The following is a 56,158-nucleotide window of genomic DNA, read 5'->3' on the forward strand; positions in this document are numbered from 1 at the left end:
AATTTTTGGCGCGAGTGGCGACCTTGATCTCAAGGGGGATCTTGAGGCTCTCAGGGCGTTACCCAATGTCGAACTCCACTGCCTGCGATCGCCCCAATTAAGTGAACTCTATTCCCTGTGGTGTCAGCCCTGGGACATTCTCTTTTTTGCTGGGCATAGTCAGGGTAATGGCATTATTATCAACAATGAAGAGGAACCATTACAGATTTACAGGCTTTATGAGACGCTTAAAACCGCAGTGGCGCAGGGGCTAAAACTGGCAATCTTTAATTCCTGCGACAGTATTCCCCTAGGACAGTTTTTGATTCAGTTGGGCTTGCCCCACGCGATCGTGATGCGCGAAGCAGTTCCGAATATTGCCGCTGAGTTGTTTTTGAAGTACTTTTTACAGAACTTTCACGGCGGTGCAGATCTCTATGCCGCTGTAGCTCAAGCGCGATCGCAATTACGCGAACTGAGTTGCTGCGATGATCATCTGCCGGGCACATCAGCGCTGCCCTTAATTTGCCGCCATCCCCAAGCGCGCTGCCCCCACTGGCACCATTTACGCCGATCAGAAGCCCCTGCTGTTACAGTTGGTGTGTCTGGGGGCGATCGCTCCTCCCCAAGGGTTTCTAAATTTCCCGCATTCCTCTACTGGTGTCGCTGGCAACTGGAACTGGCGCAACTCCTGCCCCACGCCCAGGATCCTAGTCGCTGGGTGACAGCAATTCCTGGGGGTTGCAGTCCCCAAAGGCCACAGCAAAACTACCAAGATGCCTTTGCGAATGTTGCCCACTGGGTCTGCGGCCTCGAACGCACTATCGGTGGCTTTTCCCCTCAAGCGGAGTTGGCCTTTTTCTTTCCTGCCCTAGAGGCTGAGGCTCGGCAACTTCTACCGCGGATCTCTAGCCAACAGCTGCTGCCTTACTTGGAATCCTTGGTGGTGGAGCAGCGGGGTCTCCCCCGTGTCCGTGCCGCTTTTTTAATTGCGCAGCAATATCCCAATGTCAGCCACCTCAGTACAGCGTTTCAAGTTTTAGAGGATACCTTACGCCAAGACACCAAGCCCCAAGTGCGCGAAGAGCTATTAGCGGAGTGTCAGCAATTTCTCAAGGAGCTAGATGCCAAGCTGGTCAGGAGCGTTTGGGACAGCACCACGGGAGAGCGCCTACAGCAGTTTTTACAGCGGCTGCTCCATTATCCCCAACAGTCTAACCGCCTGAAACTGGCGATCGCCTCTGTTCTGATTACGGCAAAAGGCCGTTGGGCGGTTGAAGCTAGCAATGTTGCCCTAGAAATTTTTCGTAACTCCTCATACCTAGAGGATGTGATCCTTGCCAGTTGCTGTTTACACCAAGCGGGGGTGCGGCAGTGGGAGGTTGTTGGCCGACTAGAGCGCTATTTGGGCTTAGCCACGGTGCAGTCCCACCAGATTGCCCTTGCCGGCGCCCTTGGCATTGTTAGTCCGAATCATCCCCAAGCCATTGACACCCTTGAGTTAATCATTGAGCAGCAGGCCTACGATCTGGAAACATTGATGGCGGCGGTGCGGGCCCTTCACCGCATTTCCCCTGAGCATCCCCTTGTGTTGGCGACCCTGCGATCGCTCTTGGTCAAGGCGCAGGAAACCCAAGATATTCTCGGCTTTTACTATGGCCTAGCGGCTCTCGATGAATTGCAGCAGCCCCTAACTCCCTACATCTCAACTACAGTCATCCCGTGGGTTTGCCAGAAAATTGCGGTTTTTAAGGCGCAAGAAGAACCCTACCTGATGGCTCCCTATACCGTGCTGTGGTACTGTAGCCGCCATATTCCCTACCAAGAATTTGCAAATCTTTGGCAATAGTTAACTTCCCCGAAGGGGCGGGAGATCGAGCGCTTTCTGAGGATCAACCGTAGCGACTAAAGAAAAAATGGGGTCGTCGCAATGACTGACCCCGCCTGCCGATTCCTCAGAGAGGAGAACACTAAAACTTAGCCTAAGGCAGATGAGAAAAAATGTCAACAAGCTAGAAGAAAAAGTTTGCCCAAGATGCCGAGCACCCTCTTGCCCTGTCTCCCTCAGATTCCAAGCCATGGGCTTTCGCCCTAACCTCTGAGAAAAGTGACCACTGCTTTGGGGGGTGCTCAAGGTTGAAGAGTTGCTCAGCCCTCAACACCAATTGCGGGAGTAGCGTTGATCAAATTAGGGATTGTCCTTGCAATTCGGTGAGCTGATAAGATTGACCGACTACAACGCAAAGCACCATCTTTTGTTCTTCAGGGTCAACGATCCAATATTCAGGAATGCCCATTTCGGCATACTCTCGACGTTTTGTGTGATAGTCGCGATCGCGAAGCGCGCCCTTTGGGCGATCGCGATTCCCATTGCCCGGACTAACCACTTCTACCACTAAAAGCGGTGGGCGTTCGACGATCGCCGAAAGCGGATTTTGTTTGCGCAGAGCGTCCCATTCTTCGCGGTGCAAAATGCATAAGTCTGGTTCCCGTGATGTTCGCAAGCCAGTGCGCACGCCAATGCCACCGGGGAAAATTTCGAAGGGTAAATGATTCCCCTTAATTTCGTTTTCAAGCGTGGTGAATAAAAATCGGATAATTGCGATATGTAGGGGGCTACCGGTTGGCATGGTAATAATTTCGCCATTTTCTAATTCAATGCGATGATCTGCCGCATCATAATCAAGGAACTCCGCAAAGGTAACCTTTCTAACGGGAGTCTGAGTCATGGCTGAATCTCGCAAATTCAAACACAATTTTTAATGCCTAACTCCAGCCTAGCCTACCGGACTTGAGTCAAAGCTTAACTTCAGGCTAGGAGAGCAATTTCAGTTGCTGAATCACAGGTTCGGGCGTTCGCGCAGCGCGCCCTTCAGGCGATCGCGGCATCTCTGGAGTGTCTTGACTCTCTTCTTCAGAGTGGCCATTAAGGGTTTGGAGTGCCGCTAGCAGATCTTGGTGCAGCGGTTCAAGGTCAGGGTGATGATCCAGATAGAGTTGCAGGGCATGGCTGGGGTCAAGGCACTGTTCGAGGGCAACTTCTGGCAGGCGGGCAATGGGCTGGCTATTCACTAGTTGGGGCAGAAGGCTGACGCTGTGGGCACTCTCTAGTGCTTTTTGCAGCTCATGGAGGTTGATCAGGGGAATTTGATCGGGGCGCAGTTGATACATGACCCGCACCACAGCCCCGCTGATCTCCCCGCTGGCGATCGCCCCCAAGAGGGCGGCTTGGGGATCCAGTTCCAGCTCGGTTAAGTCCACACGAATGGTGCGGAAGGGGCGGGTGGGTAGGGGACAAAACTGAAATTCTGTTTTGCCCTTAGCAAGGTTCACTAAGACATAGCCCTTTTCTTCCCCCTCTTCACCAAAATCCACCCGCTCAATGCTGCCGGGATAGACCACGGGTGGATCGTGACACAGGACTTGATGGCGATGCACATGGCCAAGGGCAACATAGTCAAAACAGGGGCGCGCCAAAAAACTCAGGGGAATCGTAAAACCTTTGCCGGCACTCAAATAGCGTTCAGAGCCGTACTGGGCGGTGTCCACCATGGCATGAGCCAGTAAGACAGTGGGCAAGGCCGGATCAAGTTGGCGAATTTCCCCCTCAAGGGCAAGGCGCAGCCGCTCTAGGAGCAGTTGATGCACCTGGGCAAGGGAAAGGCCACTGGTTTCTGGCCGAGTGAGGAGCGTAGATCGCGTTAACCAAGGGAGGGTAATGACTTGAACACTACCCCGGCGAGTTTCAATGCGATGGGTAGCCAAGCGATCGCCCACGATAAAACCGGGCACCCCAAGGGTGCGATAAAGACTGAGGCTCGCGCCCCCCTGTCCTTGGGCGTGCTGATCGTGGTTACCCACCAGCAAAACCGTGGGAATGCGGGCATCCGCCAAGCGGCGAAATTGGCTGGCAAAGGCTTCATGGACGAGAGGGGGTGGCGTGGCATCGGGAAAGGCATCACCGCCAAAGAGCACCAGATCAACGGGTTCACTGAGGGCACGGTCAATACAGGTGGCCAGAGCAGCAATAAAATCCTCAAGGCGCGTATTCAAGCCGGTGGCCGGGTTAATGTGGCCATGACTGAGGCCACTGCCCAGGTGAATATCGGACACATGGAGAATTTTCATAGCGATCAGGTGATGACCGTGGGGCGATCGCGCCCCGTTAAGCCTTGGATATTCGCCACTTCATTGGCCAGTTGAATTAAATCGGCGAGTGCTACTTGGGCATCGAGGTGCTGCTGGGCAGGATTGGGTTCAAAGCGCTCCAAATAGACCCGTAGTGTTGCCCCTTGGGTTCCCGTTCCCGATAGGCGATAGACAATGCGACTGCCATCCTCAAAAATCAGCCGAATCCCTTGATTTTGGCTGACGCTGTGATCCACTGGATCGGTGTAGCTAAAGTTATCGGCAGTGGCCACGGTGTAGGCACCCAAGGTCTGACCCACGAAGCTGGGCAGTTTTTGCTCCAGTTGGCTCATCAGGGTGTGGGCGCGATCGCTCTCAATGCCTTCGTAGTCATGGCGGGAGTAGTAGTTGCGGCCATAGGTTTGCCAATGGGCTTTGACAATCTCGGCCACGGAGGTTTGGCGGACGGCCAAGATATTCAACCAAAAGAGCACAGCCCAGAGGCCATCTTTCTCGCGCACGTGGTTGGAGCCAGTACCAAAACTTTCCTCACCGCAGAGAGTGGCTTTACCGGCATCGAGGAGGTTGCCAAAGAACTTCCAGCCCGTGGGGGTTTCATAACAGTCAATCCCCAGCTTGGCTGCCACGCGATCGGCCGCCTGACTCGTGGGCATGGAACGGGCAATCCCCGCTAAGCCGTCTTTATAGCCGGGCACCAGGGTGGCATTGGCGGCCAAAATCGCAAGGCTGTCGCTAGGGGTAACAAAACAATTAGCCCCTAAAATCATGTTGCGATCGCCATCGCCATCGGAGGCCGCACCAAAATCAGGAGCCTGCTCGCCAAAGAGTTGCTGCACCAAGTCATGGGCATAGACCAAATTGGGGTCGGGATGACCACCACCAAAGTCCGGTAGCGGCACACCATTTTGCACCGTGCCTTGGGGTGCCCCTAGGCGTTTTTCAATGATCCGATGGGCATAAGGTCCCGTAACCGCGTGCATGGCATCAAAGACAAGGCGCAGCTTCCCGGTGCGAATGACCTCAGCAATACGATCAAAGTCAAAAAGAGTCTCCAGCAATGTTTGATAATCGGCGACCGGGTCAATGACTTCAACAATCATTTCACCCAAGGGAAACTCCCCAAGGGTGTGCAGATTGACATCGGGGGCTGTGTAGATTTTGTAGCTGGTGAGGGCAAGGCTCCGCTCATAGATCGCGTTGGTAACTTTCTCTGGCGCAGGGCCGCCATTGGCAATATTGAACTTAACGCCAAAATCTCCCTGTGGACCGGCGGGGTTGTGACTGGCTGAGAGAATAATGCCACCGATCGCCCCATACTTGCGAATCACACAGGAGGCGGCTGGCGTTGAGAGAATGCCATTTTGCCCCACCTTGACCCGTGCAAAGCCATTGGCTGCAGCCATTTTGAGGATGACTTGGATCGCCTCAGCATTGAAGTAACGGCCATCACCCCCTAAAACAAGCGTTTGCCCCTGCGGTGCCTCAATGGTGTCAAAAATCGCTTGAATAAAGTTTTCTAGATAGTGGGGCTGCTGGAAAACAGGTACCGCCTTACGCAACCCAGAGGTGCCGGGTTTTTGATCCTTGAAGGGAGTGGTGGCAACAACTTGAATACCCATTAGGAGGCTCCACAAGGGGACTGTCACTATAAGGGCAGCTTAGTCGGCTCCAGAATCGTGGTCAAGACCTTTCCATATAGTATGCGAGAGTATGCCTTTGCCCTAATTGATTTTCTGAGAGACTTGTCATCGCACCTAGACGCTTGCTACAATCATAAAGCACTCTTCAGCCGGGATAGCTCAGTTGGTAGAGCAGAGGACTGAAAATCCTCGTGTCGCCAGTTCAATTCTGGCTCCTGGCATCGCCGACAAGATGCGCCTCGTTTCGCTCCTACCGAGTGCCACAGAAATTGTTGCTGCCCTAGGATTGACACCGTTTCTTGTGGGGCGTAGCCATGAATGTGACTATCCGCCAGAGGTGAAGACATTGCCTGTTTGTACACGGGCAAGGCTAGATGCACAGCAGTCAAGTTTAGCAATTGATCGGGCGGTTCAAGACCTCCTGCGATCGGCTCTGGGCATTTATGACTTGGAACTGGCGACCCTGCAAGCGCTAAAACCGACCCACATCATTACCCAAGATCAATGCGATGTTTGTGCTGTAACCTTGGCAGAGGTGCAAGGGGCGATCGCCAGACTCTTTGAGCCACCACCGCAGTTAATTTCCCTCCAACCCCATTGCCTTGAGGATGTCTGGCAGGATATTCGGCGGGTGGGTCTTGCCCTCGGTGTCTCTCCCGACCCCCTACTGAATTCGCTACACACCAGAATTCATGCCTGTCAAGCAGGGGTGCGCGATCGCCCGCGGCGGCAAGTCGCGACCATTGAATGGATTGACCCCCTCATGGCCAGTGGCAATTGGGTACCGGAATTGATTGCCCTCGCGGGGGGTGAAAATGTCCTCGGTACAGCAGGAAAACATTCCCCCTACATTGAGTGGTCAACACTTCTGGCGATCGACCCGGAGGTGATCATTGTCATGCCCTGTGGCTTTGACCTCGAACGCAGCCGTCAAGAACTTGACCAAGCCTTGCACACTTATCCCCAGTGGCAGCAATTGCGTGCCCTGCAAACAGGTCAACTGTACATTGTTGATGGCAACGCCTATTTCAACCGCCCCGGCCCCCGCTTAGTGGATTCCCTTGAAATTCTTGTCGAGATTCTCCACCCACCCCAAGAACCAAAATTTCAAGGCATGGGTTGGCAACCCTACAGCCCTTTTCCCAAGGATGGCACACGCTCACAGCTGTAAAAGCCAGTGCCGGCAAGGATTTGATTTCCTATTCCCTATTTCAGCAAAGGGCGGCTGTACGCGCCATCAATCACAGGAGGATGGCACCAACGATAAATCTGAAGAAAAGATAAAAATTACCCGTTGCAGATTTGGCTATTTCGCCTAAGATGAGGGAAACTCAACTGATCTCATTGATCCCCTGCCGTTGTCCCAAATACATAAATAGGCAAGCTTCCTATGGCAATTGGTTATTTAGCGCTGGTTTTGCATGCTCACCTCCCCTTTGTCCGCCACCCCGAGAGTGACTACGTTTTAGAAGAAGAGTGGCTCTTTGAGGCAATTACCGAAACCTATGTGCCCCTGATCTGGATGTTTGAGGGGCTAAAGCGTGACGGCGTGGACTTCAAAATCACAATGAGTATGACGCCGCCATTAATTTCAATGCTGCGGGATCCGCTACTTCAGGAACGCTACGATCAGCACTTGGCAAAACTAGAGGAACTGGCAGAACTAGAGGTAGAGCGCAATACCTACAATGGCCACATCCGCTACCTTGCCGAGCACTATGCCCAAGAATTCAACCGCGTACGGCAGACATGGGAAAACTACGATCGCGACCTCGTCAAGGCCTTTAAGCAGTTTCAAGACACCAATAACCTTGAAATCATTACCTGTGGTGCCACCCACGGCTACCTACCCCTCATGAAAATGTATCCCCAAGCGGTGTGGGCACAACTGCAAGTGGCCTGTGAGCACTATGAACAAACCTTTGGCCGCCCGCCCAAGGGCATTTGGCTGCCAGAATGCGCCTATTACGAAGGCCTAGAGCGAATGCTGGCCGATGCGGGTTTGCGCTATTTCATTACTGATGGCCATGGTATTCTCTATGCCCGTCCGCGGCCTCGCTTTGGCACCTATGCGCCTATTTTCACCGAAACTGGGGTGGCTGCCTTTGGCCGTGATCATGAATCCTCACAGCAGGTGTGGTCGTCAGAGGTGGGCTATCCGGGGGCGCCTGAATACCGTGAGTTCTACAAGGACTTGGGGTGGGAAGCAGAGTACGAATACATCAAGCCCTACATCATGCCCAATGGCCAACGCAAAAATACGGGGATTAAGTACCACAAAATTACCGGGCGCGGTCTTGGTTTAGGGGACAAGCAACTCTATGACCCCTACTGGGCTCGGGAAAAAGCAGCCGAGCACGCCGCCAATTTCATGTTTAACCGCGAAAACCAAATTCGCTACCTATACCACCTAATGCAGCGTCCGCCAATTGTGGTCTCTCCCTACGATGCGGAACTTTATGGTCACTGGTGGTATGAAGGGCCTTGGTTCCTTGACTTTCTCTTCCGCAAGGTCTGGTTTGACCAAGACACCTTTGCCATGACCCACTTGGCAGACTATCTGCGCGCCCATCCCACCCAGCAGGTGTGCCGTCCGTCCCAGTCCAGTTGGGGCTACAAGGGGTTCCATGAATACTGGCTGAATGACACCAATGCTTGGATTTACCCCCACCTCCATAAGGCCGCTGAACGGATGATTGAACTGGCCAAGGGGGAGCCGTGGGATGAACTGAGTTGGCGTGCCCTCAACCAAGCGGCACGGGAATTACTCCTTGCCCAATCCTCAGACTGGGCTTTTATTATGCGGACGGGAACGATGGTACCCTATGCGGTTCGCCGCACCCGTAGCCACTTGATGCGCTTCCACAAGCTCTATGATGACATCAAGGCACAAAAAATTGATGCGGGTTGGCTGGAAAAAGTGGAAGCCATTGACAATATCTTTCCCCACATTAACTATCGGGTCTATCGCCCCTTGTAGTCGGGGCAGTGGTTAAAGAACGCCAAAGCCTTTGCGTTTCTTTTGCTTCTTGGGCTTTTTGGGAGCCTGAGCACGACCCCCTCGACCCATTGGGTTCATACCCGGCATACCCATTCCCGGAAAGCCCCCTTGACCCATCTGCTGCATCAGGGATCGCATCCGCTGGAAATCGCTGACCAACTTTGTTACATCGGCTACTTGATAACCAGAACCTTTGGCAACCCGTTCACGGCGACTGGGGGAGCTAGCGAGAAGTTCAGGATTGCGACGCTCTTCGCGGGTCATGGAGTTAATCATTGCTTCCGCCCGTTTGAGTTGTACTTCGCCCTGCTGGAGTTGCTCCGTTGAAATTTTATTCATGCCGGGGATGAGCTTCATAATTCCCGCAAGGGAACCCATATTTTTTAGTAGGCGCAGTTGCTTGAGGAAGTCATCAAAGTCAAACTGGGCTTCGAGGATTTTGCGGGACATTTTTTCGGCATCGGCCAAGTCCACTTCCTCTTGGGCTTTTTCGACAAGGGTGAGGACATCCCCCATCCCCAAGATGCGAGAGGCCAAGCGATCGGGATAGAAAGGTTGGAGAGCCTCGACTTTTTCACCAACACCAATAAACTTAATCGGTTGTCCGGAGACTTGACGCACCGAGAGAGCTGCACCGCCGCGTGTATCCCCATCCAGTTTGGTGAGAATGGCTCCCGTAATCCCCACCTGCTCATGGAAGGCACGGGTGAGGTTGGCCGCCTCTTGCCCCGTCATCGCATCTACTACTAAGAGGGTTTCGTGGGGTTGTACCGCATCTTTAATGGCCGCCAGTTCTGCCATCATCTCGGCATCAATTTGTAGGCGCCCCGCTGTGTCAATAATCACGGTATCCACACCGAGTTCCTTGGCTTTGGCCACCCCTTGGCGAGCAATTTCCACGGGGCTAACTTCTGTACCCATCTCAAACACGGGCACGTCAATTTGTTTGCCAAGGGTAATCAACTGATCAATCGCAGCGGGACGATAGACATCGGTGGCCACCAAGAGGGTGCTGCGGCGTTCTTTGCGCAGGTGCAGGGCGAGCTTTGCTGTGGCGGTGGTTTTCCCCGTTCCCTGTAAACCGGCCATGAGAATAATCGTGGGGGGTGGCTCCACGTGAGCAAGGGGACTGTGGGATTCCCCCATGACCTCAACAAGGGCATCGTAAACAATTTTGATAAATTGCTGATCGGGACGAACCCCGGCAATGACCTCAGCACCGATCGCCCGCTGACGCACATTTTCAATAAAGTCTTTAGCGACCTGGAGGTTGACATCGGCCTCTAACAGGGCACGGCGCACTTCCCTAAGAGCTTCTTGGATATTGTTTTCGGTAATTTTGTCTTGACCCCGTAGGGTTTTCCAAGCAGATTCAAGGCGTTCAGCAAGGGCGTCAAACATGGATTACAGCTCAAGGGGCAACAAGAATTTCATTGATCTTAGAGTATCTATCGTAGCAAACCGTCTTCCCCATACCGTCTTGGCTGCCGATTTAAGCAAGGGGCTGCGAGTTGCAATTTGTAGCAAAGTTAGCAGTGGTCGTCAACCGTATCCGCTAGGCTTTCACGGTAAGATAAAAACATTGGGGTTAGAGTCTTTATTTTTATCAGGTTCTATAAAGACGGCCTATTAAAGGCTCTGATCGGCGGGAGGTGTCCAATGCTTGTGATCCTCACCCAAAATCAGATTTTACCGTCACAGTCTGTGTGTCAATCCTGCTTGTTTGCTGATCGCCAAGGCAAACCCCGCTGGCAGGAGGGTCAGCTCCGTTGTGGGGCGCCTCTAGGGAGTACTGCTGAAGCGGGATGTCAACACTTTCGCTGTCAAATGGGGTTTCATTTAGTGGCGGTGTCAGATTTGCCGACTCCTCTCGAGCAAGACCATTGAGGGAAATCGCCACCAAGGAATATCAATGCTGGAATTTGAGAACTACGATCCGGAAGACTTTTACGACGAGTGGTTTCTAGCCAAAGGCCAACCACGACCTTTTATTGAACCGCTGTTACAACGGGTGCGATCGCTGCCAGCGGGAGAACTGCAACAGCGCCAAAAAACCGCCCAACAGGTGATGTTTAACATTGGCGCCACATTCACGGTCTATGGTGCTGCCGAGGGCACCGAGCGGATCATGCCCTTTGATATTCTGCCGCGGGTCATTCCCGCCCAAGAGTGGCAAGCCCTTGAACGGGGTCTCAAGCAACGGATTGCGGCGCTCAATACATTTATTGCTGATGTCTATGGTGAGCAAAAAATTATTAAGGATGGTGTCATCCCACGGGAAATCATTGAGTCGGCCAAGGGCTATCTGCGTCCCTGCCACGACCTGAAGCCGCCGGGGGGCATTTGGTGCCATATTACGGGTACCGACTTAGTGCGCGATCGCGATGGCACCTTCTATGTTCTAGAAGATAACCTGCGCTGCCCTTCGGGGGTCTCCTATGTGCTGGAAAACCGCCGCGTGATGAAAAGCACGTTTCCCCTTGTCTTCAAAGAACTGCACATTCAACCTGTGGACGAGTACCCCAGCCGTCTCCTAGAAACGCTGCTGAACCTTGCGCCCCCCGGCCTACCGGATGCGACCGTGGTGGTACTGACGCCGGGGATGTACAATTCCGCCTATTTTGAGCATTCCTTCCTTGCTCAGCAAATGGGGGTAACGCTCGTGGAAGGGCGGGATCTGGTGGTGGCTGATGGTTACCTACAAATGCGCACAACCAAGGGTCTGAAGCGCGTGGATGTGGTCTATCGCCGCATTGATGATGACTTCATTGATCCAGCGGTATTTCGTCCTGATTCGATGCTGGGGGTCAGGGGTCTGATGGAGGTTTATCGCCAAGGGCGGGTGGCGATCGCCAATGCCCTCGGAACTGGCGTGGCCGATGACAAGGTGATTTATGCCTATGTGCCGCAAATGATTCGCTATTATCTCGGTGAGGAACCCCTACTACCCAATGTGCCCACCTACCTGTGTTGGGAGCCACAACAGTTGGATCATGTGCTCAAGAACCTCGATTCCCTCGTGGTGAAATCTGCCAACGAGTCCGGCGGCTATGGCATGCTCATTGGTTGCCAAGCCACGACTGAGCAGCGGGCAGAATTTGCGGAGCGCATCAAAGCCAATCCCCGCAACTACATTGCCCAGCCCACCCTTTCGCTGTCGCGCGTGCCCACCCTGCTGGGGGATGAAATTGTCGGCTGCCATGTGGACTTACGCCCCTATATCCTGTACGGCAAGGAAATTTATGTCCATCCCGGTGGTCTGACGCGGGTGGCGATGAAGCGTGGCTCATTGGTGGTGAATTCTTCCCAAGGGGGCGGGAGCAAGGATACTTGGGTGCTTAATGATTAGAGCCGTCTTTTGGGGACAGGGGATGCTAGCGGTAAGGCACCACCTATGTTAAACAATTATTAGCTATTAGCCAACGCTGATCGGTGAACTTAGCCTAAACTTGCTGCGGTACTGAAGGAACTTAAGCACATGAATGAATTTGAGACATCCCCAACCACAGAAACTACCCATACGGAAAAGCCTATTTTTGAACCAACGCCGGCACCAGCACCCTTAGCGGAAGTAGAGTCTCAGCCAGCGCCGCCGAAAGTGGGCGGTCTCACGGATGAACAGTGGCAACAGGCTCGTGAAAAACTCTATTGGCTCCTCACGGTCTTCCCCGATCAGGTTAGTGCATTTGTGGGTGAATACAAGCAGCCCCTGCGCACCCTCCTCATCATTCTTGCCACCATTCCTTTTGTGGCACTAGCGGTTGCCATTTTGGAAGTAGTGAATGCCATTCCCCTCCTAGGCCCGACCTGTGAACTCGTAGGCTTTGGCTACACTTGTTGGTTTCTCTATCGCTATGTCCTCTTTGAGTCCGGTCGCCGTGAACTTGGCCAAAAGGTGAATGAGTATAAATCCCGTATCCTTGGGAATGAAGGCGGCAGTTCTTCTTAAGCGAGTTCATGCGCCTGCATTATCTCCAGCACGTGCCCTTTGAGACCCCTGCCTACATTGCCCAGTGGGCGATCGCCCGTGGTTTTGATTGGCAAGGCAGTCATCTCTATGCAGGCGAGCCGCTACCCGCATTGACGGAGGTGGATGCGCTGATTGTGATGGGCGGCCCTATGGGGGTACACGATGAGGCTGTTTATCCATGGTTAGGGTCTGAAAAGGCCTTTTTGCGCCAAGCAATCGCCAACGGGTTACCCATTTTCGGGATTTGTCTTGGTGCTCAGCTCTTGGCACAAGTCCTAGGGGCAGAGGTCACCCCAGCACCCACGAAGGAAATCGGCTGGTTTCCCATTGAACTGACAGCAGCCGCCCAAGCGCATCCTTGGTTTCAGGATTGGCCACCCCAACTGACGGTGCTGCATTGGCATGGGGAGATGTTTAGCCTCCCTCCGGATGCAATGCCCCTCGCCAAAAGTGCCACCTGTCCGCAACAAGGATTCTTGTGGGGCGATCGCGTTGTTGGTCTTCAGTTTCACTTAGAAGTGACCCCCGCTAGCCTTGGGGAGTTGATTCAGCACTGTCAGCATGAGCTAGTCCCCGGCCCTTACATTCAATCCGCCACAGAGATTCAAGCTCAAGCCGCGCAAACCGCACTCTTGACTCCCTATCTGGAACGTTTACTTGAGCGCTGGATTCAGTCGTGATCATTACCAGTCGGCAGAATCCCTTGGTGCGCTCGATCCGTAGGCTGCACCACCGCAAATATCGCCAAGGGCACTTGCTTTTAGAGGGGACTCATTTGCTCCAAGAGGCACTGGCAGCCGGCTATCGCTTATCAGTGGTTTGCTATACCAGCGCTTGGCAAGCAAAGCAATCGCCAACATTTTGGCAGCAGGTTGTCCATAGGAGCGATCGCACCGTTGAAGTCAGTGAAGAGGTACTGACTGCCCTCTGTACGACAACCACTCCCGATGGCGTTGTTGCTGTTGCCAACTATACACCCCTTCCTACCTTGCCACTCCAGCGTTTAGGTCTGTGCTTAGTCACGCTTCAGGATCCGGGCAACTTGGGAACGATTATTCGTACCGCTGCCGCCGTGGGTGTTGAGGGGCTATTGTTGACCCCCGATTGCGTGGACATGACCCATCCAAAAGTGTTGCGTGCCAGTGCCGGCCAGTGGTTTCGCCTACCGATGCAAACTGTTAGCGATGGTTTGGCCACTCTCAAAGCCTACCAAGCCCAAGGATGGCAAATAGTCGTCACATTACCAACCGCGCCACTGATCTATTGGCAAGCGGATTTTCGTCAACCGACCTTACTGGTCATGGGAAATGAAGGCCAAGGGTTACCCCCGGCCTACCAAGATCTCACGTTTACGGCACTGCGGATTCCTCAGGAGCCAAATGTTGAATCCCTCAATGTGGCGATCGCCACAGCAGTGCTCTTGTACGAAGTCTATCGCCAACGCTGGCTGAACTAAACCACAAAAAAGTTGAGAACGCCTACCACTAGCACTAGGGCAATCCATAGCCCAGAGCCAAGGAAAATTAACTGCTTTGAGCGATCCCAATCTTGGGGAGAGGCGTAGGCCACTGGCACACCCACCACCATCACAAAGGAGAGGATGACAAGGGCAGCAAGAGCCAGTTGAAAGAGAATCGTCATTGTTGCTAACTCCCAAATCTTATCAGCGGCAATGGTAGCGAAGCGGCTACCTCTGAACTAGCATTATCCCCCATTTGTTGACCCTAAACTAGGCTCAGAAGCGAGTTATATCGCAACTACTGCCAACCCTGAGCCAGCCACGATCGCGGATCGACGCACTCGCCATTAACGTAGAGTCCCCAATGTAAATGGGGTCCTGTGGAGGCACCCGTATTGCCAACCGTACCAATGACTTGCCCTGCCTCAACCATTTGTCCCTCTTGGACGTGAATTTGATCGAGGTGCAGGTAAATCGTCAGCACCCCTTGCCCATGATCAATACCGATCGTGTTGCCATGGATGAGAAATCCTTGGGATTCTCGCCCCACTAAGGCCACTCGCCCCCGCTGCGCCGCTACTACGGCTGATCCCTTGGGGCCTGCATAGTCCAAACCACGATGGAAGTAGTCCTTGGCCAAAACCCCGTTGTAGTACCGCCGTACGCCGTAGGGTGTGGTCACAGGGCCACTGTTGGGGCGGCGAAAGGCACCTTGCCAGAGTCTTTCGGGGGTGACCAGTGCCTTAAAGGCATCCACGCGATCAAATTCCAAATCCGTTCCTGAGGAGTCTTTGCCCGGTGGGAGCCAAATCCTTTGCACAGGAAAGGAGCGATCGCCCACCCACAGAAGCATATTGCGGGTTTCATTTCCTGAGCGAACCACCAATGAACGGCGGCCGGGGGTCTGGAGTGGTGTTGTGGCCACAAAGGCACGCCATTGCTGTGGCCCAATGGAAAAGACCGGCAGCGCTTTGCCCGCCACCTCGACCGTGGGCTGTTCTGAAGCGTTGACCACAATGGCCAGCGTATCTCCCAAAACAGGGCGATCGGGACTGACGGTGACCGTAATTGGAATCGTAACTTGACTACTGGCGGGCAGAATGGTGGCAGTGATAATGGCAGGTACTAGCCACGGGAAAAGGCAATCGCGCATAGCGGCAAGAAACAATGAGCCTCTAGATTGGACACGCAAAAATGCACTGGGGTTCCAAGCAGGAACGAATGAGAAAAAGCCGCCAGTAAATTTACCGACGGCTGGATGATTAAAGCATCCTTGGGCGTAATTTAACGACGGCGGGGCACTTTGGCTAAGTAATCAATATCAGCAGCACGCAACTGCTGGGCATAGCGAGTCTTGGGCGCGATCGCTGCTGCCAAATCGCGGTATTTGCGGGGGTCGCCCTCCGGTAGCCGCCGCTCTTGGAACTTGCGATCGTAGAATTTCTCCAGCGTAAACCGCCAATCGGTGGTAGTGGTGCCCACTTTGTCGCGGTATTCAAAGCCATAGCGCGGCGTCACGAGGTTAAAGGGACGTCCCTCCATCCGCTTGCGCTGGTAGGGCACCGTAAAGTCACCAAAGGCATTGGTGTATTCCTCACTGTCGAGGAGGGCATCGACAAAGCCATAGAAGCCAAGGGTGCCGATTTTAATTGACCAAGCAATTTTTTCCTCTTCGTTGTAGGCACTGCGCCCCAAGAACCGCCGCAGGCACACATCCACCAAACGGTAGTTGTCGTTCACAGCCACCACCGTATTGTAGAAGCGCTCTGATTTGGCCAGACCGCGAATGAAGTCCCGCACCGTAATCACTCGGTTCACTAATTGGGATTCCAAGGTGATTTGACGGTTAAAGGCTAAGGTGGCATGCTCACTAAACACCTGCCGATAGCAGGCCCAGATCACCTCGCGGATTTCCGGGTAGGAGGCCGCATCCTCAAGACGATAGATATAGGGGCTATCTTCGTTTTGATCGGCAATGCCAAAGGTAGCGACGCGGTGGTTTTGAGTCGTCGGCTTGTAGGCGAGTAGAGGTAAGTCCATGGATCTCTCCCAAGTCAAAGAGTGAAACAATAGCTAGCGCAGCGGAAAGGTCGCCGTCGGGTTGATCGACGCCGGTACAGTCGGGCGATCGCGCCGCGTGGTATCGGGGATTTGCACATTGGCCGTGGACACTGGCTTGAATTGCACAGGTGTCACCTTGACTGATCGTGCCATCTCCAAGAAATTGCGAATGTCGCCCCACTTGTAGCGACTGTTCTCTAACTTATCGCGCCAGTAGTCACCATAGCGAGGGGTCACCAGATTAAAGGGGCGATCTTTATAGCGACGACGCTGGTAGGGCACGGTGTTATCGCCAAAGTTTTGCGTATATTCGTCACTATCCACAAGGGTATCCACAAAGTTCTGCCAACCGTCGGTGGCAATGCGAATGGACCACGCCAGTTCCTCATCTTTGTTGTAAGGGGCACGCCCAAGGAGCCGCTTCAGGGCAATTTCCACCAAGCGATAGTTGGAGTTCGTCTCCACCACCAAGCGACGGAATGTCTCCGATTTGGCCAAGCCGCGAATAAAATCCCGTACCGAAATGGCACGATTGGCTAGTTGGGACTCCAAATGGGGCTGGCGGGTACTCTTGAGGACAACGTGTTCACTAAACACTTGGCGATAGGCTGCCCAAATCAGTTCATCAATATCCGACTGATCCACTGCATCCTCAAGGGAATAGCGCCAAGGGGTGTCTTCATTGGGCACTTCATAGCCCGGTACCCGCTGATTTTGGGAACTAGGGGCATAGCTCAGCAAGGGAATCGTCATGGCTTACACCTTTGGTTGAGAGGGCAAATAACGATAGGGCAACGCAACGGGCACAGGTTTGACCGGTGTCGGCGGTAGATCCCGCTCTTGGGCGGTGTTGGGAACCGTCACCAAACTGGAGGTGGCCCGTGCCACATGGCGTTGAGTATCGAGGGTAGGCACCACAATTGAACGCGCCATAGAGAGGAAGTTGGCTGGAATCGCGCCGCGGATAATTTGCTTGTCCAGTGGCCCTGCGGTGTAGTAGCGCACTTGATAGTAAGAACGACCACTGAGGGACATTTCCTTGTTGCGCCAGTAGTCGCTGTAGCGGGGATTAACGAGGTTAAAAGGACGCGCCATGCGCCGCCGCCGTTGGTAGGGGACAATATCGGCACCAAAGTTTTGCTGGTACTCATCGCTGTCCACCAAGGCATCAATAAATCCTTCTAGGCCACGGGTGGCTAGAATAATCGACCAAGCAATCTGCTCCTGCTGGCCATAGGTGGGGCGGCCAAGGAATCGCTTGAAGGAGACATCCACGAGGCGGTAATTGGAATTGACGGCTGCCACTTGCTCGCGATAGACCTCGGACTTACCCAAGCCACGGATAAAATCCTGTACGGAAATGGCACGATTGCGCAGTTGGGATTCTAGGAAGGGCTGACGGTAGGAGTCCAAAATCAGGTGCTCGCTGAAAATTTGGCGATAGGCTGCCCAAATCAGGGCATCCACGTCTGCGGCATCGGTGGCATCGGTGAGGCGGTAGATGACGGGATCATCCTCGGCGGGGACTTCATAACTGACCACCCGCTGGTCAAGGGTTCTGGGCTTCACAGCCAGCAAGGGTAACGACATAACTTTCCAATCCTTTTAGGTGTGCATGGACAGAGAGTCCCTCTGGAGGGCAAGTTGACAACGGGAACGCACAACAATGTCGGGGTCGCGATCGCTCAAATGATTGAGGAGGAAACGCACCGCTTCCCGAAGGGCACGAGCAGCCGCCTGCTGATGCAGATGATCGAGGGCAACACCCACGGCATAGCGAACCGCCCAATCCGCTGCTTCACTGTTGCGTTGAAGAACTGTGAGTGCTTCCCTTAATTGAGCCTCTCTTGCCGTCTCTTCAGGGATTAACTGCCAGCGGAGCGTTCCTAAGGCCTTTGTGGCGGCGCGGCGAACACTGGGGGCAAAATCCGACTGCGCGGCAGCCAATAAGACCCGTAGGGCGGCAGGATGACCAATATTCCCCAAAACTCGCACCCCATAGGCACGGGCACCATAGTTGTATCCATCCAACTGTGCCAACAGCGGCTCCACAACCGCATCCCCAAGGGCAATGAGGCCTGCCACAGCGGCTTGGGCAGCAGCGGGGTTGTTGTACCCCAAAACCGCAATCAGCGTGGGAATAGCAGCGGTGTCTTTTTGCTGGGCAAGCTGAACCACCGCCTCGCATAGGGCAGGAGCAGAGGTGGCGGTCTCAACGGCATGGATATAGGGATGGAGATCACTCACAGCAGTTGATCCAATCCTTGAAAGAGGGAGAGGGTCTGTTCGGCTGGGGCGGCCTGCCGCAGTTGCTGGCTGAGGATGCCGTGGAGGGCAATGAGCTTGAAGCTCGCTTCAACACCCGCCTGCAAAATAGCCTCTGCTGCGGGTAGATAGCCCATCGCTCCCAAATCCAGAAGCGCTGTCCGTCGCAGTTGCACATCCTCACTGTTGAGAGCCGCTAGCAGGCGATCGCCATACTCGGCCGCTCCCGTGAGCTGAAAAAGTGCCCGCGCAGCGGCAAATTGGACTCGCGGCATTTCATGAGCCAAGAATGGCTCAATCAGGGCAATGGCTTCAGTGGCACCAAGGTGACCCAAGCTTTCAATCACGGCTTCCACTGGCTGCACCAGATGCGGGCGACCGGGGACGAGCCGCGCCATTGCCACACCCCCTTCTAGGAGCGATTGCAGGGGCGCGATCGCTTGAGGGTCTCCCAACTGACCAAGAGCAATGGCCGCCGCCTCACGGACATAAAAATCCTCGCAGCGCAAGCACTCAATTAATGCCGGTACGGCTTGGCGATCGCCCAACTTGCCCAAGGCACGGGCGGCATTCCGCCGCAGAGGGTAACCCCCCAATTCTGTGCGATCGGCCTCATCGGCCAAAGCAGCAATCAAGGCGGCCACAATCGCCTGCCGCTCCGCTGCCGTTGCTGTTTCTAGGCCAAACTTCCCCAGCCACCACGCCGCATAGTAGCGGAGACTGGTATCCGTCCCCTGAAGCTGCGCCAGCATTTGGGGAACCGTCAGTTGTACCGGTTCAGAGACCGCCGTCATTCCCTCTCCAGACATCAGCCAATTAGGAGGCGACCACGGGGGTAATGGAAACGATTTTGCCCCCCATGCGGGTAATGCGCTGCATCTCTTCATTCATGCGGTTGTAGGGCACCGTAATAAAGGTGCTACCGCTGCGCCGAATCGGAAACCCCATTTTGTCAGTTTCTTCGTTTTGACGCAGACCCACAACCTCGTAGCGGAAAACGCGAGCGCCGGAGGGGCTAAGGGCAGCACTTCCAGACGCAGTTTGACCAAACATGACACCTGACTCCCAATCTCAAAAGGACGCTAAACAAACATTCCTAGGCAGGATTGACACTGACAATGCGAGCACCCGTGCGCTGAAGCTGCTGCATTTTGCTCGACAGTTGCTCATAGGGCACCAAGAAGGCGGTACTGCTGCGGCGCACCCCCGGATAGCCCGGTTGGCGAATGCCCGCCACTTCAATGCGATAGACGCGGCCACTTTCACCAAAGGAACCACCCAAGCAAGCCCGTGGGGGAACATCGGCACTGGGGGTGTAGTAGGCAAAGGCCGTATCGCTACTCGAAGGCGGCACCACCGTATTGGGACTGTTGGTGGCCAGATCCCGCGCTAAACGGGACATGCTGCCTTCTGCTTGGGCGCGATCGCTATTGGCATAGCCACGATAGAGACGGAACATGCGGTTAAAGCCCACTGTTTTCTGACCCGGCTGGCTATTAAAGCCACGGTAATAGGGCACGACCCAATCCCCAAAGCTATCGGTGTATTCGGGGGAATCAATGTAGGAGTCAATGTCGGCATCAAAGCCCTCATTTTCGTAGAGATCCAAATGGAAGATTACTTCCGACTCGTCGTAGGGTGCCCGCCCCAACAAATGCTTATAGTTCAGTTCAATGACACGGGTTTGAAAATTGCCGTAGAGAAACTTCTCTTTGTATAGTTCCGACTTGGCCACTGCGCGCACAAACTCCCGCACGGTAATTTTGCCATTGCGCAACAGTGACTCCGCACTCACCAAACGCTCCGATGCCATGACATAGTCATTGCCCAAGACCTGACGGTAAACGGCACGGATGACAGTCTCTAGATCTTCCTCGCTCCAGTTGGCACGCAGCTCCACCCGCGGAGCATCACTGAAGGCGGAGGTACCCAAGCGCGAAGCAGCAGCAGTAATAGCCACGGTACAAACTCCTAAATATCGAGGGTACAAACAAGCCCGGTGCTGTAAACAAAGGGTCAGCCCAACGCCGACAACATCTGCTTACCTCACCGGGCAACGAAGGGAAACGCCTATTAGCTGAGGGCGTTAATGGCGTAGTCGATGTAGGCGTTGGCTTCCACCGCAGCTTGGCCCGTCAAGCCATGATTGGCTTTGATGTATTTCAGAGCTTCCACATACCAGCTTGGGGAGAGATCAAACGTGCTGTTGATTTCAGACAAGCCAGCGATGAGGTACTCATCCATCGGACCAGTGCCACCGGCAACGAGGCAGTAGGTCACCATCCGCAGGTAGTAGCCGATGTCACGGGCGCACTTGGCTTTGCCTTCGGGGGTCGAGGCATATTGAGAGCCTTGCATGGTGGTGGTGTAGGGGAATTTTTGGTACACCGCTTGGGCTGCGCCGTCAATCAGGCTCTGAGCATTGTTGGTCAGGGCGCGAGCAGCTTCCATGCTGGCCACAGCGCGCTTGAAGCGACCGTCAACCGCTTGCAGCTCGGTGTTGCTAAGGAAACGACCTTGGGTATCAGCGGCGGCAATAGCTTCAGTAATCGGCGTTTTCATGGATAAAATATCTCCCTAAAAAATGTGCGTGTTCAGAACGGTCAAAGTTACAAGACGGTAGCTGTGTCTTAGGCAACAGCGGCAGCGGCACGATCAAAGTAGCCAGCAATCTCAGACATCAGGGCGCTGCAATCGCCAGGAGTGATGCCATTGGGATCATTGGCGATCGCGATCGCGGCATCTTTCATTTTTTGGATAGCCACAGCCACGGAGGAGCCGGGGGTACCAAGGGCTTGGTAGGTTTCCCGCAGACCGTTCAAGCAGCGATCATCGAGCACGCTGGAGTCACCGGCCAAAATGGCGTAGGTCACATAGCGCAAGATGATTTCCATGTCGCGCAGGCAAGCAGCCATACGACGGTTGGTGTAAGCATTCCCACCGGGTTGGATCAGTTGGGGTTGCTCTGCAAAGAGGGCACGAGCAGCGTTAGCAACGATCGTGGAGGCATTGCTGGTGATGCGGTTGACGGCATCCAGACGCTTGTTGCCTTCTTTCACCAAGTTGGACAGGGCATCGAACTGGGCGTTGGTGAGGAATTCACCGCGGGCATCGGCCTGAGCGACAACTTTGGCAAATGCATCTAGCATGGATCAATTCTCCTTAAAGGTTGTTAAAGAAGTTAGAACTTCTTGACATTCCTGCCCCTAGCGGGATTGCAGGATTTTTATGGTGTTTTTGTGTCAACCCATAAAGGCTGTGTCAAGCAACCTTAGAGCGACCAAGCTGATCCTTGGTGTGGATATGTCAGGTCACGAACACCACAGGGGTGGGTGCCGGAAAGGTCGAATAACAGCCCGTGTTTCCCTAGGTGAGGTCAACAACCGTGCTGTTAAACCCTTCAGGTATTTCTTATACAATGCGGTGGGAAACCTGTTTCGCCGTAGTTATTAATTTGTAAAATACTTTTGTGAGATAAATTAAGCTTCCCGCGATCGCCATAAAATTGGTGCGATTTGTCCTAAGTTTTTCCTAAGTTTCGTGAAGTTTCTTTAACATTATTCTCAGGAAGTTACGATCCACATGAGTGAACCGTTGCAATTTAGCTTATTTGACACCCTCGCCCCCACCGAGGCCGAATCCCCGCCACCGACGCCTCTCGATGCTGCTACCTATGATCAAATTCCGCTGCGCGCTGAGGTGCCTATTCCCGCCGGTACCTACCGCGACTTGGAGGCGCTTGCGGCGCATTGTCAGCAGTGTCAACGCTGTGGCTTAGCGGCCACCCGTACCCATGTGGTGGTCAGCCGTGGTAATCCCGCCGCCAAGCTGATGATTATTGGTGAAGGACCGGGTCAAGCGGAGGATGAAACGGGTCGCCCCTTTGTTGGCAAGGCAGGGCAGCTCCTCGATAAAATTCTGGCTTCGGTCAATCTCGATAGTGAACGGGATGCCTATATCTGCAACATTGTGAAGTGCCGCCCTCCCGGCAATCGCGTCCCTGAACCCGCTGAAACAGCAGCCTGCCTGCCCTATCTGTTAGAGCAGATTCGCTTGGTCAATCCCCGCATTATTCTACTGGCGGGGGCAACGGCTGTGCGCGGCTTGCTCCAAGATCAGCGGGGGATTACAAAAATTCGCGGTCAGTGGATTGAATGGCAGGGACGCTGGTGTATGCCGATTTTTCATCCTGCTTATCTGTTGCGAAATAACTCGCGGGAGCCGGGCAGTCCCAAGTGGCTAACGTGGCAGGATATGCAAGCCGTGCGCGATCGCCTGCGCCAACTCGATGCTTAGATTACTCCTGACGGTGGGGATGTTCCTGCAAATAGCGTAGCCAAAGCTCCGAAAGTTCCCGCGCCTGTTGCTCCTTTTCGCCAACAATGTGGTACATTCGCCGCGGCCGACCGCGACCTTCCACCTTCTTCCAATAACCATCAATAATTCCCTCATCCTCGAGGAATTTGAGGGCGCTGTAGAGCACCGTATCGGAAAGGCGGTAAAGAGGATATTCGTTTTCAATGGCTTGAATCAGCGCCGTGCCATAGGAGTCCCCCTTTTCCACAAGGGTATAGAGCACATAGCACACCGCAACTTCCTTGCTCAGGTAAACGGGCGGTGGCTGGCGGAAAAAGGTGTAGATATCTTCCAGTTTCATAACCTTATCCTCAGCAATGGGCTACTGCTGATCCATTGACTCCCCAAAATTCCTCAGATCATGGAAGCGTCTGAATTCAACTCTGTTGCTCCAAACGATAGAAAACACAAATACTCCCCCCTTAATATCAGCACTTGCCTCTAGCCTTATATAGCGCATGAAAGTCACTAAGTATTTATCACTACCAAGACTACAATATTGTTTTACAACCCTTTCCTGAAATATAGGAGAAACAGTCTTCTCCCCTGTCGGCTTTCACGATTTTAAGCGTCTGCCGTCCTTGTAAAAAGGGCTGTACTTCTGATTTTAGGAAGTTTGAGAGAAAAGTGTTCCTTGCATCATAATTCCGCAGTTGGCAAAAATCAAGTCATTGACCTGTTGTAAATTGATTTCAAGGGTGATCAGCAGCAAAATTTCTTAACAAAAATTCACGATAAATCTGCCAGCGGCGGCCATTGTGGACCAGCAGTGTGAGGTGGGATACCCAACAGCGAGCCGCAAAGGATTGTGCTTGAAAGTCTGCCCAAGCGTGGCGAAAGTTGTCCTTGGTTAAATCACGAAAGGCGATCGTCATGTGGGGGGTAAAGGCATGGCGTTGCGTAGGGGGGAGGTGCAGGGGCTTCGCTACCGCTTTGACGAGATCTGCTTGTAGTGTCTTGAGGGCTGGGGTGGGTGCCACGTGAATATAAATGACTCGTGGGGGAAAGGCGGCAAAGCCATCGAGGATCAACTCCACTGGAGCGGCTTGCTCGGAAAAAGTTTCTAGAGCTTGCTCCAGATTTACGACCGCTGCATCTGGCCACCAAAAGGGGGGATAGAGGGTAACGTGGGGGGGAGAGCGCAGTGCCGCTTGGCTTTGGTAGCGATCGCAACAATACTGCTTGAGGCGGGTGACTTCCGCCTGAATGTCAGCATTGGGCAACAAAGCAATAAAGTAATGCCGCCGGTTCATTAGCGCTGTGCCACAACGGTCCAATGGCGATCGGAGGTGAGGGTGGCTTGCCACTGCTGCGGCGGCTGCGGCAAGGTTTTGAACAGATCCCCCATTTCCGTTAAGGTCAGTGCCGCATGGAGCGAATCGGCAAACAGTTGCCGTTGCTGGGGCGGGTCTTGACCCGCATATTGCTCAACCAAGGCTTGCAGTTCGGCCAATGTTTCTGGGCGATAAAGGTCACGGATAAACAACGTCCCTTGGGGACGCAGCACCCGCAGCATTTCGCCAAGGGCAGGCCGCGGATCCGCTAGGTGATGGATCAAGCTATTACTGATCACAACATCAAAACTCGCGTCGGCAAAGGGCAAGGCTTTGGCATCCCCTTGAATAAAGTTTAATTGCGGACTGTGGTGGCGGGCGATCGCCAGCATGGCTGAACTGAGGTCAATCCCTGTTAGTTGCCAATGGGGATAGCGTTGATGCAGCATTTGCAGAATCCGCCCGTTTCCTGTACCCACATCTAAAACTTTTAGAGGTTGCTCAACACTGGCTAAGACTGCGGCTAAATCTTCACAGAAGGCGGCATTAACAGCAGTAAAATCCATGGCGTCATAGGCGGCAGCCGTTTCTGGCGTCTCCATGACCTCAGGTTCAAGAATGCGTTGCAGCGGCATAGGCTATAGACCCGTCGCCGATCGCCCCTGCTTGGGTAAGCGCACAAACACAAAGTAGCTCAGATAGAGCATATAGATGACAAGGGCAACGGCGGCAAAGAAGCCAAGGGTACCGGCGCGGGCTTGGGCATGGAAAATATCTTTGAACATCAGGGGTGGCTCGAGCCAGACTTGGCAACTGGGGGTCTGAACGGCACCAGCGACAAACGCACAGGGCAAATAAAAGGCCTGACCAATGGCGGCAAGGATACAGTAGAGCGTGATTGCCCAGCGCCAGCTACTAAAGACCTGACCAATCAAATCTTGGCGATCGCTAATTTCCTCATTGAGATCCACCCAAAACCAGAGGCTAATGGGAATCAGCACCAAGGCCATAAATCCGGTGACGTAGGCCACTGGCCACTGCGGCATCATCAGGTACACCGTAATCGCCAATAGACTGGCCACCCGCCAATAGATAATCAGCAGTTGGGTAATCGCTGGCACATTTTTAACCGTTGACCACAGCAACAGGATCAAGGGAATAATTACAGTAAAGAGCACCGCAAGGCGGTAGTCCATCCACACGAGCAATCGCAGAAGTTCCAAGGACATGGCAGGCCACAGACCCAAGTGCAACGGTTCTATTATTAGGGATCGCCTTCCCAAGGCACAAGGCTAGAGCGATCGCACTCGCTCATACCAACGCATCAGAATGGCTGCTAACTTTTGCGAATCATGGCGCACGGTTGGCGTGGATTCGTCCATCACATCCGCAAGGATCAGTCGACAGTTTTGACGGGTCAGGGCTTCCCGATCAATAGCCACAGCGGTACTTCCCTGCTGCCCATAGCGTTCAAGGTGAGCGGCACTGGGGGGGTATTTTTGCACCAGCACCGCATCAAACAGGCGATCGCCCGTGACCGCATCAAGGGCACGCACATGATCACTCACAGCATAGCCATCGGTTTCCCCCGGCTGCGTCATAATGTTGCAGACGTAAACACAGGGGCACTGCCGCTCCGCTAGGGCTTGGGCAATCTCAGGCACTAAAAGATTGGGAATGATACTCGTGTAGAGACTGCCGGGGCCAAGGATAATGTAGTCGGCCTCATGAAGGGCTTGAATGGCGCGGGGCAGGGCTTTGGGGGCTGGGGGCGAGCAACCAATTTCGACAATTTTGCCGCGGGCGGCTGTAATGTTGGACTCCCCATGAATGAGGCGACCATCGGCAAGGCGTGCCCAAAGGGTCATATCTGTTAGGGTGGCTGGCAACACTTGACCACGAATGGCCAAGACCGCTGAACTGGTGGCGATCGCTCGCTCCAGATCCCCCGTGATATTTGTCATCGCCGTCAGAAACAAATTGCCAAAACTGTGCCCTGCTAAGCCATCCCCCGCTTCAAAGCGATATTGAAACAGTTCAGTGACGATTTTCTCCTCATCGGCAAGAGCCGCCAAGCAGTTGCGAATATCCCCCGGTGGCAACACCCCAATTTCCCGCCGCAGTCGTCCGGATGAGCCGCCATCATCGGCCATCGTCACAATGGCAGTGATATTGGAACTATAGAGCTTGAGTCCCCGCAAGAGGGTGGAGAGACCAGTTCCCCCCCCAATAGCAACAATTCTTGGCCCCCTGCCTAGCCGCCGATGGATGAGCAGCCGCTCCACCAAGGCCTTGTCGTCTTCTGGCAACAGGACTTCCGTAATCGAGCCAAGGGTGCGGGCATAGCCCCAAGCAATCAGTGCCAACCCCCCAAGCAGCAGTAAAGGGCCACTGATGTAGCTGGGCACAAAACGGGCAATACTTTGAACAAACTGCTCTAGAAATTGCAGGAAGTAAAAAATGGGGGTGAGGTTGATGCTAATGGCAAAGCCCAGACTAGCCAGCAAAACGCCAACTGCACTAATTAGGAGCCATCGTTTCACCAGTAGCCCAGGGAGCAACCATTGGGACCACAAACGGATTTTACGACGGGCTGGCCGTAGCTTCGCTGAGAGTGGTTGAGCCTTATTCGCTCTCCTCATCCGCACCAATACCCAAATAGGTTTTGCTCAGATAGCGGGCTAGGCGCTGCAGAGGATTGGCCACTTGTTTTTTGTGTTCGGCATGATTACTGTTAATGGGAACACCTAAAATCCCGGAAAATTCATCATCGCTAATTTCCCCTGCTTGGTGCTGAGCAAAGGAATCAACCACTTGAATGAGTTCATCGGTGGAAAATTCAAAACCATGTTGACTGGCAAAATCCACCACCTTAGGCGCCATCTCTCCTCGCAGGGCAGCGAGTTCCTCAGCATCTAGTTCGGCAGCGCCGCTGATATTGCCATCCCCTACCCCCAGAAGGTTCTCCAGTTCATCTCGTAGTTGGGTATCTTCAGCGGTCTTTTGCATGAACGCTAACACCTGTGCCGTCGCCATAGGCTTCCTTCCTTCGGTCAGTAAATTTTCTGCACGAACCGATTGGATTATAGCATTCTCTGCTGAGAGTATTTTTAGGCAACAGTTCTTAAGAAGGGCACCTCAACCACTTGAGCAATGATGCCCTCTGGGGTGTGCAAGGTTAACCCGGCACCGCCCACTTTGGTGCGCACATAGCCTAGACCAAAGGCACCCCCATTTAGGGGCGTACAACTGGTGAGCAGACCCACTTTTTCCCCTTCCAAAAGTAGGGGAGTTGGGGCGGGAACAACGGCACTCAATTCCAGTCCCCAGAGATGTTGTTTGACCCCTTGGTAGGTGTTGAGGCGGGCGATCGTCTCTTGGCCAATGTAGCAGCCCTTATTGAAAGAAATCGTATGCCCCAGTCGGGCTTCGAGGGGGTTATAGTCTTCGGTGAGTTCAGCCTCGGCAGCGGGTCGCCCTTGGCGGATGCGTAGGTGTTCCCAGTCGGTATCATTCAGTTGGAGATGGGCATTGAGGAGATCTGTGAGGGGGCGATCGCTCCAAAGGGTCAAGCCCGGAATCGCTAAGCCACTGGTGGCAGCAATGGTTATGGGAGCGTTTTCGTAGGTGAGAGTCACATGAGCGTAGGGCTGGGAAAACGGTTGCAGACCCAATTGGTCAGCGATCTGATCCGAAACGGCACCGAACACTCGGTAGCAGTAACTGTCAGAAGTGCGATCGCTCACCTGCACATCGTCGCCAAAGAAGATGTACTTATCGAGCCATTTCAAGAGAAACTCGCGGCGCTGTGGTGACACCAGTAGATCCACCCACTCCATATGAACAAGTAGGGTGACAAGATCAAGGGTGCGTGCCGTCGAGGTCAGAAAAACCGTATCTGCCCCTTGGCCGGGTTGCAAGACAAGACAGTTATTGGAGCTTTGATTGTGCAAAAACTTTAGGCGATCGCCCCCCGTGAGGCGTAGGCGCCCCCAATGACTGCAATCATAGACTGCACCACTGGCAGAGACTGTTTCCAGTAGATCCGTCATTCTTTTACTCCTAAGAGAAGCAAGTCCCGCTCAAGGAGCGATCGCACCCCTGCAAGATTGAAGCCCGGTTGCTCAGCTAATAACTCAGCCACGTTTTTTTGACCCGTCGCAGCCGCCAAGAATTGCTGCTCAGCCTGATTGAGCTGAATCACATCATAGTGACAGTTAAAGACACAGACCCCCGGCCAACCCTCTAAGCAGGGGTGTCGCCACGGAATAGCCACCAGCAAAGCCGCATCCTCAGACCAATCGTGACGGGGCAGCGGCGGCTTGGCCAAAAAGAACTCAAAGTGGGTCATTGCCTCAGGGTCAAGGCATTCAATGAGTTGATATTGCTGGATCGGATCTAAGTGCTGTGCGCGGTGCAACAGTTCTGGCTGGCTGCCCAATAGCCGCTCCAACCGCCAAACTTGAGGGTTAGAAAAGCCGACGAATTCTAGGCTAGAGGCAGCAATGAGGTCAAAGAGGCTGGCGATCGTGTAGTCAATTTCTTGGGGATGCACGTACATGTCGGCAAAGCATTCATCCCGCTGATTTTCGAGGCTCCAGCGCTCCTGCTCACGCTTTTTCAGGCGATTGTTCTGGGGCAATGCGGCAAAGAGTTGCCGTCCAATGGCCACCCCCTCGCGATAGTTGTGGCGATCGCTCCCCTGAAGTAAGGCAATGGCCTGCTGCATCAGTTTAATTTCCCAGCGACCGTAGGCTCCATAAACAAAGATGTGCAAAATGCCGCCGGGAGCAAGAACATCGGCGAGAGCTTGAATGCCCCGCTGCGGATCCGGCAGATGGTGCAGCACGCCCACACAGTTAATCATCTGGAACCTTTGCCCCAGTTGTGCCACATCCTCTAGGCTCAGGTGGTGAAATTCGACATTGGTGGCGCCCGATCGCCGGCAGCGCTCGCGGGCAATCTCCAAAGCACCCTCACTGAGATCCAACGCAGTAATCTTTGCCTGCGGATTCAAATGGGCGAGATATTCCGTTCCTACACCAGTGCCACAGCCAGCATCGAGAATGGCAACGTCCAACTGGGAGGGATAGCGTCCTGTGCAAAAGCTATAGGCCGCCGGCCAAGACCAGCGCCAGTTGTACCCCGGTGGTGGCTCATCAAGGAGCGGTTCCGGCGGAAAAGGATAGGTATTGTACAGTTGCCGCACAGCAGCAGTAATCTCAGCCGCCGAGGTCATGATGGTTCCCCTTGAGATAAGCGTCGTAATAATTCTCGGGTGGTTGCCTCTGGGTCAGCCGCATCCATAATGGCGCGGACAACGGCCACCTGAGTCGCCCCGGCCTTGACCACCTCATCAATATTACTGAGATCAATGCCGCCAATGGCAAACTGCGGCATCGGGGCGTGTTTGCGGGCGTATTGGAGATAGTCAAAGCCCACAGCCGCTTTACCCGGTTTGGTAGGAGTCGCAAAAATCGGCCCAACACCCACATAATCGGCACCTTCAGCAATGGCACGCTCCAGTTCTTGGGGATTGGTGGTCGAGCGTCCCACGAGGCGATCGCGCCCTAAAATTTGCCGAGCCAGTTCCATGGGAATATCCGTCTGTCCGAGGTGGACACCATCGGCATTGGCACCCACGGCAATATCCACGCGATCGTTGACCAAAAACAGGGCGCCGTAGCGTTGGCAGAGCGCTTGTAACTGGCGAGCCGTGGTTAGACGGGTGTGATCATCACTGGTTTTGTCGCGGTATTGCACAAGGGGCAGTCCCCCCTTCAAAGCAGCTTCGACGGTTTCCAGCAGGCGATCGCTGGGGGCAGTCACCAGATAGAGCTTTGCCCCTTGCAGGCGTTGCGCTCGAGCGTGGCGCGGGTTGAGGATCAAGGCTTGCTCGAGAATGTAAACGCGATAGCGGAGGGCTTTGGCGGTGTCACTCAGCTCAGTGTCCGTCAATTTCGCGTATTCTTCAATCACCCGCAGGGCTTCTTGGACACGGGCAAAGTTAGCAGTGAGCACCTCGCTGAGGGTCTGGCGATCGCGCTCCTGCGGATGACGCAAAGCAGTCCCCGGATCCTGATCCGTTTGTCGTGCCGCCCGCAACTCTGGGGTATGGTAGCGGCCAAGGGTTTGGCGCAAATCTTTACATTCTGCACTCAGGGCAGCATCTTCGCGGCCAAAGCGGCACCATTCCTCAATCACCCGCAGACCTTCGCGGGCACGGTCAAGGTTGGCATCGAGAATCCGCCGGATGCGTTGCCCCTCAAATCCGGGAGCTAAATTTTGCATAGCACGTCCGATCCCCACAGAAAAGAATCAACACAGTTCTGTTCACCGTTCATCGGCATTGTTGATAGCGTAATGAAGTTTTTGATGAGCCGTTTCAGCATTCACTCCCAGCCGTGGTTGAGTCACCTATGTTTGATCCTAGTGGGTTGGGGGACGCCCGTATTGGCGGCAGAACCGATTCCCATCCCCGTGCCACCGCCAGAGGTCAATACCGTCATCCCGATTCCTGTGCCTGCCCCAGAGGTGAGTACGGCGCCAATTCCCACCCCACCGCCGCAGCAGCTTGACAACTCCCTCGAACGATTGCCGGTGCCTAGTGACCCGATTCCGATGGGATTTGTGGGTCGCGATCGCGCGATGAATCAATTGCCGCCCCCACCAGACATTTCTGATGTAAACTTGGCAACACTCGCTCCCGTAGCCCCCAGAACGCGGTTTCGAGTCATTGTTTTGGATTTGCGGGAGGATGATCTAGCCAATCAAGAACGCCTGCGATCGCTCGTTCCCGAAGTGATACCCATTACCCTTGGCCAGCGCCGCGCCCTACAAGTGGGCAGTTTCCAAAACGAGGCCAATGCCAACGAAATGCGTACCTTTATGGAGGTCAATGGCTTCCGCGCTGAGATTCAACGTCTGCCCTAAACAACCTCAATTGGCTCAGGAACGACGCGAAGAGGCCTAAAGAGTGCCCGCTTTTTCAGCAGTGAAGTGAACCCCCTGCCCAAGCAATCAATTTTTCATAGACTTAGAGGATTAGGAGCAAATCGCCACAGGAGTTGAGTTGCTAAAACATTCTGAGGATACAACCGTTCCCAAAGACAATAGCAATATCAACAGGATAGATGAGCAAGACCGCGCCTTTCATGACTGGTATCGGTTTGTGCTCTCTTATCCGCCCCATCTTGTGAGGGACTACATAGAAGACTTTGGCTTGAATGCAGAGAATGTCATCCTCGACCCTTTTTGCGGCACAGGCACAACGCTGGTTGAGTCGAAGCTGCGTGGAATCCCCTCATTGGGTACCGAAGCCAATCCATTTGCCCATTTTGCGACGTGTGTTAAGACGGATTGGGATGTTGATCCGGATTTACTCTACCGTCACTCCTGTGAGATCGCAGAATTTGCCCTTGACATCCTGCGGCAGCAAGGGATAGGGGACTCGGTGCCTTTTGAGGGGAATATTGCGGATCTACCGTTACGCCAACTCTCGCCAGAACAACATAAACTCATCCTTACGGGGTCGATCAGCCCGATTCCCTTGCACAAGGTCTTGGTACTCCTTGACTGCTTAGAGAAATACAGAATAGAACAGGTCTATCGGCATCAACTGCTGGCGATCGCCAACATACTGGTTTTTGCCGTGAGTAATTTGCGCTTTGGCCCTGAAGTGGGTGTTGGCAAGCCTAAAGTTGATACACCAGTGATTAGTGCTTGGCTCGCCAAAATTGATGAAATGGTGGAGGATTTGCGGCAGGTCAAAAATCAAAATGATGCCCCTGCCCACGTCTATCTGGCGGATGCAAGATGTCCTGACCGAGTATTGCCGCCGCAGTCCGTTGATGCGGTGATCACCTCACCCCCGTATCCCAATGAAAAGGACTACACCAGAACAACCCGCCTCGAATCGGTGGTCTTGGGCTTTATCAAAACCAAGGCGGACTTACAAGCTTTCAAGAAGGGTCTGATCCGTTCCAACACGCGCAATGTGTACAAAACCGATGACGACGATCAGTGGATTCAAAACCATCCTGCAATTCAGGAGATAGCAGCTGAAATTGAACGCCGCAGAATTCAGCTGGGTAAAACGTCTGGCTTTGAGAGACGCTACAGCAGGGTAACAAAGCTCTATTTTGGTGGCATGGCACGTCACTTGGCTGCCCTGCGATCGCGCTTGCGTCCCAATGCTCAATTGGCCTACGTCGTGGGTGATCAAGCCTCCTATTTGCGGGTGATGATTCGCACAGGTCAGTTATTGGCTGACATTGCCCAAGCCCTTGGCTATGAGGTTGTGCGCACAGATCTCTTCCGAACACGGTTTGCCAGCGCCACGAAGGAGCAACTGCGCGAAGAAGTGGTGATCCTACGCTGGAAAGGATAGTCGAGTCAGTCCAGATGGGCTGTACCTTAAGAATTACTGTAAAATAAGGCATCAACTGGCAGTACACCCACCCTATGGTTACCTCTTGGGCGAATATGGTCATTGCCGCGACTTCAACGGCACTCAACTCCGCTGCGCCAAAGGCGATTGGCCAAAGGGCACGCGACGCGATCGCAACGACTGCGCTGGAAATCTTTTGTGTTTAATCTGCTGTCTGAGCGTCTTTTGCTGGTCATCGGCGGATTGGGGGCAGGTCTTCTCCTGTGGCAAACCGATGGCCCTTTGATGGTGGCCACCCTGAGTGGCGTGGGTACGATTTTTCTCCTCAGTCGCTGGCAACGCCGACTGTTGACGCTATGGCAAGACCTGCGCCAACAGATGTCTCAATGGCTACACCATCCCTTCGCCTTTACGGTGGTCGGGGGTTTGCTGGCCTGTTTGGGTACCTATACCCTTTTGCATTTGGGTCAACACACCGCAGATCCATGGCTCGTGGTGGCGCTTGTGATCCTCGGCATCCTTTTAGTGGCCGTCATTGCCCTGCTTGGGACGCTCATGGGGCAACTGCAACAGCAGCATCAGACCCAACAGGTGTTCCAATGGTTTGCTGACCTCACCCATCCGCAACCGCTGCATCGGCTAGTGGCTATTCGCCAATTAGCTCGCATCTCTAAGGGGGCAGAGCGTCGCCAAGTGCAGGAAGCCCTATATCTGCTACTGGGACAGGAAACGGATGCAATCGTTCGCCGTGCTGCCCTTGAGGTGCTCGATCATCTTGATGATGCCGCCTGAGTCCCTCAATTGGCTGGAGCGATGGTGCTTGGCTCGGTTGATTCGAGCGATTGCTAGTGTCATTGGGGTTGAGCCACAGCGATTCGACTACGTTGGCTTTGTTGAAATCACACGGCAAGTGAAGCAGGGGCGATCGCCCGCGCAGCAGCAGGCTATCGTGGCCACCGTCTTTGATCGGTTAGTTCCCCCCTTCATCAGCACCTTGGTACGCACACTCTTTCGCCCGACTCGCTGGGTTTGTGAGTGGAATGCGTGGTTTGCCACCCGCCTCACGGGCTGGTTAGTGGGAGCCAGCGATCGCTACTGGGTCGAGGTCATTCCCCCCGATCAACCCCGCCAATGGCAACACAGTGGCGTGCGCATTCAAAAATGCCGCTATCTTGCTGAATCTCAATGCGTGGCACTCTGTATCAACCTGTGCAAAAAGCCCACGGAGCAATTCTTTCGGCAGCGATTTGGCATTCCCTTGACGATGACGCCCAACTTTAGCGACTACAGTTGCGAAATGGTTTTTGGTACCCCTGCCCAGCCGATTCCTGAGCCAACCATTCCCAACTGTTGGGACGATCCGAGTCAGACCCCCTGCCCCCACATTTAAGACCATTCTCTTGGCGAATCATTTTTGGCGATTGACAATTCAAGATTATTTGAAATAACGTAGGGATGTCCCGCTGGAGCAGCAACGATGGGCGTTGGCATCGGCATTAATGGCTTTGGCCGCATTGGTCGCTTGGTTTTGCGTGCCGCGTGGGGTTGGCCTGAACTGGAGTTTCGCCACATTAACGAGATTAAAGGAGGCACAACCGCTGCCGCCCATTTACTAGAGTTTGATTCGGTGCATGGCCGCTGGCCCCAAGCCATTCAGGCCAAAGAGGGGGCGATCGCCATCAACGATCAGATCATTAGCTTTTCGGAAGCAAAAACCCCAGCAGAGGTACCTTGGCAAGAACGAGGAGTCGAGATTGTTCTGGAATGCTCCGGTAAATTCCGTACCGCTGAGCAACTGGCGGCCTACTTTGCAGTTGGGGTGAAAAAAGTGATTGTTGCTGCCCCCGTCAAGGAACAGGCCCTCAACATTGTCATGGGCGTCAATGACCATCTCTACAATCCCCAAGAACACCACTTGCTCACCGCCGCCTCCTGTACGACAAATTGCCTTGCCCCCGTCGTTAAGGTCATTCACGAAACCCTTGGCATTCGCCACGGCTTGATCACCACGATCCACGATGTCACCAATACGCAAACAGTGGTGGATGCCCCCCACAAGGACTTGCGCCGTGCCCGCTCTAGTCTGATGTCTCTTGTGCCGACAACCACGGGTTCAGCCACTGCTATTGGGCTGATTTATCCCGAACTCCAAGGCAAACTCAATGGCTTGGCGGTACGGGTGCCCCTGTTGAATGCGTCGCTCACCGACTGTGTTTTTGAAGTGAGCCGCCCCACCAGTGTGGCCGAAGTGAATGCAGCTCTTAAAGCTGCCGCCGCCGGGGAACTCAACGGAATTCTCGGTTATGAGGAGCGCCCTCTTGTTTCCATTGACTATTGCAACGACCCCCGTTCCAGCATTGTCGATGCCCTCTCCACAATGGTTGTGGATGAAACGCAGGTGAAAATTCTCGCATGGTACGACAACGAATGGGGCTACAGCAATCGCATGGCCGAATTAGCTCGTCACGTCGCCACTACGTTGCCCTAAGGAGTCTGCTATGGCTGTGTCCACCAGTGTCCGCAACTATATGATTGTTACCCTCGCCTACTGGGGGTTCACGATTACCGATGGCGCACTGCGGATGCTAGTGCTGCTCTACTTTAACCAGATTGGCTACACACCGCTGCAAATTGCCTTCCTATTTCTCTTCTATGAAATTTTTGGCATTGTCACCAACTTTCTCGGTGGCTGGATTGGTTCCCGTTTAGGGCTGAATGTCACCCTCTACGCGGGCATTGGTTTACAGGTGATCTCGCTGATCATGCTCACGCCCCTAACGCCAGAATGGCCTTTGTGGTTTGCGGTGCCCTATGTGATGGCGGCACAGGCGATGTCGGGGGTGGCCAAAGACCTGACAAAGATGAGTTCTAAGAGCGCTATTCGCTTAGTGGTGCCCCAGGAGGCAGAGTCACAGCTCTTTAAGTGGGTGGCGATTCTGACGGGTTCTAAAAATGCCCTCAAGGGGGTGGGTTTCTTTGTTGGCAGTGTGTTGCTGACATTGGCGGGCTATAGAGCGTCTCTGTGGATCATGGCGATCGCGCTTATCTTGATCCTGTTCAGCGGTTTGTTATTGCCACGGGGGATGGGGCAGATCAAAAAGAAAATCAAATTTCGCCAACTCTTTTCCAAGAGCAAGGAGATCAATATTCTTTCTGCTGCTCGCTTTTTCCTCTTTGGGGCGCGGGATGTCTGGTTTGTGGTGGGTTTGCCCGTCTATCTCCAAAGTGTTCTCAACTGGTCATTTTATGAAGTGGGGGGCTTTCTCGCCCTGTGGGTCATTGGCTATGGAGGTGTCCAGTCCTCGGCACCCCTGCTGTTGAAATACATCAATCGCGGTCGCCCTCCCCAAGCCGCCACTATTCAGTTTTGGACGTTTACACTGACGATTGTGCCAGCAGTCATTGCCTTGGGCTTGATGAGCCACTGGAATCCCAATGCCGTCATTATTGGCGGCTTGCTCCTTTTTGGCTTGATTTTTGCCATGAATTCGGCAGTCCACTCCTACTTGGTGCTGGCCTACACCGATGATGAAAAGGTGGCCTTGAATGTTGGCTTCTACTACATGGCCAATTCCGGCGGGCGACTAGCGGGAACGGTTCTCTCTGGCCTCATCTATCAAATTTGGGGCATTGTCGGCTGTCTGTGGGTTTCGATGGTCTTTGTCCTCTGTGCTGGCTTGATTTCCCTAAAGCTCGAGGATCCGAAACGGCAGCAGCCCTACCCCTCGTTGGTTGTGGGGGATGGTGAATAACTGCAACATTTTCCCCTAGGGGTTAGAACTGAATAAAATTGAGATATGGTGAGGTTCCCCGAGGAATTGCCCTTATGATGCTCCCCCAAGAAATCATCGGCCAAAAAGTGTGGTTGGAAGTGGAACCCGAAGATGCCTACTATGCGGGTGAGAAAATTCGAGTACAGGCGGAAATTAGCCAGCCCACTGCTCCCCCGTGGTACTATGCTCGCTACATTAACCCGCCCCGCTGGTTCCGCACCCAAGGCCAGTGGCTCACCCACCATGAGGCGGAGATGGCAGTGCTCTTGAATCCCGTCTTGGAGGATTTGGAGCTGGGGGAAGAGGATTACGACGGTGATGAACTGACGAATGGTGATTTTAGCGATCGCTAGGAGCGTCTCGGGTCTGTTGGTCAGGGTGGCGATCGCCCACTGTTAGCTGCTATACTAAGTGCCAGGAAGAGTGGTGTATTGGCAGCACCCATGAACGTTCTATCCTGAACGGTTCAAAAATCTCCTTCCCCTCGGGAAGTGAGGCTGTCACTTTTTGAGATTGTTTGGGTGTGGTGGGCAATGTCCCGCCTTTTTTATTTCCTATGCAGATACAGATGCTTTTGCCTGTGGTGCAAACCCTTGCCCAGCAGGTTGCCGACCAAGAACACCTTGATCTGGTGAGTGTGCAGTGGCTGACCCATCAATCGCCCCCGATTTTACGGGTGGAGGTGCGCCATCCTGAGAATGACACCAGCTTAGAGGATTGCGAACGGCTGAGTCGGGCACTGGAGATGGCTTTGGATGGGCTGCCAGAGTTGGAGTTTGCCTACGTTCTCGAGGTGTCGAGTCCGGGCCTGTCGGATTACTTGAGTAGCGATCGCGACTTTGATGCCTTTCGTGGCTTTCCTGTACGGGTCACGACCACCGCACCCCATCGGGGCAAAACCCTTTGGGAGGGCAACCTGATTCGCCGTGACGCGGTGAATGTCTATCTCAATCAACGGGGGCGATCGCTGGCGATTCCCCGCTCACTCATTGCCAGTGTCCAACTGTACACCCCCAGCAGTGAGCCTTAGCAGCAGTTGATCTACTAAATGAACGAGGTTGTAACGGACGATGACCATCTATCGCTTACCCGGCCTACGGGCCATGATCAATGAAATCAGCCAAGAGCGGAATTTGCCCAAGCACGCGGTACATCAAGCCCTCAAGGAAGCACTGCTCAAGGGATACGAACGCTATCGCCGCAGTCTGCGCCCGGATCATAGTCACTTTGAAGAAGACCACTTTGCCAACTTTGAAGTGGAACTAGACACCGAGCAGGAGGGCTTCCGCGTTTTGGCCACCAAAACGATTACGGAAACAGTGGCGAACCCCGATCGCGAAATTGCCCTTGCCGATGTGATTGAGGTGGTGCAGGATGCCCGTGTCGGCGATACGGTGCTGTTGGATGTCACCCCTGACCATCAGGAATTTGGCCGCATGGCCGCCATGCAAACCAAGCAAGTGCTGGCGCAGAAATTGCGAGATCAACAGCGTCGCCTCGTCCAAGAGGAATTCAAAGACCTCGAGGGCACCGTACTCATGGGGCGCGTCCTGCGGTTTGAGCGGCGATCGGTGATTATGGCTGTGCGCAGCGATGCTAGCCAACCGGAAGTGGAGGCCGAACTGCCGAAACGGGAACAACTTCCCAACGACAACTACCGCGCCAACTCCACATTCAAGGTGTATCTCAAGCGCGTCAAAGAGGGACCTCAGCGCGGCCCCCAATTGGAGGTTTCCCGTGCTGATGCTGGCTTGGTGGTCTATCTCTTTGCCAATGAGGTGCCAGAAATTGAGGATGAAGTGGTGCGGATTGTGGCCATTGCTCGCGAAGCCAATCCCCCGAATCATAAAGTCGGCCCCCGCACCAAAATTGCCGTGGATACCTTAGAGCGGGATGTCGATCCGGTGGGTGCCTGTATTGGGGCACGGGGATCCCGCATTCAAGCAGTGGTGAATGAACTGCGGGGGGAAAAAATTGATGTGATCCGCTGGTCGCCGGATCCAGCCACCTATATTGCCAATTCCCTCAGTCCCGCCCCGGTAGAGGATGTGCGGCTAATCAACCCCGAAGCCCGCATTGCCCATGTCCTTGTGGCACCGGATAAGGTCTCCCAAGCCATTGGTAAGGAAGGCCAAAATGTGCGCTTGGCAACTCGCCTAACGGGCTGGAAAATTGAGGTGCGCGATAGCTCCCAATACAACTATGAAGAGGAGGATCGCTTGGCCATGGCCGCCCTCGAAGAACAAGTTGCCAGTTAGGGATGATGGCTGTCCCCCAACGCCGCTGTGTGTCCTGTGGCCGCTTGGCCGATCGCTCGGAGTTTTGGCGAATCGTGCGCTGCTGGCCCGATCAAAAGCTGCAGTTGGATCGGGGGATGGGGCGATCGGCCTATCTGTGTCCCACTGCCGAGTGTCTCAAGGTGGCCAAACAAAAAAAACGCTTGGCGCGATCGCTCCGCTGTCCCATTCCCGAGGATATTTTTACGACCCTTGCTGCTCGCTTAGATGCCCATCGCAACTATGACTGACTCCCCCATTTGGCAGCCCTTTACACAAATGAAAACGGCGGCTCCGCCCCTGAAGGTGGTGCGTGCCCAAGGTGCTCGCCTTGAACTGAGCGATGGCCGTCAGATTATTGATGCCATTTCCAGTTGGTGGGTGACGCTCCATGGCCACAGCCATCCTGTGCTGGCTAAAGCGCTCTATGAGCAGGCACAAACCCTTGAGCACGTCATTTTTGCTGGCTTTACCCATGAACCAGCGGAGCAGCTTGCCCAACTGCTGTGTGCCCACACGCCAGCGGGGTTACAACGGGTCTTTTTTTCCGACAATGGCTCAACCGCCGTGGAAGTGGCGCTGAAGATGGCCTACCAGTATTGGCAGCGGCGAGATCAACCCCAGCGATCGCGCTTCATTGGCTTTGCCGGCGGGTACCATGGCGATACCCTTGGGGCAATGACTGTCGGCCAAAGTTCCCCGTGGTGGCAACCCTTTCAACCGCTGCTCCCCCCCTTAACAATCCTGCCCTACCCAGCAACCTATGCGGGGGATCCAGAGGTGGAGACCAAGGAAGCACAGGCGATCGCTCAACTGGAGGATACCCTGAAGGCAGACCCCGATGCCTATGCCGCTCTCTTCATTGAGCCACTCGTACAGGGGGCAGGGGGAATGCGCATGTGTCGTCCCTCGTTTTTGCAAGCCCTTTCTGCAATTGCCAAGGCCTATGGGGTGTTAGTCGTCTATGACGAGGTGATGACGGGGTTTGGCCGCACAGGTGCCCTCTTTGCCTGTGAGAAAGCGGGGACACAACCCGATCTCCTTTGTCTCTCTAAGGGGTTATCGGGAGGCTGCTTGCCCATTGCCGTCACATTGGCCACTGAGGACATTTACCAAGCCTTTTATGCCGATGATCTGGCGCGCGCCTTTTTCCACAGCCATTCCTATACCGGCAATCCCTTGGCCTGTGCCGCGAGTGTGGCTTCATTTCAATTGCTGCTTGCCAAACCTGAAGCCTACCAAGGTCTAGAGGCGCGCCATTGGCAGTGTTACCAGCAGTATCTTGCCGATGTCAGCAATCTCAAGCAATTTCGCACCTGTGGCACGATCGCGGCCATGGAATTGGCGACGGCGGCCTCCTACTTTAGTGACTTTGTGCCCCAACTGCGCCGCCGCTTTATTGAGTTAGGTGTGCTGCTGCGACCTTTGGGCAATACGCTCTATATCCTGCCCCCCTACTGCATTAGTGATCAAGAACTGGCCGCAGTCTATCGCGCCATCCGCCAAGTGGCGATCGAGGTGGCCGCAGGTTATTTCACCGCAGTCTCTGCTTGAGTGGCCATATAACTCAGGAGCCAATTGACCGCAGTGGCACGGCGCGTACGGCGGGGGTTGAGTTCCTTGATTTCATAGCCAGCAAAGCCCAACTGTTCCTTGAGAAGTTGCTTGTGGGCAGGGGGAATAGAGCGGGTGAGCTTGACGATGGCGGGGCGGCTGCCAATGAAGTCTGGCGGTTGGGGATAGTCTTGTCGCCATTCTGGAGGCACGCGATCGCTCTGCCAAGTTTGGCTGTGGGCGTCATAGCGATAGCCCAAGCAGTGCCACAGGAGCTGATTGACCGTAGCATCATCCAATTCATCATTGAGAATTTGCCACAACGTGGCTTCTGTGAGAGGGGGGAGTGGCGAATCAGAGCTATCCATTCACACTCTTTGTAATCAGTCGGTCTACTGAAACCGGTACCATAAAAAGGGTGGTTTCTCTAAATCTGCCCTTATATGTCTGCTTCGGCAACGAATTCCCCTTCCCGCTGGCGATCGCTACGCAATAATGCCCTCCTGATTGGGGTGGCTGTGCTGATCACGCTACTGATTCGTATTTTTGTGGCGGAGTCGCGCTTTATTCCCTCAGAGTCTATGGAGCCAACGCTTTGGCCAGGCGATCGCATTGTGGTGGAAAAGATCACCTATCGCCAGCGATCGCCTCAACCGGGGGATATTGTTGTCTTCTATACCCCACCCCTCTTGCAGACCCTTGGTTATCGCGCCGATCAAGCCCTCATTAAACGAGTGATTGCCACCGCCGGGGACACGGTTGCCGTGCATGATGGTCAAGTTTGGGTCAACGATCGCCCCCTTGCAGAACCCTACATTGCTGAGCCACCCGTTTATACCCTCTCCCCAGTGACAGTGCCAGAGAATATGCTCTTTGTTATGGGAGATAACCGCAACCACAGCAATGACTCCCATATCTGGGGATTTTTGCCCCTTGAGAATGTCATTGGTCGGGCGATCGCCTGCTATTGGCCCCTCAACCATGCGGGTAAAATTTCGTCCCCGGCTGCCTAATAGGTGACTAGCCGCATCAGTGTGGTGTTAGCATCCTCCACCAGTCCCCATTCAACTGGTAACGGTACCACTTGTCCCACAGGAGTTGTTTGCGTTGCTTGGAGACAATCAGTCTGCAAACTGTAGTTGCCATTGCGCAGGCTTGGCGGTTGGGCAGGGCGGCTGACTTGACAGGTTTTAATGACCGTCGCTCCCACCTGTAGCGTGCTATGGGTTTGGCTGTGAGCCAAAGGTGTCCAAGAAAACACGGCTAACACACTCAAGGCGATCGTGGCGACAAGAGACTGCCGCCAAAACTGCATGCTGAACATAATTCCCCCGCCTTCTCTTTATCGAGAAGTCATTGATGAAATCACTTGTAACAGTTCCTTAGATTCCTTCCCCCGCTTTTAGAAACGTGAGGCTTTGAGTCTTGAACAGTGAATACTAAGGTATTAACTGCAAAAAAGTAATAAGAAAATGTGAGGAGCTGTTTAGAGTTGTAGGGGATTCAGTCGCCTTCCCTACACTTCTATTGTAGTCTTTATAGCCAAACCTAGTTACGATCCTGTACAAAAGTTCATGATTGAGTCTTATACCAATTCAATTTGAAGATATAGTTATTTCGAAAGAGAGTGAGATATTTTCAAGAGGGATAGGCTATACTCAAAGCGTCATGAATGTTACTCAAGAATATGAGCTATAGCTTGGACTGACGAGAGCGGGTTGTCTCCTATATCCAGCAAGGTGGCAAAATCAGTGAAGCAACTCAAATCTTTCAGGTGAGCCGCGCCACCATCCATCGCTGGCTGAAGCGAGAGGACTTAGCCCCTACGGTTGTCCCCCGTCGTCCTTGGAAACTGGATTGGGCGGCCTTAGAGACGGGGTTTGACTCTCGAGTGGAGTGTGAGTATGGGTGGTCAGCGCGAGGCCAACGAATTGATGGAGAGTGAGCTTTGTGGGCAGCTGTGGACAAGTCCTTGCTTCAGCCAGTAGAGCATCTGCAAGCGTTCCTGCTGTCGGGCATCGGTTTCATGGTTGCAAAGAGCTGGTATAAGATATCGCTTCTTGTCGCTTGAACTCTGTTCATCCAGCGAACTCAAACAATCTGCCATCTTCTACTGCTCAGCAAATAATGGTATAAACTCCCTTCCCTTCAAGGCAGTGGACTAAATGGGAACGCTAGCAAGGACTATCCTCTTTAGGGGTCAATTTGTGCCTGTGCCACTACTGGCATAGTTCCAACGAAAAACGGCTATTCACCTGTCAGGATCGAAGTATCAGCGTAACGACACCGCCCTTCGCTACGGTTGACGCTTCAAAACGCTGGTTTAGGCCACTTCGCGTTTCAGGTAGGGAAATAGAATGATTTCGTTGGCACGTTTGGGTTGGTCACTTTCAGTTGTATTGGGAGTTGTTACCCTTGGGTTCACCAATGGGCTGGCGATCGCTCAACCGCTCTTGGCACGACAAAATCAATCTCCATTGGTCAATGGCCTGTATCTCCTTGGCGAGTCGCCCCAACCCCAACAGGTGGGTCATAGCTATATTGTCTTTGAAGTCAAAGATCAGAAGGTCTATGGGGCGTTTTACATGCCCAATTCCTCCTTTGATTGTTTTCGGGGTACCGTGGGCGATCGCCAGTTGCAGGTGACGGTTCTACCCACCTATGAGGAGGAACCCTACCAAGCAGAAATTGATTTACCCAGTTTCTATAGTTTGCGTCGTATTAGTGCTAGCGATCGCGCCATTTTGGCTGCCTGCAAAGCTGAGCCGCTGCCCATTGCCACCCAAACCGGAAGCTAGGCAGAGGTGCTATCATCAGACGGTACCTTTTGCCGTTAACTTTTGGTTAAGTCTGAATGGTTAAGTTGACCCCGACGCCTGCCTATAGTCTGACGCTGCGATTGAAGACTTCCTTAGATCCAACGGAATTAGGAACCGTTCTCCAGATCATTGGTGGGCAACAGGGGCAAGTGGGTTCCATCACCCTGATCGAGAAAACCGCTAATAAAATCCTACGGGAACTGGTGGTGGTGGCTGCCAGCCGCGATCATGCTGCGGCCATTGTCAATGCTGTGAAATCTGACACCCAAGCCACGGTGCTAGAGGTAAGCGATCGCACCTTTCGGCTCCATGAGGGGGGCAAAATCACCGTTAGAAGCAAGCATCCCCTTCAGGAATACGACGATCTGGCGATGGCCTATACGCCGGGTGTCGGTCGGGTATCCCAAGCGATCGCTGACGATCCTCAATTGGTGCACAAACTGACGATCAAAAGCCATACGGTGGCCATTGTCAGTGATGGCAGTGCAGTCTTGGGATTAGGCAATATCGGCCCAGAGGCTGCTCTACCGGTGATGGAGGGCAAGGCCATGCTCTTTCAGGAATTTGCCGGTCTGGACGCCTTTCCCATCTGCTTGAGCACACAGGAGGTGGATGAAATCGTCGCCACCGTCAAGCGCATCGCCCCCGTCTTTGGTGGCATCAATCTAGAGGATATTAGCGCCCCCCGCTGCTTTGAAATCGAAGCCCGTCTGCAAGCGGAATTGGATATCCCTGTGTTTCACGATGACCAGCACGGCACGGCCATTGTCACCCTTGCCGCCCTTAAAAATGCCCTGCAACTAGTGGCTAAATCCTTAGATACGGTGCGCATTGTCATTAACGGGGCGGGGGCAGCCGGCATCGCCGTGGCCAAGCTCCTGCGCAAAGCCGGCGCCCACCATCTAACCCTCTGCAACCGCCAAGGCATCCTCTCAAAAGACAAAGCACAAACACCAGCACAGCAGGAATTTGCCGTCGCTGAAACAGGAACGCTGGCTGATGCTCTAGAGGGTGCCGATGTCTTTATTGGCTTGAGTGCCCCCGGCGTCCTGACATTGGAAATGGTGCAGCGCATGGCTCCAAAAGCGATTGTTTTTGCAATGGCCAATCCCGTGCCGGAAATCCAACCCGAACTCATTTATGACCATGTGGCGGTGGTGGCCACTGGCCGCAGTGACTATCCCAATCAAATCAACAATGTGCTCGCTTTTCCGGGGGTGTTTAAGGGTACCCTTGCCTGTCGGGCACCCCGCATGACGGAGGAGATGTTCCTCGCGGCAGCAGCAGCGATCGCGGCCTTGGTCAGTCCCTCGGAACTGCACTCAGCCTATATTATCCCCTCAGTGTTTGATCCACGGGTGGCACCGGCAGTGGCCAAGGCTGTCGAGGACTGCGCGCGATCGCTGGGGTTAGCGCGTGCCTAGTCTCTATTGCGAGACAGTAAAGGGTTGAGTCAGGGTCAAGCCCAAATCCGTATTGGCATCAATCACCACTAGTCGCTGCACGGCTGGATCAATCGCACCACCAATGGTGGCACCGGCGGCTGCACCGGTAATCACTTTTTCGGGCGTAATCTTGCGATCGCCAATCACTGCAGAAGCACCCGTGGCCAAAGCAGCACCAATCAGCGTATCGCGAATAATGGAGGTGGCAGGCCGTCCTTGGTTGGTTTCAATCGCTGCCCCCGTCACTGTCCCCGTGAGCACTTTTAGGGGCGTAATCCTGCGGTCTCCCGCCAAGCCAGAAATCCCCGCAGCCACCGCCGAACCAATGGCCGCATTGCGGAAGACATTGCCAATGTTGGGATCACGGGCATCGCGAATCGTACGAATTACTTGGGAATTAGCAGCGATCGGGAGTTGGCGATTATTGATCACCACCGTATTGGCCACAAATTGAGACCCCCCTTGGGCGGGCTGGATCTGGCCAAAAATTTCACTGCCCACGGGAATCACAACACGACCTTGGCTATCGCGGACATCGGCAGCCGTCACCAAGCGGATCGCAACACTTTCATTGGGGCTAAGGACAATCCGCTCTGCATCGGGGAAACGAGCCGGAATTTGCTGACCGGCTGGGAGCGCAATAGGCGAGGTGGTAGCCACACCCGCAATGTACTGCGTCGGCACAAGGGCTTGGGCACCGGGGGCACGGGTCGCCTGACAGAGGAATGCGGCAATATCGGCACGGGTGGCCAGTTGATTTGGCGCAAAGAACTGCACATTGGGATAGTTCACCACCACTTGTTTAGCGGTGGCAGCGGCCACACCCGCACGTCCATAAGCGGGAATTGCTGCCGCATCATTGAACTGGCCTAAGACCCCCTCCACAGAAGGCGGTGTGGGATATTGCAAGCCACTGGCTAGAGCCACGATCGCCTGAACACGCGGAATATTTTGATTGGGCTGAAACACATTGCCGGGGTAGCCACTCAAGAAGCCAGTACGGGTGGCATTTTGAATCGCACTCGCTGCCCAAAATGTGCTGGGGACATCGTTAAACATACTGGGGGCACGCACCACAGGCGCATTGGGAAACGCCTTCCCCAGCATGGCTGCATATTCAGCACGGGTGACGGGGGCAAAGGGGCGAAAGGTGCCATCGGGATAGCCGCTGATAATGTTGCGACTGGCCAAGTGGTCAATACAGGCCTGTGCCCAAATGCCTTGGGTATCGGTAAAACGGGATTGGGCTTGCACCGGAACAGCCGCTAGAAGGGCAAGGGTACCAGAACTCATTAAACCGCAGCTCAAAACAGCCAAGCTGCGCTGTGCGAGGCTCTGCATAGCAAATCTCTCCAAGTAAGAGGGTATTCAAGTTATCTGAGAGGGTTTTGGATTCCCCTCAGCAATTTTGATTGGGAAAACACGTCAATCGTTGACTCTGCTGATGCCTATGGACGCAGTGCCGGAGATTAGGTTCCCTTGGGGGTAGGGGCTTCACTGGGGACAAGAACCGATTCCACTTGGGTATTCATTTGCCAGCCCGAAATTAAGGCCGCCGGTAGGGTGTGGGGTTTGGGGCTGTGGAGCAGGTAAATCAGGCGATCGCCCACTTGCCACTCTTCATTGGCTCGCACCACCCGCAATCCCTCTGGCCGTTCCACAAGCAGGGGAAGCACTTTCCCAGAGCGGATCAAGGCGTCAAGGTGCTGGCGTTGCAATTGCGATCGCTCCTCCTCAATCACCAGTTCCCCCAAACGAACCGCCTCAGTGTTGATATATTGGTTCCATTTTTTAATGGACAGTTGCCGAGCAAAGGCTGGACTCAGACCGAGGGGACAATCCTCTACCTCAAGGGCGGCCAAGACCCGTGGCGGGTGAAATTCTTCGAGGACGCGCTGTGCCAGCACCGCATTCACCTCAGTATTACTAGTCACAGCCAGATAGGTGCCCAATTGAGTAATACCAGCCTCCTGCAAAATATTCAGGTCAAGGGCACTACTGAGATAGACGGGCAGATGTTCACGGCGGGCTTGTTCAACGGCCTCAGGATCGGTGTCAATCATCACCACCTCTTCGCCGCGATCGCGCAAGATCCGCGCCAACAAACGACCCAAGGGCGTACAGCCAGCAATCATCACCCCTGAAGCCCCTTGGGCACGCACATTCAGTTGGGTTGCCACCCAGCGCGCCGTTAGGCCTTGGCCGAAAACCGTCATCAAAATCGTCAGGAACACTTGTCCTTTAATGGCATCCCCCCCACTAATTCCCGCATTGGTGAGGGTAATCGAAAATAGCGAAGCCACTGAAGCCGCAACAATTCCCCGCGGCGCAATCCAACTGAGGAAGGCTTTTTGTTGCCAACTGAGATCACTGCCCCACGTACATAGGACAACGCCGAGGGGACGAATCAGGAACATTAAGCACAACACCGTGAACACCCCCGACCAACCTAGCTCCAATAGACCAGCGATCGAGAGATCCGCAGCCAGCAGGACAAACAAGACCGAGATCGAGAGCGTACTCAGTTGACCCTTGAAACGCCGCAGTAGCCGCCCCCCCGGTACATCCGACCAACGCAGTACCAGCCCCAGAACCACCGCCATCATCAAGCCGGATTCGCTCACCAGTTGATCCGAGAGCCAAAATAGCCCCCACAGCGCTGCCAGCACCAACAGGTTCCGCAAATCTTCCGCCAAAAACCAAGCGCGGTGCAGGAAGCGATTGAGACACCAGCCACCAATACCACCAATCAAGACCCCCACCGCCAAGCGCTGAATAATCCCGAGGGCGATCGCCCCCATGCCGAGGTCTTGATTGAGAACTACGTTCAGCACCATCACCGCCAAAATGGCACCAATGGGGTCAATGAGCACGCCTTCCCCTTCGAGAATGACCGCCAATTTGTGCTCTACACCCACCTGACGCAGCAGCGGCCCTACCACCGTAGGCCCGGTCACCACCACCACAGACGCATAGAGAAAGGCCAGTTGCCACGGAAACTCGCCAATCCAATGGGCGGCCATGGCGCCAGCCACAAACGTCACCAGTCCCCCCAGCGTCACTAACTTCCAGAGGCTACCCGTAATATCTTGGTCAGCGCGGCTCAGGTCTAAGCTCAAGCCCCCCTCAAAGAGAATCAAGGCCACACACAGGGGCACTAACACCTCTAGGCCTTCGCCTAAAACTTCCGGATGGACTAGCCCCAAGCCGCTCGGCCCTGAAAGAATACCCGCCAGTAACAACAGGACAATACTCGGCAGCCGTAGCCAATGGGCAGTCACTTGGGCACCAATGCCTAGGACAACGGTGATGACGAACAAGGCGGTGAGTTCGGCACTACTTTCCATCGCAGCCTCCACAGAGGTTTAGGCGTTTAGGGCTAGACTGACGGGCAAGCGTTCCTCCTTGTTCTACGTCAAAGTTCAGTATTGGACTGTTGCATTTGTCACACCCTATTGCGGGGGAACCTGATTACAGGATACTGGAAGTCCTTGAGCACTGCCAATTTCAATCAATCTTGTTAAGCTTTACTTCAAGAGGGCAGCTACAGTGCGCTTTGCGATCGCCACCACAGCCATGCTGCTGCACCACAGAGGGTACAGTTGCCAATGAACGTGAGCAGCGCTTGCAGATCCACCAACCAAGCCAGTGTCACTGCATTATCGAAGTAATGCCACGTACAGGCACACATGGCACTCACCAACGCTGGTAGCATTGCCCACGCCAACCACCGCCATCCCTGCTGCGGACAGCGGCGATCCAGTTGTGCCACAAACCAAATGGCGGCCATCCACTCCAGCACACTGGAAATGTGCACTATCCATGTGGAAATTGACAGGGCGTGCATTCGGCCTCCGGATAGATGAGGATTTTGTAAGTCTCAGGCGTGGGATGTACTGCCTGTTCCACCGCCTCGGCAAGTTTGGCCAAGGGATAGCGATCGCTGATCAGGGCTTTGACATCAATGCGGCGGTTAAAGATAATGTCGCAGGCTAAGGACTGTAAGCGGTAGGAGGAACTGTAGCTGCCCATGAGATCAATCTCACGGCGATAGAGAATGTTGGGATTGAGGGGAATCTCCACCTCATCGGGAAACTCGGCAAAGAAGAGAACTTTGCCCCCCTTGCGAGTACACTCTAGGGCTTGGAAAAAGGCCTTCTCACTGGGAACCGCCAAGAGACTGACATCCACCCCCAAGCCATGGGTCAGGGCTTGCACCTTGGCACTGAGATCGGGATCGCGGGCATCAAAGGCGGCAGCAGCGCCCACTTCTTTGGCTTTGGCAATTCGCGAGGGCAGTAAATCGGTGGCGATCGCCCGTGCCCCAAAGAGATTCACCAACATAATAAACATTAGGCCAATAGGCCCTGCCCCAGTGATCAGCACCGTTTGGCCGGGAGCAACACCTGCTTTCCTCACCGCCTTGAGGCAACAGTTGGTGGGTTCAACGAAGCTGGCTTCTTCATCACTAATGTGATCGGGAATGGGAATCAGACCGCCATGCTGCACAATGTGCCCCGGTACTTTCACATACTCAGCAAAACCACCGCCACTGGGAATAAAGCCCGCCGTGGTTGTAACGGTTTTATACACATGGCACATTGAATAGTTTTCATTCAAGCAGTAGGCGCAGTGCATACAGGGAATATGGTGCATGACCACCACCCGCTGACCCACCTGCCAACCCGTCACGGCCTCACCCACCGCCGCAATTTCACCCGCCGTTTCATGGCCAAAAATACGAGGCGGCTCATAGAGGGGATAGCGAATTTTTTTGATGTCCGATTGGCACAAGCCAACGACCTTAACGCGCACAAGGACTTCATCGGCAGCAATCTCAGGGATGGGAATGTCCTCGTAGCTGAGTTGGTTCACCCCTCGGAACACTTGGGCTTTCATTGAGACCTTTGCAAACTCGCCACCCCTAAGATAATTGTCCCTTGCACCGAGAGCAAGTCTGGATGATACCCCTTTGCAACTCAAGCAAAGGAAAACTCTAGTTGTTTTGCTGCTGACAGGCAAATCGTGGGCTGAGGTGATTGGATTTCAAGGGCATTCAATAGATTCACCAGCGATCGCCCCACCGCTGCCGCCAAATTCACGGGCACTGCATTGCCAATCTGCCGATACTGGCTTGAAAGAGAACCACAAAACTGCCAATCATCGGGGAACGTTTGGATACGCGCATATTCGCGCACGGTCAACGGTCGTGTTTCGGTGGGGTGGCAGCGTTCTGTTTGCTTTTGGGCAGGGGAGCAAGTCAATGTCAACGCAGGTTCATCCCATGCCAAGCGCCGTGCCATCCCCGTTTTGCCACCATCAAGACGAAAACTTCCCATCAGATAGGCCTGCTGCAGGTCTGGGGGCAAGTCGCGCCAACACCCCCCTTCGGGAACCTGTTGCAAAATCGCCGCTTTCTGCTCAGGGTAACGCTGACCCGCAGAGGGAGGCACATCGCTCTCATAGAGAACCCCAGCTTTGAGGGCATCCGCCAACGTCATAATTTGCGGACAAGGACTCGGCCAAGCAAATTGAGCATAGGGCACTAAATCATTGCGAATGCCCACCAAGAATAACCGCTGTCGCTTTTGGGGGACGCGATAAAACAGGGCATTGAGAACCTGTGGCGGCATTAGCGTATAACCAATTTCGGAAAGCACCGCTTCAATAGTTCTAATGGTGCGCTGGCGATCGTGGCTGAGCAAACCGCGCACATTTTCGCCTAAAAATACCTTCGGTTGGACTTCTTTGATGGCTCGCGCAAATTCAAAGAATAGCGTGCCACGGGTATCGGCAAAGCCCAACTTTTCCCCTGCATAGGAAAAGGCCTGACAGGGAAACCCACCCGTCAATAAATCAATTTCGGTTTCGATCAGATGTTCCCAGTTGAGGGTGCGAATATCCGCCTCAATCACTTGCCACTGGGGGCGATTTTGCCGCAGCGTTCCACAGGCATCTTTATCAATTTCATTCAGACAGACAACGTGCAACCCCGCCTGCTCGAGTCCCAAGGCCAGCCCTCCTGCCCCGGCAAACAATTCAAGGGTTTGGTAAGGCCGCAAAGGTTGGATGAATTGCTCTTGCTCCCAAGAACTAAAAACGAGTTCCCGAAATTTTGCAAACTGAAGCAGTTGTGCTACGGGATAGTAGCGTTTGCCCCGTTCATCCTCTTCACGACAGGTCAAAAAACCTTGGCGCTCCCACTTTTGTATGGTGGCTTTTGTCACACTGAGAATATCAGCGATGAGCTCAGCCGATAGAACATCATTGGTTTTGTGTAAAATCCTTAAATCCTTCATAGTTGGAAAATGCCAAATAATACAGAGCTGCTAAGAGATTGGGATGGACTTTCCTTAAACTTTCCCTGATATTTTTACTCTCAGATGAGAAACCAATTTCAACTCCTTCAGATTCAATAACATCTTGAATGATTTGTGGTAAGTGTTTGCACAATTTTGCAAATGCATCCTTGTCGCCTGTGGCAATCTCATAAAACTTATCAATTGAAATTATTCTTATTCTTTCATTTTTGACCACTTTATCATCTATTTTAACAGACCAAGGAAGGTTTTTAGATTCTTTTGAAATCACTTCAATCAAAAAACAAATTGCTTTTGAGTCACTATCAATAGTTTGTTGCATTTTGCGGAAAATATTTTCTTTCGCATTACTATTCATAGTATTAAACTTGTTTTTAATTTCCGCATAGTAAGATTTCTTGCGATTGACTATGTCATAACCTGATTCAAGAACTTCCCAGTCTTGAATATATCGAAAAATGTTTTGATGAAAATAGCCAATGTGATTATTGTTAGATTTGTCAATTTGTCTTATGATTTCTCTTTCAATAAATTCCTCATCGCTGAGATGATAAACAGCGATATCAAAGGTTGCTTTTATTGGATCAATTTTGAGCTTCTTAAATTCTGTGAAATCAATTGACAAGCGATACTTTAAGATTGTTTGTTTAACATGAGCACGCATATCTTCGTCGCTAATAAATCCTAAATGATACTGATTTTTAGGGGACATAATTGATTTTTGAAAACACAAAGGCTCTATAGAGCAGGGTACAGTCCTTTTTATAGGGATAGAATACCTTCAAAACAGTCAAAACTAATGCGCTGACAGCAGGCAGTGGGACAGGAGCATAACTCATACGTTAGAAAAGCAGTATATTATGATTTGTACTGCTTTTGACATCTTACGTAACAAAGTGGTGGTAAAAGAGACTCCCCTGAAATACTAGAGGAAGAGTTCTGAGTACTGGGGGCAAGTTTGTTGTGGCGTATCCCTTGCACGTTGCCTTCATTTGGCACCAGCACCAACCCCTCTACAAAAGTTGTCGCACCGGTCAATACCTGCTCCCTTGGGTACGGCTCCACGGCACGAAGGACTACTTAGATCTGATCTTAGTCCTCGCCAAATATCCCCGCCTCAAGCAAACCGTCAACCTTGTCCCCTCCCTGTTGCTGCAAATTCAGGATTATGTCAACGGTACGGCCCTTGATCCCTACCTCACAGCCACACTGACGCCGGTCGAGCAACTCACGGATCAACAGCGCTGGTTTATCATTGAGCATTTCTTTGATGCCCACCACCGCACAATGATTGACCCCCATCCCCGCTATCGCGAACTCTACGAGCAGCGGCAAACTCACGGCAAAACATGGTGTTGGCAAAATTGGCAGCCGCAAGATTATGGGGATTTGTTAGCGTGGCACAATTTAGCGTGGATTGATCCTCTCTATTGGGAGGAGCCAGAGATTGCCCAATGGCTATCCCAAGGGCGGGATTTTAGCCTCAGCGATCGCCAGCGGATCATTGCCAAACAGCGGGAAATTCTTGGCGAAATCATTCCCCAGCACCGCGCCCTTCAAGAGGCGGGTCAAATTGAAGTCACCACAACCCCCTATACCCACCCGATTTTGCCCCTCTTGGTGGATACCGATGCCGCCAAAGTAGCGGTTCCCAACATTGCCCTGCCCCAACAGCGGTTTCAATATCCCGAAGATGTTCCTCGGCATTTGCGGCGGGCGCGAGTTCTTTATGAACAATTCTTTGGGCGATCGCCCCGCGGACTGTGGCCGTCAGAGCAATCCGTGAGTCCAGCCATTCTTGAACCCATTGTCGAGCAGGGCTTTGAGTGGATTTGCTCCGATGAAGCCATCTTGGGCTGGACAACGGGAACCTATTTTTACCGCAACGAAGCAGGGGTTGTCCAACAGGCCAATGTTCTTTACCAACCCTACCGCCTGACCACGGCCAAAGGGGATCTCAACATTGTCTTTCGCGATCATCGCCTCTCGGATCTGATTGGTTTTACCTACAGTGCCATGGCTCCCGAAGCAGCGGCAGCGGATCTGCTCAAGCAGCTGGAGGGCATTCGCCAGCAACTCATTGCCCATGAAGGGACTGGTCAATCCAGTTTGGCGCAACCATGGCTTGTGACCATTGCCCTCGATGGTGAAAACTGCTGGGAGTACTATCCCCGCGACGGCCTGCCCTTCTTAGAAAGGCTTTACCAAGGCCTGAGCGAGAACGAGCACTTTGCCTGTGTTTCTGTGGCGGAGTATCTGCAACAATATCCCCCACGTGCGGTGATTTCGGGTTCTGCTCTTCACAGCGGCTCTTGGATTGATGGCAATTTCTGTACATGGATTGGCGATCCGGTAAAAAACAAAGCTTGGGACTATTTAGGGGCTGCCCGCCAAACCCTTGAACGCCACCCCGAAGCCACTGAAACGAAGAATCCGGCAGCATGGCAAGCTCTTTTGGCGGCTGAAGGCTCTGACTGGTTTTGGTGGTTTGGTGAAGGCCACTCCTCGAACCACGATGCCATGTTTGATCAGCTTTTCCGTGAGCATTTGATGGCGCTCTACACAGCATTGGGGGAGCCAATTCCTGAGGTTCTCAATGATCCCTTAGAAGTCCACGAAGCCAAGGATACCTACCCGCCCCAAGGCTTTATTCACCCTGAGATTGATGGGCGCGGTGATGAGCAGGACTGGAACTTTGCTGGCCGGATTCAAATCGGTGGCAGCCGCGGGACGATGCACCGCCAAACGCTGATCAGTCGCCTCTGGTATGGGGTGGATCACCTAAATATCTATCTGCGTCTTGATACTCCGAACCAGAAACAGCCCTTTGGGAATGACATCAGCACCCTGCACTTTTGCTGGTACTACCCCAACATGGTGACGTACAATAGCCCCCTCTCTGATCTGCGAGATTGCCCCGACGCAGCCCCCCTCAACTACCTGTACCACCATCAATTGGTGATTGACTTTGAAAAGCAACAGATTGCTTTCAAAGAGGCGATCGCCAACTACCAGTGGGAAGAGCGACCCAACCATGCCCGCTATGCCTTGGGCATCTGCCTAGAAGTGGCCATTCCTTGGGCAGATCTGCACCTGCATCCCGATTGTGGCCTGCATTTGTTGATTGTGTTGGCACAGGATGGCTATTACTTGGATCATCTGCCCACAGAGCAACTGCTCTTTTTGACCACACCTTAGACCTTGAGGCGAAGCGTTAACAACAAGCGATCGCTCAGGCTTCGCAATGCAGCTACGGTTGAGGGCAAATAATTTGCAGCGAGAAATTATTTTCTGCGTACCAAAGTTCTGTAAGCTCAGATAGGAAACCTCTGCGGGATCAACTTGTGCAGTTAGGAGGGTTGTGTGGATAACGTCATCGGCTTAGAGATTATAGAAGTTGTCGAGCAAGCGGCGATCGCCTCAGCGCGGTGGATGGGCAAAGGTGACAAACACATGGCGGATCAGGTCGCCGTGGATGCCATGCGCAACCGCATGAATCAAATCCATATGCGCGGTCGTATTGTGATTGGCGAAGGGGAACGGGATGAAGCCCCAATGCTCTACATTGGCGAAGAAGTGGGCATTTGTACCCGTCCCGATGCTGCCCAATACTGTAACCCCGAAGAACTCATTGAAATTGACATTGCCGTTGACCCCTGTGAAGGGACAAACCTCTGCGCCTATGGCCAACCTGGATCAATGGCAGTACTGGCTATTTCTGAAAAAGGGGGGCTGTTTGCGGCTCCCGACTTTTATATGAAGAAATTGGCGGCGCCCCCTGCTGCTAAGGGCAAAGTGGATATTCGCAACTCGGCGACAGAAAACCTGAAAATTCTCTCGGAATGCCTTGACCGCGCCATTGATGAGTTAGTGGTGGTGGTGATGAAGCGCGATCGCCACAATGACTTGATTCAAGAAATTCGCAATGCGGGTGCCCGTGTTCAACTGATCTCCGATGGCGATGTCTCCGCTGCTCTCTCCTGTGCTTTCTCTGGTACCAACATTCATGCGCTCATGGGTATTGGTGCTGCGCCTGAAGGAGTGATTTCCGCTGCTGCCATGCGTGCCTTGGGTGGGCACTTCCAGGGGCAACTGGTCTATGATCCCGCTGTGGTCATGACCAAGGAATGGGCGAATCGCACCCGCGAAGGCAACCTCGAAGAACTCAAAAAAGCCGGCATCACTGATCCCGACAAGGTCTATGAAGCGGAGGAATTGGCCTCCGGCGAAACCGTTCTCTTTGCGGCCTGTGGTATTACGCCCGGTATGCTCATGAAAGGGGTGCGCTTCTTCAAAGGTGGCGCCCGTACCCAATCTTTGGTCATTTCCACGCAGTCGAAAACGGCTCGCTTTGTCGATACCATTCACATGTTCGATAAACAGTTGAAGTCGCTGCAGTTGTACTAAGCGCTGCTCGGTGAAAGAAAATTAGCTCCCTCCCGGTGAGGGGGTTTTCTTTTTATCTTCGGGAATAGCGATGCCCTTAACTCTACCCACAGCAATTACCCTTGCGCGCCTGTTGATCGTGCCCGTGATAGTGGGTCTGCTCTCGTTGAATCACAGTGCCGTGTACCGTTGGTGGGGGGTGGGTTTATTTTTGGTGGCAGCCCTCACGGATTGGCTGGATGGCTACATTGCTCGCCGTCTCAATCAGGTGACGGATTTGGGCAAGGTGCTGGATCCGCTCGTGGATAAGTTGCTAATCTTGGTGCCCCTGTTGCTGTGCATTGAATGGGGAGAGGTGCCCGCATGGTCTGTGGCGTTGATCCTCTTTCGGGAACTAGGCATTGCTAGTTGGCGGGTTCAGCAATCTCAAATTCAGGGCGCCAATCTCTGGGGTAAAGCAAAAACCCTTAGCCAGATTATGGCCGTGGCATTGCTTCTCGCTCCCTTACCGCCTAGTTGGCAGGGGGGAATCCTCATTGTTTATGGGGGGGCGATCGCCCTCACACTGATTTCTGGGGCACTTTATCTTCGTGGTTGAGTGCCAATGCGCCCCGCGAGCACCTCCTGCAACTGCTGGGGATTGATGCGATCCACCCAATAGGCTTGAAAAGTGGGCTGGGTCACCTGATTGACAAAGGTTTGACTCAGGAATGGACGCAAGGACTCGTTTTTTTGATTAAAGACGCCAAAGAAAGCCCCCGCCAGTCCCTTGAAAAAGGGCTGTGCCAACTGTGGGTTCGGGCCAATGAGATCATTGGGAACCGGTAATACTCCCGCTTCACTGACCCCCACTGCCGAGAAGTGGGTACCGGGCACGAGCATGGCAAGGTACTTGGGCTGCGCCTGTAACCATGTAAAAGGCCAGATCTGCTCCTCTAAGGGTGGCGCAAAGACATCCCGACTACTGGAAACAATGAGTGTGGGCACCTTGATATTGGCCATGCCCCGTTCGCCAATGAGGATACTACTCACTGGATTGACG

60 protein-coding genes and 1 tRNA gene (2 of these 61 cut by a window edge) are annotated in these 56,158 nt (G+C 53.6%); 28 read left to right on the forward strand and 33 right to left on the reverse strand.

The window, feature by feature from the left end:
- Positions 1–1,828: the 3' portion of a CHAT domain-containing protein gene (locus tag RHH53_RS07010; protein WP_302677885.1), read on the forward strand. Its footprint begins 593 nt before the window's first position; the window shows 1,828 of its 2,421 coding nt (coding positions 594–2,421); its start codon lies beyond the left edge, outside the window; it ends in the stop codon at positions 1,826–1,828.
- Positions 1,829–2,162: 334 nt separating this feature from the next.
- Here RHH53_RS07010 and RHH53_RS07015 read toward each other — a convergent pair whose 3' ends face one another.
- From RHH53_RS07015 to RHH53_RS07025, 3 genes are all read right to left on the reverse strand, one after another.
- A complete protein-coding gene (locus tag RHH53_RS07015) occupies positions 2,163–2,708 on the reverse strand; it encodes a Uma2 family endonuclease (protein ID WP_310743581.1) in 546 nt (181 codons plus the stop codon).
- Positions 2,709–2,793: 85 nt separating this feature from the next.
- On the reverse strand, positions 2,794–4,107 hold the full coding sequence (gene sbcD / locus RHH53_RS07020) for an exonuclease subunit SbcD (protein ID WP_310743582.1): 1,314 nt from the start codon (positions 4,105–4,107) through the stop codon (positions 2,794–2,796).
- A 5-nt stretch (positions 4,108–4,112) separates the two neighbouring features.
- On the reverse strand, positions 4,113–5,747 hold the full coding sequence (locus tag RHH53_RS07025; RefSeq protein ID WP_310453558.1) for an alpha-D-glucose phosphate-specific phosphoglucomutase: 1,635 nt from the start codon (positions 5,745–5,747) through the stop codon (positions 4,113–4,115).
- A 169-nt stretch (positions 5,748–5,916) separates the two neighbouring features.
- On the opposite strand from RHH53_RS07025, the gene RHH53_RS07030 reads away from it, so the two are divergent.
- The 3 genes from RHH53_RS07030 to RHH53_RS07040 all read left to right on the forward strand — a co-directional run bounded on the left by RHH53_RS07030 (position 5,917) and on the right by RHH53_RS07040 (position 8,748).
- Positions 5,917–5,989 (forward strand) — tRNA-Phe (locus RHH53_RS07030).
- A gap of 11 nt (positions 5,990–6,000) precedes the next feature.
- Positions 6,001–6,939 (forward strand): cobalamin-binding protein, encoded by a 939-nt coding sequence (locus tag RHH53_RS07035; protein ID WP_310453559.1) that lies wholly within the window; start codon positions 6,001–6,003, stop codon positions 6,937–6,939.
- A 219-nt stretch (positions 6,940–7,158) separates the two neighbouring features.
- Complete coding sequence (locus tag RHH53_RS07040) at positions 7,159–8,748, forward strand: glycoside hydrolase family 57 protein (protein ID WP_302677890.1); 1,590 nt, start codon at positions 7,159–7,161, stop codon at positions 8,746–8,748.
- A gap of 12 nt (positions 8,749–8,760) precedes the next feature.
- On the opposite strand, the gene ffh is transcribed toward RHH53_RS07040, so the two are convergent.
- Complete coding sequence (ffh, locus tag RHH53_RS07045) at positions 8,761–10,170, reverse strand: signal recognition particle protein (RefSeq protein ID WP_302676361.1); 1,410 nt, start codon at positions 10,168–10,170, stop codon at positions 8,761–8,763.
- Positions 10,171–10,428: 258 nt separating this feature from the next.
- Between ffh and RHH53_RS07050 the strand changes: the two genes are divergently transcribed.
- From RHH53_RS07050 to RHH53_RS07070, 5 genes are all read left to right on the forward strand, one after another.
- Positions 10,429–10,656, forward strand: a complete 228-nt coding sequence (locus RHH53_RS07050; protein WP_206199549.1) for a hypothetical protein — start codon at positions 10,429–10,431, stop codon at positions 10,654–10,656.
- Between the two features lie 25 nt (positions 10,657–10,681).
- A complete protein-coding gene (locus RHH53_RS07055) occupies positions 10,682–12,118 on the forward strand; it encodes a circularly permuted type 2 ATP-grasp protein (protein ID WP_399363684.1) in 1,437 nt (478 codons plus the stop codon).
- A 129-nt stretch (positions 12,119–12,247) separates the two neighbouring features.
- Complete coding sequence (locus tag RHH53_RS07060; RefSeq protein WP_302676360.1) at positions 12,248–12,718, forward strand: CAAD domain-containing protein; 471 nt, start codon at positions 12,248–12,250, stop codon at positions 12,716–12,718.
- 8 nt (positions 12,719–12,726) lie between these two features.
- Entirely contained in the window at positions 12,727–13,419 is a 693-nt protein-coding gene (locus RHH53_RS07065) for a type 1 glutamine amidotransferase (RefSeq protein WP_206199551.1), read from the forward strand.
- On the forward strand, positions 13,419–14,195 hold the full coding sequence (locus tag RHH53_RS07070; RefSeq protein WP_315862923.1) for an RNA methyltransferase: 777 nt from the start codon (positions 13,419–13,421) through the stop codon (positions 14,193–14,195). The genes RHH53_RS07065 and RHH53_RS07070 overlap by 1 nt, the downstream gene beginning before the upstream one ends.
- On the opposite strand, the gene psbZ is transcribed toward RHH53_RS07070, so the two are convergent.
- From psbZ to RHH53_RS07125, 11 genes are all read right to left on the reverse strand, one after another.
- Positions 14,192–14,380: a photosystem II reaction center protein PsbZ gene (psbZ, locus tag RHH53_RS07075; RefSeq protein ID WP_181496775.1), complete on the reverse strand. Its 189-nt coding sequence runs from the start codon at positions 14,378–14,380 to the stop codon at positions 14,192–14,194. The genes RHH53_RS07070 and psbZ overlap by 4 nt on opposite strands.
- 116 nt (positions 14,381–14,496) lie before the next feature.
- Complete coding sequence (locus RHH53_RS07080; protein WP_302677892.1) at positions 14,497–15,351, reverse strand: M23 family metallopeptidase; 855 nt, start codon at positions 15,349–15,351, stop codon at positions 14,497–14,499.
- A 131-nt stretch (positions 15,352–15,482) separates the two neighbouring features.
- Positions 15,483–16,238 carry a phycobilisome rod-core linker polypeptide gene (locus RHH53_RS07085; RefSeq protein WP_206199553.1) on the reverse strand — a complete coding sequence of 252 codons (756 nt, stop codon included), beginning with the start codon at positions 16,236–16,238 and terminating at the stop codon, positions 15,483–15,485.
- Between the two features lie 33 nt (positions 16,239–16,271).
- A complete protein-coding gene (locus tag RHH53_RS07090; RefSeq protein ID WP_302676357.1) occupies positions 16,272–17,012 on the reverse strand; it encodes a phycobilisome rod-core linker polypeptide in 741 nt (246 codons plus the stop codon).
- A 3-nt stretch (positions 17,013–17,015) separates the two neighbouring features.
- Positions 17,016–17,849, reverse strand: a complete 834-nt coding sequence (locus RHH53_RS07095; protein WP_206199555.1) for a phycobilisome rod-core linker polypeptide — start codon at positions 17,847–17,849, stop codon at positions 17,016–17,018.
- A gap of 15 nt (positions 17,850–17,864) precedes the next feature.
- Positions 17,865–18,506: a HEAT repeat domain-containing protein gene (locus tag RHH53_RS07100; RefSeq protein ID WP_310743583.1), complete on the reverse strand. Its 642-nt coding sequence runs from the start codon at positions 18,504–18,506 to the stop codon at positions 17,865–17,867.
- Positions 18,503–19,333 (reverse strand): HEAT repeat domain-containing protein, encoded by an 831-nt coding sequence (locus tag RHH53_RS07105; RefSeq protein WP_315862881.1) that lies wholly within the window; start codon positions 19,331–19,333, stop codon positions 18,503–18,505. The genes RHH53_RS07100 and RHH53_RS07105 overlap by 4 nt, the downstream gene beginning before the upstream one ends.
- Positions 19,334–19,340: 7 nt before the next feature.
- On the reverse strand, positions 19,341–19,577 hold the full coding sequence (locus tag RHH53_RS07110) for a phycobilisome linker polypeptide (protein WP_149818199.1): 237 nt from the start codon (positions 19,575–19,577) through the stop codon (positions 19,341–19,343).
- 43 nt (positions 19,578–19,620) lie between these two features.
- Positions 19,621–20,484, reverse strand: a complete 864-nt coding sequence (locus RHH53_RS07115; protein WP_149818201.1) for a phycobilisome linker polypeptide — start codon at positions 20,482–20,484, stop codon at positions 19,621–19,623.
- A gap of 113 nt (positions 20,485–20,597) precedes the next feature.
- Positions 20,598–21,086, reverse strand: a complete 489-nt coding sequence (gene cpcA, locus RHH53_RS07120) for a phycocyanin subunit alpha (RefSeq protein ID WP_149818203.1) — start codon at positions 21,084–21,086, stop codon at positions 20,598–20,600.
- Between the two features lie 68 nt (positions 21,087–21,154).
- A complete protein-coding gene (locus RHH53_RS07125; RefSeq protein ID WP_011057792.1) occupies positions 21,155–21,673 on the reverse strand; it encodes a phycocyanin subunit beta in 519 nt (172 codons plus the stop codon).
- Positions 21,674–22,106: 433 nt separating this feature from the next.
- Here RHH53_RS07125 and RHH53_RS07130 point away from each other — a divergent pair, with 433 nt between their 5' ends.
- Positions 22,107–22,820, forward strand: a complete 714-nt coding sequence (locus RHH53_RS07130) for a uracil-DNA glycosylase family protein (RefSeq protein ID WP_206199557.1) — start codon at positions 22,107–22,109, stop codon at positions 22,818–22,820.
- 1 nt (position 22,821) lies between these two features.
- Here the strand turns inward: RHH53_RS07130 and RHH53_RS07135 are convergent, their stop codons facing one another.
- The 9 genes from RHH53_RS07135 to RHH53_RS07175 all read right to left on the reverse strand — a co-directional run bounded on the left by RHH53_RS07135 (position 22,822) and on the right by RHH53_RS07175 (position 30,445).
- Positions 22,822–23,181 (reverse strand): PadR family transcriptional regulator, encoded by a 360-nt coding sequence (locus RHH53_RS07135; protein WP_149818207.1) that lies wholly within the window; start codon positions 23,179–23,181, stop codon positions 22,822–22,824.
- A 391-nt stretch (positions 23,182–23,572) separates the two neighbouring features.
- Positions 23,573–24,133, reverse strand: a complete 561-nt coding sequence (locus RHH53_RS07140; RefSeq protein WP_302677896.1) for a 2'-5' RNA ligase family protein — start codon at positions 24,131–24,133, stop codon at positions 23,573–23,575.
- Entirely contained in the window at positions 24,133–24,789 is a 657-nt protein-coding gene (locus RHH53_RS07145; protein WP_310438313.1) for a class I SAM-dependent methyltransferase, read from the reverse strand. Before RHH53_RS07145 ends, RHH53_RS07140 begins: the two co-directional genes overlap by 1 nt.
- Positions 24,790–24,792: 3 nt before the next feature.
- On the reverse strand, positions 24,793–25,383 hold the full coding sequence (locus tag RHH53_RS07150; RefSeq protein ID WP_310743584.1) for a DUF3177 family protein: 591 nt from the start codon (positions 25,381–25,383) through the stop codon (positions 24,793–24,795).
- A gap of 63 nt (positions 25,384–25,446) precedes the next feature.
- Complete coding sequence (locus tag RHH53_RS07155) at positions 25,447–26,796, reverse strand: YvcK family protein (RefSeq protein ID WP_315863385.1); 1,350 nt, start codon at positions 26,794–26,796, stop codon at positions 25,447–25,449.
- Positions 26,780–27,190: a hypothetical protein gene (locus tag RHH53_RS07160; RefSeq protein WP_286626602.1), complete on the reverse strand. Its 411-nt coding sequence runs from the start codon at positions 27,188–27,190 to the stop codon at positions 26,780–26,782. Before RHH53_RS07160 ends, RHH53_RS07155 begins: the two co-directional genes overlap by 17 nt.
- A 74-nt stretch (positions 27,191–27,264) precedes the next feature.
- Positions 27,265–28,206, reverse strand: a complete 942-nt coding sequence (locus RHH53_RS07165) for a folate-binding protein YgfZ (RefSeq protein WP_302677898.1) — start codon at positions 28,204–28,206, stop codon at positions 27,265–27,267.
- Positions 28,203–29,393 carry a class I SAM-dependent methyltransferase gene (locus tag RHH53_RS07170; RefSeq protein WP_310743585.1) on the reverse strand — a complete coding sequence of 397 codons (1,191 nt, stop codon included), beginning with the start codon at positions 29,391–29,393 and terminating at the stop codon, positions 28,203–28,205. Before RHH53_RS07170 ends, RHH53_RS07165 begins: the two co-directional genes overlap by 4 nt.
- A complete protein-coding gene (locus tag RHH53_RS07175) occupies positions 29,390–30,445 on the reverse strand; it encodes a thiamine phosphate synthase (protein ID WP_286626605.1) in 1,056 nt (351 codons plus the stop codon). Before RHH53_RS07175 ends, RHH53_RS07170 begins: the two co-directional genes overlap by 4 nt.
- Before the next feature lie 84 nt (positions 30,446–30,529).
- Between RHH53_RS07175 and RHH53_RS07180 the strand changes: the two genes are divergently transcribed.
- The 11 genes from RHH53_RS07180 (at position 30,530) to bioA (ending at position 40,146) form a co-directional block, all read left to right on the forward strand.
- Positions 30,530–31,087, forward strand: a complete 558-nt coding sequence (locus tag RHH53_RS07180) for a hypothetical protein (RefSeq protein ID WP_310743586.1) — start codon at positions 30,530–30,532, stop codon at positions 31,085–31,087.
- A 139-nt stretch (positions 31,088–31,226) separates the two neighbouring features.
- Positions 31,227–32,543: a DNA methyltransferase gene (locus RHH53_RS07185; RefSeq protein ID WP_310743587.1), complete on the forward strand. Its 1,317-nt coding sequence runs from the start codon at positions 31,227–31,229 to the stop codon at positions 32,541–32,543.
- A 102-nt stretch (positions 32,544–32,645) separates the two neighbouring features.
- Positions 32,646–33,335: a hypothetical protein gene (locus RHH53_RS07190; protein WP_310743588.1), complete on the forward strand. Its 690-nt coding sequence runs from the start codon at positions 32,646–32,648 to the stop codon at positions 33,333–33,335.
- Positions 33,322–33,933, forward strand: coding sequence for a DUF4033 domain-containing protein (locus RHH53_RS07195; protein WP_310743589.1), 612 nt, complete (start codon positions 33,322–33,324; stop codon positions 33,931–33,933). Before RHH53_RS07190 ends, RHH53_RS07195 begins: the two co-directional genes overlap by 14 nt.
- 87 nt (positions 33,934–34,020) lie before the next feature.
- Complete coding sequence (locus RHH53_RS07200) at positions 34,021–35,031, forward strand: ArsJ-associated glyceraldehyde-3-phosphate dehydrogenase (protein WP_206199569.1); 1,011 nt, start codon at positions 34,021–34,023, stop codon at positions 35,029–35,031.
- 10 nt (positions 35,032–35,041) lie between these two features.
- Positions 35,042–36,295, forward strand: a complete 1,254-nt coding sequence (gene arsJ / locus RHH53_RS07205; RefSeq protein WP_206199570.1) for an organoarsenical effux MFS transporter ArsJ — start codon at positions 35,042–35,044, stop codon at positions 36,293–36,295.
- A 74-nt stretch (positions 36,296–36,369) separates the two neighbouring features.
- Positions 36,370–36,669, forward strand: a complete 300-nt coding sequence (locus RHH53_RS07210) for a hypothetical protein (protein ID WP_206199571.1) — start codon at positions 36,370–36,372, stop codon at positions 36,667–36,669.
- Between the two features lie 215 nt (positions 36,670–36,884).
- Positions 36,885–37,346 carry a ribosome maturation factor RimP gene (gene rimP / locus RHH53_RS07215; protein ID WP_190278200.1) on the forward strand — a complete coding sequence of 154 codons (462 nt, stop codon included), beginning with the start codon at positions 36,885–36,887 and terminating at the stop codon, positions 37,344–37,346.
- Positions 37,347–37,386: 40 nt separating this feature from the next.
- Positions 37,387–38,574 carry a transcription termination factor NusA gene (nusA, locus tag RHH53_RS07220; protein WP_149818240.1) on the forward strand — a complete coding sequence of 396 codons (1,188 nt, stop codon included), beginning with the start codon at positions 37,387–37,389 and terminating at the stop codon, positions 38,572–38,574.
- Between the two features lie 2 nt (positions 38,575–38,576).
- Entirely contained in the window at positions 38,577–38,843 is a 267-nt protein-coding gene (locus RHH53_RS07225; RefSeq protein WP_310743590.1) for a YlxR family protein, read from the forward strand.
- Positions 38,836–40,146, forward strand: a complete 1,311-nt coding sequence (gene bioA, locus RHH53_RS07230; protein ID WP_310743591.1) for an adenosylmethionine--8-amino-7-oxononanoate transaminase — start codon at positions 38,836–38,838, stop codon at positions 40,144–40,146. Before RHH53_RS07225 ends, bioA begins: the two co-directional genes overlap by 8 nt.
- On the opposite strand, the gene RHH53_RS07235 is transcribed toward bioA, so the two are convergent.
- Positions 40,122–40,514: a DUF1823 family protein gene (locus tag RHH53_RS07235; protein ID WP_206199574.1), complete on the reverse strand. Its 393-nt coding sequence runs from the start codon at positions 40,512–40,514 to the stop codon at positions 40,122–40,124. The genes bioA and RHH53_RS07235 overlap by 25 nt on opposite strands.
- Positions 40,515–40,589: 75 nt before the next feature.
- On the opposite strand from RHH53_RS07235, the gene lepB reads away from it, so the two are divergent.
- Positions 40,590–41,159 carry a signal peptidase I gene (gene lepB, locus RHH53_RS07240; RefSeq protein ID WP_310743592.1) on the forward strand — a complete coding sequence of 190 codons (570 nt, stop codon included), beginning with the start codon at positions 40,590–40,592 and terminating at the stop codon, positions 41,157–41,159.
- Here the strand turns inward: lepB and RHH53_RS07245 are convergent.
- Entirely contained in the window at positions 41,156–41,470 is a 315-nt protein-coding gene (locus RHH53_RS07245) for a hypothetical protein (protein ID WP_310743593.1), read from the reverse strand. The two genes, lepB and RHH53_RS07245, sit on opposite strands and share 4 nt — an antisense overlap.
- 423 nt (positions 41,471–41,893) lie before the next feature.
- Between RHH53_RS07245 and RHH53_RS13225 the strand changes: the two genes are divergently transcribed.
- The 3 genes from RHH53_RS13225 (at position 41,894) to RHH53_RS07260 (ending at position 44,389) form a co-directional block, all read left to right on the forward strand.
- Entirely contained in the window at positions 41,894–42,091 is a 198-nt protein-coding gene (locus tag RHH53_RS13225) for an IS630 transposase-related protein (RefSeq protein ID WP_399364981.1), read from the forward strand.
- Between the two features lie 412 nt (positions 42,092–42,503).
- Entirely contained in the window at positions 42,504–42,944 is a 441-nt protein-coding gene (locus tag RHH53_RS07255; protein ID WP_302676334.1) for a hypothetical protein, read from the forward strand.
- Positions 42,945–43,000: 56 nt separating this feature from the next.
- Complete coding sequence (locus tag RHH53_RS07260) at positions 43,001–44,389, forward strand: NAD-dependent malic enzyme (protein ID WP_206199578.1); 1,389 nt, start codon at positions 43,001–43,003, stop codon at positions 44,387–44,389.
- A gap of 3 nt (positions 44,390–44,392) precedes the next feature.
- Here RHH53_RS07260 and RHH53_RS07265 read toward each other — a convergent pair whose 3' ends face one another.
- From RHH53_RS07265 to RHH53_RS07290, 6 genes are all read right to left on the reverse strand, one after another.
- Positions 44,393–45,751 carry an S-layer homology domain-containing protein gene (locus RHH53_RS07265; RefSeq protein ID WP_206199579.1) on the reverse strand — a complete coding sequence of 453 codons (1,359 nt, stop codon included), beginning with the start codon at positions 45,749–45,751 and terminating at the stop codon, positions 44,393–44,395.
- Positions 45,752–45,879: 128 nt separating this feature from the next.
- The gene (locus RHH53_RS07270; protein WP_310743594.1) at positions 45,880–47,757 is read right to left on the reverse strand and encodes a cation:proton antiporter; all 1,878 of its coding nucleotides are present in this window, start codon (positions 47,755–47,757) and stop codon (positions 45,880–45,882) included.
- Positions 47,758–47,954: 197 nt separating this feature from the next.
- Complete coding sequence (locus RHH53_RS07275; protein WP_206199580.1) at positions 47,955–48,257, reverse strand: DUF2499 domain-containing protein; 303 nt, start codon at positions 48,255–48,257, stop codon at positions 47,955–47,957.
- Positions 48,227–49,309 (reverse strand): zinc-dependent dehydrogenase, encoded by a 1,083-nt coding sequence (locus RHH53_RS07280; protein ID WP_310743595.1) that lies wholly within the window; start codon positions 49,307–49,309, stop codon positions 48,227–48,229. Before RHH53_RS07280 ends, RHH53_RS07275 begins: the two co-directional genes overlap by 31 nt.
- An 80-nt stretch (positions 49,310–49,389) precedes the next feature.
- Positions 49,390–50,709 carry a DNA (cytosine-5-)-methyltransferase gene (dcm, locus tag RHH53_RS07285; protein WP_225901519.1) on the reverse strand — a complete coding sequence of 440 codons (1,320 nt, stop codon included), beginning with the start codon at positions 50,707–50,709 and terminating at the stop codon, positions 49,390–49,392.
- On the reverse strand, positions 50,675–51,442 hold the full coding sequence (locus tag RHH53_RS07290) for an Eco47II family restriction endonuclease (RefSeq protein ID WP_206199583.1): 768 nt from the start codon (positions 51,440–51,442) through the stop codon (positions 50,675–50,677). Before RHH53_RS07290 ends, dcm begins: the two co-directional genes overlap by 35 nt.
- Before the next feature lie 251 nt (positions 51,443–51,693).
- Between RHH53_RS07290 and RHH53_RS07295 the strand changes: the two genes are divergently transcribed.
- From RHH53_RS07295 to pgsA, 3 genes are all read left to right on the forward strand, one after another.
- A complete protein-coding gene (locus tag RHH53_RS07295; RefSeq protein WP_310743596.1) occupies positions 51,694–53,928 on the forward strand; it encodes a glycoside hydrolase in 2,235 nt (744 codons plus the stop codon).
- A gap of 165 nt (positions 53,929–54,093) precedes the next feature.
- Entirely contained in the window at positions 54,094–55,137 is a 1,044-nt protein-coding gene (glpX, locus tag RHH53_RS07300; protein WP_206199585.1) for a class II fructose-bisphosphatase, read from the forward strand.
- 70 nt (positions 55,138–55,207) lie between these two features.
- Positions 55,208–55,714 carry a CDP-diacylglycerol--glycerol-3-phosphate 3-phosphatidyltransferase gene (gene pgsA / locus RHH53_RS07305; RefSeq protein ID WP_302677929.1) on the forward strand — a complete coding sequence of 169 codons (507 nt, stop codon included), beginning with the start codon at positions 55,208–55,210 and terminating at the stop codon, positions 55,712–55,714.
- On the opposite strand, the gene RHH53_RS07310 is transcribed toward pgsA, so the two are convergent.
- A protein-coding gene (locus tag RHH53_RS07310; protein ID WP_310743597.1) for an alpha/beta fold hydrolase crosses the window boundary here: on the reverse strand, positions 55,699–56,158 show its 3' end. 1,199 nt of this gene lie beyond the right edge of the window; only the last 460 of its 1,659 coding nucleotides appear in the window; its start codon lies beyond the right edge, outside the window; the stop codon is at positions 55,699–55,701. The two genes, pgsA and RHH53_RS07310, sit on opposite strands and share 16 nt — an antisense overlap.

The sequence above is a fragment of the Thermosynechococcus sp. PKX82 genome, from assembly GCF_031583255.1.
In the GTDB taxonomy this organism is placed as follows: Bacteria; Cyanobacteriota; Cyanobacteriia; order Thermosynechococcales; family Thermosynechococcaceae; genus Thermosynechococcus.

Coding starts and splice junctions, on each gene's coding strand:
- RHH53_RS07210 (WP_206199571.1), top strand. CDS start 36,370: ATGATGCTCCCCCAAGAAATCATCGGCCAAAAAGTGTGGTTGGAAGTG.
- RHH53_RS07085 (WP_206199553.1), bottom strand. CDS start 16,238: ATGGACTTACCTCTACTCGCCTACAAGCCGACGACTCAAAACCACCGC.
- rimP (WP_190278200.1), top strand. CDS start 36,885: ATGCTTTTGCCTGTGGTGCAAACCCTTGCCCAGCAGGTTGCCGACCAA.
- lepB (WP_310743592.1), top strand. CDS start 40,590: ATGTCTGCTTCGGCAACGAATTCCCCTTCCCGCTGGCGATCGCTACGC.
- dcm (WP_225901519.1), bottom strand. CDS start 50,709: ATGAAGGATTTAAGGATTTTACACAAAACCAATGATGTTCTATCGGCT.
- RHH53_RS07160 (WP_286626602.1), bottom strand. CDS start 27,190: ATGGCGACGGCACAGGTGTTAGCGTTCATGCAAAAGACCGCTGAAGAT.
- cpcA (WP_149818203.1), bottom strand. CDS start 21,086: ATGAAAACGCCGATTACTGAAGCTATTGCCGCCGCTGATACCCAAGGT.
- RHH53_RS07155 (WP_315863385.1), bottom strand. CDS start 26,796: ATGAGGAGAGCGAATAAGGCTCAACCACTCTCAGCGAAGCTACGGCCA.
- nusA (WP_149818240.1), top strand. CDS start 37,387: ATGACCATCTATCGCTTACCCGGCCTACGGGCCATGATCAATGAAATC.
- RHH53_RS07035 (WP_310453559.1), top strand. CDS start 6,001: ATGCGCCTCGTTTCGCTCCTACCGAGTGCCACAGAAATTGTTGCTGCC.
- RHH53_RS07125 (WP_011057792.1), bottom strand. CDS start 21,673: ATGCTAGATGCATTTGCCAAAGTTGTCGCTCAGGCCGATGCCCGCGGT.
- RHH53_RS07150 (WP_310743584.1), bottom strand. CDS start 25,383: ATGTCCTTGGAACTTCTGCGATTGCTCGTGTGGATGGACTACCGCCTT.
- RHH53_RS07055 (WP_399363684.1), top strand. CDS start 10,682: ATGCTGGAATTTGAGAACTACGATCCGGAAGACTTTTACGACGAGTGG.
- RHH53_RS07140 (WP_302677896.1), bottom strand. CDS start 24,133: ATGAACCGGCGGCATTACTTTATTGCTTTGTTGCCCAATGCTGACATT.
- RHH53_RS07040 (WP_302677890.1), top strand. CDS start 7,159: ATGGCAATTGGTTATTTAGCGCTGGTTTTGCATGCTCACCTCCCCTTT.
- RHH53_RS07065 (WP_206199551.1), top strand. CDS start 12,727: ATGCGCCTGCATTATCTCCAGCACGTGCCCTTTGAGACCCCTGCCTAC.
- RHH53_RS07050 (WP_206199549.1), top strand. CDS start 10,429: ATGCTTGTGATCCTCACCCAAAATCAGATTTTACCGTCACAGTCTGTG.
- RHH53_RS07290 (WP_206199583.1), bottom strand. CDS start 51,442: ATGTCCCCTAAAAATCAGTATCATTTAGGATTTATTAGCGACGAAGAT.
- RHH53_RS07080 (WP_302677892.1), bottom strand. CDS start 15,351: ATGCGCGATTGCCTTTTCCCGTGGCTAGTACCTGCCATTATCACTGCC.
- RHH53_RS07060 (WP_302676360.1), top strand. CDS start 12,248: ATGAATGAATTTGAGACATCCCCAACCACAGAAACTACCCATACGGAA.
- RHH53_RS07145 (WP_310438313.1), bottom strand. CDS start 24,789: ATGCCGCTGCAACGCATTCTTGAACCTGAGGTCATGGAGACGCCAGAA.
- RHH53_RS07090 (WP_302676357.1), bottom strand. CDS start 17,012: ATGACGATTCCCTTGCTGAGCTATGCCCCTAGTTCCCAAAATCAGCGG.
- arsJ (WP_206199570.1), top strand. CDS start 35,042: ATGGCTGTGTCCACCAGTGTCCGCAACTATATGATTGTTACCCTCGCC.
- RHH53_RS07095 (WP_206199555.1), bottom strand. CDS start 17,849: ATGTCGTTACCCTTGCTGGCTGTGAAGCCCAGAACCCTTGACCAGCGG.
- sbcD (WP_310743582.1), bottom strand. CDS start 4,107: ATGAAAATTCTCCATGTGTCCGATATTCACCTGGGCAGTGGCCTCAGT.
- RHH53_RS07280 (WP_310743595.1), bottom strand. CDS start 49,309: ATGAAAGCCCAAGTGTTCCGAGGGGTGAACCAACTCAGCTACGAGGAC.
- RHH53_RS07175 (WP_286626605.1), bottom strand. CDS start 30,445: ATGCAAAATTTAGCTCCCGGATTTGAGGGGCAACGCATCCGGCGGATT.
- RHH53_RS07130 (WP_206199557.1), top strand. CDS start 22,107: ATGAGTGAACCGTTGCAATTTAGCTTATTTGACACCCTCGCCCCCACC.
- RHH53_RS07105 (WP_315862881.1), bottom strand. CDS start 19,333: ATGTCTGGAGAGGGAATGACGGCGGTCTCTGAACCGGTACAACTGACG.
- RHH53_RS07025 (WP_310453558.1), bottom strand. CDS start 5,747: ATGGGTATTCAAGTTGTTGCCACCACTCCCTTCAAGGATCAAAAACCC.
- RHH53_RS07270 (WP_310743594.1), bottom strand. CDS start 47,757: ATGGAAAGTAGTGCCGAACTCACCGCCTTGTTCGTCATCACCGTTGTC.
- RHH53_RS07225 (WP_310743590.1), top strand. CDS start 38,577: ATGATGGCTGTCCCCCAACGCCGCTGTGTGTCCTGTGGCCGCTTGGCC.
- RHH53_RS07265 (WP_206199579.1), bottom strand. CDS start 45,751: ATGCAGAGCCTCGCACAGCGCAGCTTGGCTGTTTTGAGCTGCGGTTTA.
- RHH53_RS07110 (WP_149818199.1), bottom strand. CDS start 19,577: ATGTTTGGTCAAACTGCGTCTGGAAGTGCTGCCCTTAGCCCCTCCGGC.
- pgsA (WP_302677929.1), top strand. CDS start 55,208: ATGCCCTTAACTCTACCCACAGCAATTACCCTTGCGCGCCTGTTGATC.
- RHH53_RS07235 (WP_206199574.1), bottom strand. CDS start 40,514: ATGGATAGCTCTGATTCGCCACTCCCCCCTCTCACAGAAGCCACGTTG.
- bioA (WP_310743591.1), top strand. CDS start 38,836: ATGACTGACTCCCCCATTTGGCAGCCCTTTACACAAATGAAAACGGCG.
- psbZ (WP_181496775.1), bottom strand. CDS start 14,380: ATGACGATTCTCTTTCAACTGGCTCTTGCTGCCCTTGTCATCCTCTCC.
- RHH53_RS07200 (WP_206199569.1), top strand. CDS start 34,021: ATGGGCGTTGGCATCGGCATTAATGGCTTTGGCCGCATTGGTCGCTTG.
- RHH53_RS07275 (WP_206199580.1), bottom strand. CDS start 48,257: ATGCACGCCCTGTCAATTTCCACATGGATAGTGCACATTTCCAGTGTG.
- RHH53_RS07195 (WP_310743589.1), top strand. CDS start 33,322: ATGATGCCGCCTGAGTCCCTCAATTGGCTGGAGCGATGGTGCTTGGCT.
- RHH53_RS07255 (WP_302676334.1), top strand. CDS start 42,504: ATGATTTCGTTGGCACGTTTGGGTTGGTCACTTTCAGTTGTATTGGGA.
- RHH53_RS07260 (WP_206199578.1), top strand. CDS start 43,001: ATGGTTAAGTTGACCCCGACGCCTGCCTATAGTCTGACGCTGCGATTG.
- RHH53_RS07015 (WP_310743581.1), bottom strand. CDS start 2,708: ATGACTCAGACTCCCGTTAGAAAGGTTACCTTTGCGGAGTTCCTTGAT.
- RHH53_RS07245 (WP_310743593.1), bottom strand. CDS start 41,470: ATGTTCAGCATGCAGTTTTGGCGGCAGTCTCTTGTCGCCACGATCGCC.
- RHH53_RS07170 (WP_310743585.1), bottom strand. CDS start 29,393: ATGACCTCGGCGGCTGAGATTACTGCTGCTGTGCGGCAACTGTACAAT.
- ffh (WP_302676361.1), bottom strand. CDS start 10,170: ATGTTTGACGCCCTTGCTGAACGCCTTGAATCTGCTTGGAAAACCCTA.
- RHH53_RS07135 (WP_149818207.1), bottom strand. CDS start 23,181: ATGAAACTGGAAGATATCTACACCTTTTTCCGCCAGCCACCGCCCGTT.
- RHH53_RS07165 (WP_302677898.1), bottom strand. CDS start 28,206: ATGACGGATCTACTGGAAACAGTCTCTGCCAGTGGTGCAGTCTATGAT.
- RHH53_RS07180 (WP_310743586.1), top strand. CDS start 30,530: ATGAGCCGTTTCAGCATTCACTCCCAGCCGTGGTTGAGTCACCTATGT.